This window comes from Marinomonas sp. A3A (genome assembly GCF_018336955.1).
GTDB classification, from domain to species: Bacteria; Pseudomonadota; Gammaproteobacteria; order Pseudomonadales; family Marinomonadaceae; genus Marinomonas; species Marinomonas lutimaris.
The window spans coordinates 2,093,385-2,151,055 of sequence record NZ_CP025532.1 but is presented as its reverse complement, the minus strand read 5'-3'; the positions used below and the strand labels follow the sequence as shown (position 1 = coordinate 2,151,055).

Sequence of the window (57,671 nt, the reverse complement as noted above, 5' to 3'; positions counted from 1 at the left end):
AACCAAATGCGTACGACCACCAAAGCCCTGACGACCTTCAAAGTTACGGTTTGAAGTTGACGCACAATGTTCCCCAGAACCAAGTTTGTCAGCGTTCATTGCCAAACACATAGAGCAACCAGGCTCACGCCATTCTAATCCAGCCGCTTCAAAAATCTCATGCAAGCCTTCTTTTTCAGCTTGTGCTTTGACTAAACCAGAACCTGGAACAACAATAGCTTGCTTAAGTGTTGATGCCACTTTACGGCCTTTGACAACCTGAGCAGCAATGCGAAGGTCTTCAATACGCGAGTTCGTACAGGAACCAATGAAAACGCGGTCTAGCACAATGTCAGACAACATAGATTTACCTTCGAGCCCCATATATTTCCAAGCTCGAGCGTAACCTTCTTTTTTCACTGGATCTTTTTGATCTTCTGCGCGTGGAATTGGCTCATCAATGGCGATAACCATTTCAGGGGAAGTTCCCCAGGTTACTTGTGGCTTGATATCTTCGGCTTTAATTACAACAACTTCATCGAACTGTGCATCTTTGTCAGATACAAGATCTTTCCACGCCTCAACAGCCATTTTCCAATGCTCGCCTTTTGGTGCATAGGGACGACCTTTGACGTATTCAATCGTCGTCGCATCAACAGCAATCAAGCCAACACGAGCACCCGCTTCAATCGCCATGTTACAAACCGTCATACGGCCTTCCATGGATAATGATTGGATGCCAGTGCCGCCAAATTCAATCGCGTAGCCAGTACCACCCGCTGTACCGATCGCACCGATAATCGCCAAAACAACGTCTTTCGCAGACACCCAAGGCGATAATTCACCATCAACACGAACCAACATGTTGCGGCTTTTCTTTTGTACTAAACACTGAGTTGCCAATACATGCTCAACCTCAGACGTACCGATACCATGCGCCAAAGCACCAAATGCACCATGTGTCGATGTATGGGAATCACCACAAACCACTGTCATACCTGGAAGCGTTGCACCCTGTTCTGGCCCAACTACGTGAACGATTCCTTGGCGAATGTCTTTCATATTGAATTCAGTGATGCCGAATTCGCTACAGTTATCATCTAACGTTGTTACTTGGATTTTAGATACTGGATCAGCAATACCATCTACGCCAGAAATACGTTCTTTCTTGGTCGTTGGTACGTTATGGTCTGGCGTTGCCAAACTTGAAGACACACGCCAAGGCTTACGCCCAGCCAATCGAAGCCCTTCAAAAGCTTGCGGTGATGTCACTTCATGGAGCAATTGCAAATCAATATAAATCAATGCACTGCCGTCATCTCGTTGCTGAACAAGGTGGCTATCCCACAACTTGTCATAAAGGGTTTTACCGGACATAAGTTCTCTCCTCAGAAATCTATTGCGCTATCCTAAAACTTTGGCTTAAATTACTCAAATTCATATTTTTCATGTTTTGGATAATTTTTTGGAATGATAGATATTGCCGAACTGCTTACCTTTATAAAAGTCGCCGAAACCAGCTCCTTCTCAGAAGCTGGTACACAGCTTTTTGTTACGCAACCAGCCGTTAGTAAACGCGTCGCCGCGCTGGAAAGCAGCTTAGGCGTTCGGCTTTTTGATCGCATCGGTCGCCAGGTTCAATTAACCGAAGCTGGCATTCGTCTATTACCCAAAGCTCGAAAAATGGCGGAAGACTTACAAGATATAAAACGCAGCATGACATTACAGATGCAGGACGTAAGCGGTGAATTACGCATATCCACCAGCCATCACGTTGGCTTGCATCGTTTACCTAAATCGTTAAAACGATTTCAAGAAGATTTTCCCAGCGCGCAATTGGAAATTGAATTTGCGCAATCTGAAGAAGCCTACCAAGATGTTCTGAAAGGGCGAGCAGAACTTGGGATCATTACGTTATCCAACAAAGAAAATCCGCTCATTGAGTCTCTGCCTATTTGGTCTGACCCACTCACTTGCGTCGTCAGTAAAGATCACCCTCTTGCACTTTCTAAAAATCTGAGCCTAATTGAATTAGCCCAACATGCTTGTGTTCTACCTAATAAAAATACCTTCACTAGACAAATTGCCGAGCAAGCCTTTGGTAAACAAGGACTAAAGCCCCAAGTACGAATGAATACGAACAATTTAGAAACATTGGCAATGCTGGTGAATATTGGTTGGGGATGGTCACTACTGCCTTCTACCTTAGTTGATGAAAAGCTAGTAGTGTTGAATTTGCCGGATTTGAACGTAGAAAGGAAACTAGGGGTCATTCACCACAAACAAAGAACATTAAGCCGTGCAGCCATTGCCTTTATTGAATTATTAAAAAGCGATGGCAGCAGCTTATAGATAATAACACCTTGACTAACTAGCGGCGCTGACTAATTAAAAGAATCGTTAGCGCCAGCGCACTAACACAAGCAGCCAAAGTGAAAACCCATGCTCCACCGATCCATTCCCATAAATATCCAGAAATAACCATTCCTAGCCCGCCGCCCAATCCTATAGCAAAAGCGCTGTACATGGCTTGCCCTTGACCAGCAAAACGTTCTGGAAAAAGACGTCGAATCTGTTCGATGGACACCATATGAAACAAAGCAAAGGTAATACAGTGAAGTAACTGAGTTAGAATAAGCACCCAAACTACCGATGCAAACCACCCCACCAGAAACCAACGAACGATGCCACAAATAAAACAAAGGGTGATGATGTGAACCACATCAAAACGCTTGATGGTATTACCGAAGAATAAAAACAAGAAAATTTCAATCACCACCCCCAAAGCCATTAACAAGCCTATGTACTGACCGCTGTAGCCTAAGTTCGACAGATGGACAGCAAAAAACACATTAAAAGGGGCATGAGACATAAAAGCCAAAAAAGCCAATCCGAAAAACAACATGGACTCAGGCGTTCTAAGCAAGGACAGAAAAGAAGTCGTGGCCTTTTGCGTATGAACCTCGTAAGCCTGCTCTTTAATAAAAAACGAAGTGACAACGGCAAGCGCCAAAAACACACACATTGTGGGAATAACAATGCCAATACCAAACTGACCAATCAAAAAGCCAGCGCCCGTCACCGCAAAGACATAACCAATCGAACCACCTACCCTTAAGCGCGTATAAGGCACATCTAGTTGGCGAATGCTTCTAACCGCTAACGAATCTGTCATTGGTATCAAAGCAGAATAAAACAGCGCCATAGTACAAGTTAACAGCCATAATGTTTCAAACTGGTCATTCCAATTGAATGGAATAACAGCAATAAAACAACCTAGTATTGCTATTTGTAAGATCCGCTTTGGTAAACCTACTTTCGCCGTTAACCAGCCCCAAAAATGTGGAATCAGTATGCCAGATAAAGTAAATGTAGACATCAAGCGGCCAATCTCAGAAGCCGTTAAGCCAATCGATTTATAATACAGCGATATATAAGGCATCATCACACCAACAAGCGCGCAGAAGAAAAAATAAAAGAAAAATAAAGGCCAAGCGACAGGACGAGCATTTTCAGAAAACATCAGGGCTCCAAAAAATTGTGATGTTTACTGCCAAATAAGACAACAAAGATCATGCATTAACTATAATGATTAAGTATGCTGGAAATATTGTGAAAAAGCACGACAGGTAATGGCGTAAATCCTCAACAAATTTAAGCAATTCTGTTAATGCTTATATCAGAAATATTCCTATTTTACAGCGAGGACAATCATGACAGACAAACAAGAATGGTGGCGTGGCGCAGTAATCTATCAAGTTTATCCTCGTAGTTTTTTCGACTCAAATAACGATGGCATAGGCGACCTTCCTGGTGTCACTGCGAAGATGAAATACATCGCTTCATTAGGTGTTGATGCTATTTGGTTATCGCCCTTTTTCACTTCGCCAATGAAAGACTTTGGTTACGATGTTTCCGACTACTGCGACGTAGACCCTATTTTCGGCAACCTAGCTGACTTTGATGAGCTGATTACTTCAGCACATCATCATGGCCTTAAAGTGATGATCGACCAAGTTCTAAATCACAGTTCAGATCAGCATCCTTGGTTTGTAGAATCGCGCAATAGTCACGACAACGACAAAGCTGATTGGTATGTTTGGGCTGATGCTAACCCTGACGGTACTGTTCCTAACAATTGGCTATCTGTTTTTGGTGGTCCGGCTTGGCATTGGGACAGCCGTCGTCGCCAATATTATCTTCATAATTTTTTAGACAGCCAACCTGACTTAAACTTCCACAACCCTGATGTCGTCGATGCTCTACTTGACACCGTCGAGTTCTGGCTAAAACGCGGTGTAGACGGCTTCCGACTAGATACAGCAAATTATTACTATCATGACATTGAGCTAAGAAGTAACCCACCTAAAAAAGAAGTGGTTGAAGGCAGTATCGGTGTTCGCCTGGATAATCCATATGCCTATCAACTACACCTGTATGATAAATCCCGACCTGAAAACATTACCTTTTTACAACGCTTACGCAGCTTGTTAGATCAATACCCAAACACCACAACAGTTGGTGAAGTGGGATGCGATTTTGCATTAGAAACCATGGCGGCTTATACGCAAGACAAAGACAAGCTGCATATGTGCTACTCATTCGATCTATTAACGCATGATTCTTCTATGGCGCACATACGCAACACCATGGAAACAATAGAAGCGGGGTTAGGCGATGGCTGGCCTTGTTGGTCGATAGGTAATCATGACGTAGAACGAGTAGCAACCCGCTGGGGCAACAATCACGACCCGATTGCCAAAAGCAAAATCTACATGGCGATGCTTTTAACTTTACGAGGTAGTGTTTGCTTGTATCAAGGTGAAGAGCTTGGACTGCCTGAGGCTGAACTAACATTTGACCAACTAGTTGATCCTTTTGGTATTGCCTTTTGGCCAGAGTTTAAAGGCCGAGATGGTTGCAGGACCCCTATTCCATGGAAAAACGAAACATTGGGAGGTTTTACTCAGTCCACTCAACCGTGGCTACCTATTGCAAAAGATCAGCTAGCATTAGCGGTTAGTGAACAAGAGGGCAACCGCCATTCCGTTTTGCATGCTTATCGCGACTTTCTTCATATACGACGCAATCATCCGGAGTTACGCCATGGTGACATCAAGTTTATCTACAACGATGAAACAACACTGACATTTTTGCGCAGCTATAAAGGCAAGCGCCTTTATGTGGCCATTAATACCGCCAACCAAGACATCATTTTGCCAATCGAATTTAAGCTATCAGCATTAACCTTGCCAGAAGCAATACACAGCGGATACATAGACGGCAACACTGTCATACTTCCTCCATTTAGTATTTTAATCGCATCCGTCTTAAAGTAAGGTTTTTCTAGACACAAGGCCTCTAGTACAAAAAAGGCTCACTCTAAAATTTAAGAGTGAGCCTTTTAGTTGGTTAGTTTTAAAAAAATGACTAAGAGGTTAATTGTTCCTGACTTGGCCAAGCATTAATAATGGCTTTTACCAGAGTAGCCAGTGGGATCGCAAAAAATATCCCCCAGAACCCCCATATACCACCGAAGAACAACACCGCGACAATGATAGCCAACGGATGCAGATTCACAGCCTCTGAGAAAAGCAAAGGAACAAGCACATTACCATCCAGTGCTTGAACAATTAAATATGCAACCACCACATAAATGAATTCACTCTGTGTGCCATATTGATAGAAAGCCACCAATACAACCGGAATAGTAACGGCAGCCGCCCCAATGTAAGGAATCAATACTGATAAACCAACAAGCAAAGCCAGCAATTCTGCGTACTTTAAACCAAATACTAAAAAGACAACATAAGTCACCACGCCAACGACGAACATCTCAATAAACTTACCACGTATATAATTTGCAATTTGTCCATTCATTTCATGGGCAATATTGCGCATCATTTTTCTTTCTTTTGGCAACCATGACGTCAAATAACTAAGGATTTTGCTTTGGTCTTTTAACAAGAAAAAAATAACCAAAGGCACCAATACCACATAAATTACGACAGAAAACAATGACGGAATACTCGACAATGAAAAAGACAACAACCATTGCCCAAGATTTGTTGATTCGTTAGCTAGTGAGTTGGTTATTTCATCTATTGCCGCTTGGCTAACAAGTTCACTGTGCCCATCAGCAAACTGCTGTACTTCATTACGGATAACCGTAAACATCCTTGGAGCGTCTTGGACAAGTCGCACAGCCTGACGCCATATTATTGGAACCATGACACCGATAAAAACACTGCATGCTGTCAGGAAGCTAAAAAACACAATAAAAACAGAAGGAAGATGACCTAGTCTAAGTCGTTGCAACCTATCAACTAACCCCTGCAATAGAAATGCTAAAACAATAGCGATCAAAATTGGCGCTAGAATCCCGCCCCAAAATGCCAACACACAAAGTGTAGCAATCATCAATAAAAGAAAGACCACCACTTCTTCATTAGAAAAATACCGTTTAATCAGCGTATCAACAATTTTAAACATATCGAGTCCGTTTCAGCTTTTCTGAATCACAAAGGTATATACATCATTGTTGTCACATGTTGACAATAAAGAGAATCCGACAAGAGCAACATATTGAGGAATATCTTTTAACGAACCAGCATCACAGGTCGTCACACATAAACACTCTCCAACCGCCATCTTACTTAACGCCATTTTCGCCTTTAACAAAGGCATTGGGCAACGATCTTCTCTTGCATCCAAGATTACGTCATACTGATTGCCTAGATTGATCATCATTTTATAATTTACCCAATAAATGCATTAGCCATATTATGAGACTATTTTCAAACCTTACAACAGGCTTAACCATCTTAGCTGTTGTTTTTACAAGCACTTTATCCAGTGTAAGCTCTGCGAGCATCCCTGATTTAGAAGCAAACAAAGATGAAAGAGCCCTATCAAACCCATCTTACATACTAGGACAATATTGGTTTCGCAAGCTCAATGGCAGTCGGGCATTAATCGATTTCCCCCCAGCCTACGACTATTTGAAAGATGCATTATCGCGGATTCTTCCACAAACGAATCTTTATAACACCACAGTCGAAATGACACTTTTAAATAGTTCCCAGAGCAATGCCTTTGTCATTCCTGGCAATCACCTTTTCATTTACTCAGACATTATGGAAATGATTACCAGTGAAGATATGTTATTTGGTCTATTGGCGCACGAAGTCGCCCACCTAGATCTTCGGCATTACGAGCGCCAGACCAAACATTCTGGTGAAGAATTACAAAAAACATTAGTAATGCTGGGAGCTGGTATTGCTGCAGCCCTAGCTGGAGCTGGTGGTGATGCAACAACAGCACTTTGGTTGGGAGGCATCGCCAACCAAGCGGAAAACACTCTAACCTATAGCCGCAACCAAGAACAAGAAGCAGATCGTCGCGGTCGTGAATATTTAATCAACGCAGGGCTCGCCCCAGAAGGAATGACAAAACTATTTCAGGCTTTCTTTAAAAATGCATTAGGCCGTCCAAAACTAGAATTTTTATCGACTCACCCGTCACCTAATTCAAGACTATCTGATTCTTTTAGTACTGCAACTAAAGAAACAATATTAAGCAACAAGACAACAACAGACTTTGAATATTTTAGAGCAACTCTACTAGCTTACAGAGCCGGCATTGAAGATAAGCCATTCATCTATTTAGACCAAAAGATTCAAGACAACGATGCGAAGATTTTTGCCAAAGGGCTTTTCTCCTATCTCATTCAATCTCCTGACCGTGCTCTAGATTATTTAAAAAAACTAGAAAATCACAATCAATTTACGGACTACCTAGAAGCTCTAAGTTATGCGGCTGCAGGAAAAAAAGATCAAGGGCTTAAAATTACTAATATGCGACTGGAACTTGCACCAAAAAACATCCCTTTTTCGATGTTAGATGCAGAATTAAAAAAATCAAAACCTATTTCAGTTTATTCTAACTATATCTATGAGCAGCGCTTAATTTGGAGAGCAAATATCCAATATTACCAGTCTATAAATAACATACCTATGGCACTAAACTATCGAGCATTATTAGACTTCAGCCAAGGAAAAGACAAGACAGCAGAGTATCTAATTAAACGTGCTGAAAATGATGCAAAAGAGAATGAAAAAAACACCATTCAACAGACATCGGCAAGATTTAAAATCATTAATGAAGCAGAAAAACAAGAGGATCTAGACGAAGAAAATAACAACTAAAAAATAGACATAAAAAAGCCAAACTAGAAGTTTGGCTTTTTTATCGACAGCAAATCAGCAGCATCACTCTGCAGATTGAGCGTGAAGCTCATCAAACTGTGCTTGCAATTCAGCGTGCTTAGCTTTGTAAGCGGAAACTTTTTGATCAACGCTGTATGCGCCATTCAAGTCAACATTAGTGTCTACGTCTGCACCCATGTTTTCAAGGGTAACAGCCAATGCTTCTACACTACCTTTCGCACTTTGAATACGGTCAGTTGGGTTTTCGCCAGAAGCAGCAAACGCGCTTGTAGCCATAACAGATGCTGTAACTAATGCTAAAATCGTTTTGTTTAAAGTTTTCATAGTGTTGTCCTCTATAATCTATTAATGCGTATATTATTCAGCTGATTGAGCGCGTAATGCATCGAATTGACTTTGCAATTCTTCGTGTTTTGCATTGTAAATTGCCGCTTTTTGATCAAAAGTATAAGCACCGTTTAAATCAACGCTTGTATCTACATTAGCACCCATATTTTCTAGAGTTGCCCCCAACGCTTCTACACTACCTTTTGCACTTTGAACACGTTCAGTACCAGTCTCAGCAAAAGCAGAAGTTGTCATTACAGAAGCCGTTAATAGAGCTAGGATAGTTTTATTTAGAGTTTTCATATTAGTCACCTTAATATTAAATAGTAATAAATTTAGTTTTAATCAAAAGATAATTATTCAGCTGATTGAGCATGTAGAGAATCAAATTGTGCTTGAAGCTCATTATGTTTAGCTTTATAAACAGCTGCTTTTTGATCAAAAGTATAAGCACCATTTAAATCAACACTAGTATCAACAGCAGCACCCATATTTTCTAAAGTAGCACCTAATGCTTCAACACTGCCTCTTGCACTTTGAACACGTTCAGTACCTGTTTCAGCAAACGCAGCTGTTGTCATTACAGAAGCAGCTAATAGAGCTAGAGTTGTTTTAGTAAAAGTTTTCATATTTATCTCCTTGAGAGAATATTCGTTTATATTTAAAATCTAAATTTGTGTAACGTTTCGATAAATTCATAATAGTCTTTTATAAAAATATAAAAAGCCCCAAACCTTACCTTCCACTGTTGTTTCAAATACGAATTAATAAATGTAAGATTGCTTAAAAATCACACAAAATAGGTACAAAGCTAAATAAATAAGACTAAAAGACCACTGAATAAGGAATAAAAAGACAAACTATGAGCGCCTGACATAGGCCGAATACAGGTTGAGGACAAATCGATAGGGATAGATCGAAAAATTTGCTAATATGGATCATCTGTTTGGATATAAAAGATTATGACTCCGCTTGCTTTAATAGATAATTTGGAACATTTACCCAATCCTTTTACTCAGTTCGAAGGCATTGCCGACCATCTGAAAAAAACAACTCCTCAACTTAATGACCCTGAGTATCGTCGAGATCTTCAGCTCGCGTTGTGCTTTATCTATAGCTACAACGGTTCTCTGGCAACATTTAATTCATACCGCCGGGAAGTTGAACGATTACTACTTTGGTCATGGAATATAGCCAACTGCCCAACTACTCAGTTACGGCGCGACCAAATTGAAGAATTCATACACTTTTGTATATCACCGCCAGAAAGTTGGATCGGTACAAAAAACGTTGCTCGTTTTAAATTGCACATGGGACAAAGAGCTGCCAATAAAGATTGGCGCCCATTTGTTGCCCACGTTAGCAAGTTAGAATTTAAAAACGGCGATATTCCAGAAATAAAACAACATTCATTATCTCAAGCTGCTATTCGAGCAACGTTTTCTATTTTATCGTCTTATTATGGCTTCCTTATGCAAGAAGATGCCGCCCAACAGAATCCAGTTGCTCTAATTCGTCAAAAAAGTAAATTCGTTAAAAAAGAAGTGACACGCAAACAAGTAAGACGCATTTCAAATTTACAATGGGATTATGTAATCGAAACCGCTGAAATGTTGGCAGAAGAAGACCCAGCACATCACGAACGCACTCTATTTATCATGAACGCCCTACTCGGTATGTATTTACGAATTTCTGAACTCGTCGCCGATGAACGATCTGCGCCCGTTATGGGAGACTTCATAAAAGACTCTGACGGACATTGGTGGTTTAAAGTTCTTTCAAAAGGCAACAAAGAAAGACTTGTAGCTGTATCTGATGACATGTTGAATGCATTAAAACGCTATCGACAGTTCCGTGATCTGCCATTACTGCCAACCATTGCAGAAAACACACCGCTCGTACCTAAAAATCGCGGCCAAGGTGCAATGACAAGCTCAAGACAGGTTCGCAACATAGTTCAGCTCTGCTTTGACAAGGCTTACGAGCGCATGTGTGAAGATGGCATGAAAGCCGATGCAGACGACCTCCGCGTAGCAACCGTCCATTGGTTACGCCACACAGGCATATCAGAAGACGTAAAAACAAGGCCAAAAGAACATGTTAGAGAAGATGCCGGCCATGCCAGCATGGCCACGACTGATAAATACATTGATACAGAATATCGAGAACGTCATGCTAGCGGCCGAAAGAAAACGCTTCGGCCTCATTAACTACCACTCACAACAAGAACCAGCACTTCTCTTTATTGTGAGTTGTGCTATTTAGACCAGCGTTCCAGACTTTCTTCGTCATTAGTATTAGCTTCTACCCAATGACTTTGTGAGCCTTCAGATTCTTTTTTCCAAAACGCGGCTCGGCTTTTTAGGTAGTCCATTATAAAATCGCACGCTTGAAAAGCTTCGGCCCGATGAGATGCACTGACACCAACAAAAACAATCTGATCATCAACTGATAAACGACCCACACGGTGTACAACGCAAACATCTAATAAAGGCCAACGAGCATTAGCTTCGTCAACAATAACTTGTAAATTCCGCTCAGTCATTCCTGGATAATGCTCAAGCTCGAAGCTGCAAGCTTCTTTGGGTAAGTCCGAAAACTGGCGCACTAACCCAACAAACATAGCCACAGCACCTGTTTGATTGGCTTTCAGTAAACTTTTATATAAAGTATCAACTTGAAAATCCTCTTCCTGTACAAGAATCATTTAACCTCCGGTGACAGGTGGAAAAAAAGCCACTTCATTAACAGTATTAGGCACAACATCTAAGTCCCTTGCGAATTCAAAATCAATTGAGGATTGAATTCCTTTTGCAAGAAGCGCCTGTCCATTATCTAATTCATTGGCTAATTGATGTTTTAATTCACTAATGCTCAAAGGTAATGCTAACTCTGCGATATATTCACTCTGCCCAATGCTTTCTTTAAGAGATGCAAAAAAAACCACTCTAACCTTAGGCATTCCCTTTACTCCAATTGCCACTTTTGCCACCTTTTTTTTCTAACAAAGACACATGTTGAATAACTATGCCCTTATCAACCGCTTTGCACATATCATAAAGTGTTAGGGCTGCGATACTAGCTCCCGTTAGCGCCTCCATTTCAACACCAGTTTTGCCCGATAGAGAGCAAGTACATAACACTTCCAACTCGCAATCGCTGATGACATTAATATCTACCGTCACTTTCGTTAGCATTAAGGGATGGCACAAAGGAATTAAGTCAGACGTCTTCTTAGCAGCTTGAATACCAGCAATACGTGCCGTTGCCAACACATCACCTTTCGGCAAGCCTCCTTCTATTACTTTCGTTAATGTCGTAGGTTGCATTAAAAGAATAGCCTGAGCAGTCGCAGTGCGCTTTGTAATGTCCTTATCAGAGACATCGACCATGTGTGCATGGCCTTGATGATCTAAGTGAGTAAGTTTGTCGCTCATAAAAATCCTAAACAGTGTACAGAGATGAAAAATGTGGCCTATATTTTAAGAAAGCCAATAGGATTGCAAGTAAAGTCTTACAAGCTGCCACCTTAACACAGCAATATGATTGCTCTAAAGCAAACACACTAACCATCAAATTTTCAATTAGGAACAGCAGGAATGGTATCCAGATGTACTCTTTTATTCCTTTTTCTAGCATTATCATTGTGGGCGCAAGATGTAATGCTCTCAGGAAAGATAGAGGAAAAAATCAATACACCTATTCCAACATTCAAAGAAACATATGCTATTTCTGCTCAGGATGCCCTACTAACAGGTAAATTCAAACAAACTACATATGACGAATCTCAAGGTTTTTCGAAAGATGCTTATTGGCATAAATTAAGTTTCCCAAAAGTAACAACACCAAATGCAGAGAAATCGATTTATCTTGGTTTAAATTACTACGTAATTGAACATCTAGATTTTTATTTATTCCATGGCTCGCAACTTCAAGCTCAATGGAAAAGAGGTGCTTTAGAAAACTGGCAAGGTGGTACGCCGCACTACGAAGGTATTTGGATCCCAATTTTACTCTCAGATCATGATGATACAACCCTATTAATACGCAAGCAGGGTAACAGCCCACTACTGACGCCATTTAAGTTGTTTGACAATAAAAGAGCCGAAACAAAAAAAGAGCAAAAGCTCATTTTCTGGACCTTTATCATCAGTAGCTTGGCTATTTTACTCGCCCACAACGTATTTGTTTTTATCTTGCTCAGACAGCCCGGATTCATTTACTACCTAGGCTTAAACATCGTCATATTTATTGCCCTATCTGTTGTTACTGGATTCAATCGTTGGATTTTTTCAGAAGAGGTTAGTCAATGGATTATTAAAAACCTATTTGTCATATTTGGCATAGGAGCCTGGATACTCTTTCGCTTCAGTCTGCGTTTTTTAAAAGAAGTTCAAATCCCCTCCCCTGAGTCATTGATTAGAAAATATGGCGATTCTATTTTCATCACTTTTTTAATATTTACTCAATTGCTATCAGTAAAAAACGTGGCTTTTCTTTTTGCTGCAATAGAAATTTTCATGTTTCTGATTTGTACCTATTGGGGCATAAAGGCTTACGTTAAGGGTTTTATAGCAGTTCGATTTTATCTATTTTCTTGGTTCTTTTTGATCATCGGCAGCATACTAAACACGCTAATTTTTTGGAAAATACTGCCAATAAACTTCATCACAGAGTCGATTCTTCCTGTGTTTAGCATACTCCAATTACTTGGTTTTTCTTTTGCCTTTGCTGATAAAGCGAAACAATTTGAACGCAATCGAAAACTGCAGGCACTAACCGATTCACCAACAGGTTTACCGAATCGAACCTACTATTTCAGTAAGTTGCCAGCATTAGTTGCAGAAATGGCGAAAAATCCACCACAGCTAGCACTTATCATGATAGACATCAGTAACTATCAAACTCTATGCCAAGCCTTTGGTCCCGCAAAAGCAGACTCCGCTATATCAGAAGTAATTCAAAATATTCAACGACAATTGATAAACATGGAAGGCATTTTATCTTTCCCTTTACCCAATAAAAACAGTTACAAAGTCATTCGGATAACGGCAACCAACATTATTTTGATTAGTACAAAGCCAGAGCAAATAAAACAACAAATACTTCACATTCAAGAAATTCTCGATGCCCCAACATTGGTTAACAAAATTCATTTCAGGCATCAGTACAAAATTGGTAGTGCTCTTTACCCCTCACAAGGATTAGATCTAGACAAGCTTTATCAAAATGCACTCATCGCCAATCATTCTGTTAGTTATTCGTCTGGGAGCTGGGTTGCATTTACCGATAATCTAAAAAGTAACCACGCTCATCAATTGGGCTTAATTACTCAGTTAACAAATGATATTGAACATGAAAAGCTCTATTTTCACATTCAGCCTCAAGTCAAATTAGTTGATCGAAGTATTATCGGTGGTGAAGTGCTTATTCGGTGGCACAATGAACATTTAGGGCAAGTATCACCAGCAGAGTTCATTCCGCTAGCAGAACAAACCGGTCTTATATATAAGCTCACCGATATGTTGTTTGAAAAAGTGTTTCATTGGACATCAGAACACCCTAAGGCTTTATCATTACAAAGCCTATCCATTAATATATCGGCATTGGATTTACTACAAGAAGGCTTTGCCAAGCGAGTTATTGATCAACTTCAAACGTACCATTTAGCGGCCAGCAAGTTCACAATAGAAATCACTGAAACCAGTATTTTTCAAAATAACGATATAGTTCATGACAACGTTAAACAGCTACATCAAGCAGGCTTTAGGCTTGCCATCGATGATTTTGGTGTCGGTTATAGCTCTATGCAAAACCTCGTAGCCTTAGAAACAGATGAGTTAAAAATTGACCAGTTCTTCGTGATGAACTTACTAAACGATTCACAAAGCCAGACCTTATGTCGCAATATGATAGATCTCTGCAAGGCTCTGAATATTGTTAGTGTTGCAGAAGGTATAGAATCAGAAGAGATATTGCAGTTATTAAAACAATGGCAATGCCAAGTTGGACAGGGTTATCACTTATACAAACCTATGTCACCGACCGATTATCTAACGCTTTTAGATGAAAAAGTTCCACCTTTGTCAGCGCCAACAAATCGTGCATAATGCGTTAGACATTTATCTACCAACCCATCCACTACAAAGACACGGTTAATAGCTGACATCGCATGAGCCTAATAGACGATTATCAACTACTGGAAATTCCAACTACCGCCAGCGAGCAGGAAGCAAAGACCGCGTTTAGACGTTTGGCGAGGCGCTATCACCCTGACAAAAATCCTGACAAAGACACAACAGAACTTTTCCAGCGTCTTCAGGCCGCTTATGAAAATGTCACCAATGCTATTCGCCAAGGGGCACAAGTCAACGACTGGAAACCTTTTACTTTCACCAAAGAAAATACGCAGAGCTCTGGTGCAAAAAATCGCTACACAAACTATTCGACCACCACAGACAAAGAACAAGAAGCCTTTGTCAAAGAACGGCAACGTGCATACGAAGAAATGAAGCGTAACAACGCGCACCATGAAAAAACACGTAACGATGCCATCAAAGCCGCACGAAACACCCTAAATGAAAAGCGTGTTAAAGCCCTTTACGAAGAAGCCTTCAAAGCATCTAAAAACTTCACTTCACAAGGCTACAGTTACACCGACAACCAAAGCAGTGAAAAACCAGACATACCGCCTTATCAATCCTTTGTTGACGATGAAGAAGAATTTACTCAATCCACACAGTCATTCTATAACGATCCTGTGAGCCAGCCGATTAGATTAGACGCAGCAAAAGCCGCCTTTCGCGCAGCAACCTATATTGCTTGTTTTGCTGCCGGTATTTACAGCACACTCTATTGGCAATCATCAAAGCAAGAGGCAACTGCCGAGCAAAAAGTAGCCTCCTACATAAGTGGCTTATATCCGCAGTTTCGTGTCGGAATAAGTTACACCTTGGCCAATACAACGCTTTATGCTGAACCAGATGTATCCAGTGCTATCTTGCAAACCATCCCAGTACAATCTGACCTACAAAGCATTAAATCACAAGGCAACTGGTTAACCGTAAGCTATAACGGTGTGAGCGGCTGGGTACAAGCAAAAAACATCGGCTTTGGTAGCGCGCAACATGCAATCCAAACTGGCTGCTACGGTCAACCCGGTGCCGCACCTCAGCATGGTGAGTTAATTGGTGTAGCTGACGGAAGTAGCCGCTTACGCATTCTCAATCAATTACCTGAGCACAGCATGCTCACCTTCGAGTCCTATGACGGACAAGCCCCCTTTTCCATCTATTTGTATGGAAAACAAGCTTACGCAGCCAATTACATCCCAAGAGGCAACTACCGATTGGTGTTAGAGACAGGTTCCCTGTATCATCACGCCTGTAACCAATTCCTCTTTAATGACACAACCAAAGTCATCTTAGACAATGTCGATTTCGCCAGCACCGAGCAATCACTCACGCTGAAGCCATAATCTGACTATTTAAAAAGACTAACTGACAAACAACCCTGAGTACTTCACGACCCATGCTAAGTAACATCCGAATCGTACTGATCAACACCTTTCATCCTGGTAACGTCGGCGCTATTGCCCGAGCCATGAAGAATATGGGACTAACCAACCTTTATTTGGTTGACCCAAATGACTATCCATCGGAAGAAGCCACCAGCCGCGCTGCCGGTGCTGTTGATCTCCTTGAAAAGGCTACTATCGTTTCTACCTTAGAAGAAGCCATCGCAGACTGCAGTCTTGTCATTGGCACAAGCGCTCGTCATCGCACTTTTCAGCTTCCTATTATGAATGCTCGTGAATGCGCCGAAAGCGTGATTCCAGAAGCCGTTGATCATAATGTCGCTATTGTTTTTGGCCGTGAGACGACCGGCTTATTAAACGATGAAATCGCTCAATGTCACCGCCAAGTCTATATCGACGCTAACGATGAATATCCGGTGTTGAATATTTCGCAAGCCGTACAAATTGTTGCTTATGAAATATGGATGGCAAATCAAAATAAAGAAAACTACAAAAAAGAAACGCCTGAATACCCACATAAGAAAGACATGGATCTTTTCTACGAACATTTAGAAGAAACACTGTATGGCATCAACTTCATCATCCGTAGCCATCCAGGTAAAGTTTTAGACAAGCTGCATAGATTCTTTAATCGCTCTCGTCCTGAGAAACAAGAACTGGGGATTTTGCGCGGAGTATTGGCTGCGGTACAACGCGAAGCTGGACTGACAGAAGCAAACAATCATCCAGAGAAAAAAGCAAAAGACGCAATGAAAGAGGCGGCTAAAAAGAGTAAGTAAGCTCTTTCTTATTCTTGATTTCCAAAACTAAAATGCAGCCGATTGGCTGCATTTTTTAATTTTAACAAAGACGGTGGAAGAATTACTTCTCAGCACGACCTGCAAACTTACGCTCTTCTACGTTAACCTTAATACGGTCACCAGTAGAAATATGCTCAGGCACTTGAATCACCGCACCAGTAGACAATTTAGCCGGTTTGTTACGAGAGGTTGCAGAAGCGCCTTTAATAGAAGGATCGGTTTCGACGACTTCTAACTCGACGTTAGTCGGCAATTCGATAACAACAGGCACGTCGTTAACTAAGACAACCTGAATACCCACTGTCTCTTCGTTAACAAAAAAAATTTCTTCTTCAACAGCACTCTTATTCAAGCTGTAAGGCGTGTAGTCTTCGTTATCCATGAAAACATATTCATCACCATCAGAATAAGAAAACATTACTTGACGACGAACAAGATCGGCAAGGTCGATCATATCGGAATCTTTGAACGTTTCATCCAATTTACGGCCAGTTACCACATCGTACATACGCATACGATAAAGACTACCGCCAGCACGGCCCTGTGGTACAGAACGCTCAATGTCTTTTACTATGTACGTTTTATTGTCATAGCTGATAGCAATATTCTTTTTGATCTCACTTGCCTTAGGCATTTTTCTTCGTCCTAAAATTACGTTTTATAAAAATAAATATGGGCATTAAATTCATTGCAATTTTGAAAGCCAGATCCTAATCCAGTTTGCTTAAATTCGCTAGATACCAAATCAAGATTTACTCTACAATTAACGGAAAATAGCCACAAATAGAACAATTAAAGGCCGAGCGTTAATACTGATTGTATTTTTTCGAGCTACCTTTCACTTTTTCGGCTGGATAACGCTCGGCATTTTTGGCAATTTTGTCTTTTGCTGCCGAAAATAAATCGACGTTCAATTTATCCGCTAAACGAACCGTAAAAAGCAACACATCCGCAAGTTCATCTTTCACTGCCGACATTTGCCCATCATCCAATTCATATGATGCCTCTTCTGTTAACCAGCGAAAGCAATCCAATAATTCAGCCGTCTCACCCGCCAAGGCCATCGACAAGTTTTTAGGAGAATGGAATTGCTCCCATTCTCTGTCTTGTGCGAATTGGCGCATGGCGAGTTTTAGTTGCTCTAACGAGTCGTTATTTAGAGCAGACATAAATCAATCATTCGCTTTCATGTGAGCGCTATTAATCACTTGATGGATTGGATACAAGACATCGGCACCAAGAATTTTCGCGCGCTCCGGAGACCAACCAACCACATCATCAGGCAAGTTTTTGTTATCTTTAAATGGCATTTCTAGGGTGAAAGACAAACACTTATAGGTTTCCCCTACCCATTTGGTTGCCACAGTTAAATTCGCTTCACCAAATTGTGATGGCGTATAACCGATCTCAGTCTGAAAATCTGGGCTGACCGCCGTAAAGACATCTTTAAACAGAGTCTCCATCGCTTCCATACGAGCATCAAACGACGGTACGCCTTGGCAACCATCCACAAAATTAACTGGCAAAGCTTCGTCACCATGAATGTCCAAGAATAAATCAACGCCAGTTTCAGCCATTTTCTTTTGAACTGCCAACACTTCTGGACTGAATTCTGCCGTTGGGTTCTTCCATTCACGGTTCAGGTTGACCCCTTTGGAATTCACACGCAAATTACCGTGCACTGCGCCATCTGGATTCATATTTGGTACAACATAAAAGCGACATTGCTTTAAAAGCGAGCGCGCTATCGGGTGCGATTCATCAAACAAACGCTCAAGTAAACCTTCGATAAACCATTCCGCCATGGTTTCACCAGGATGCTGGCGAGCAATAATCCAAATGTTTTTTGCCAAGCCTTGGGTTTTGCTAATCTCCAACAAAGTGATATCACGACCTTCGGCTGTTTCGCCCAAATGATCGGTAATACAATCTTCATTGCTAGCTGCCCAAGCAATCATGTCTAAATGACGCTCGTAGCTGTAAGGTGCAAAGTACGCGTAATAAACACTGTCTTGTTCAGGCTGATGAGTTATCACCAATTTACCGTCTACATATTCGGTTGGTACGCGGAACCAATACTCACGGTCGTAAGACGCTACAGCTTGGTAATCTACCCAGCCATCTGGGTAAGCTGCGTCGCTGGCGTTCTCAAATTGGATGACACATTGCTCACCCATTCCGCCTTGCAAACGAAAATAAAACCACTGCAAAAATTTAGAGTTTGTATCATTAGGGATCTTTACTCTAATATTGTCCGGCTCCGAAGCATTAATAACGGAGATGTTACCGCCATCAAACGCACTACTGATCTTGATTCGGCTGGTCATTTACTCTTCCTTAACAATCAAACATTGGTTCTAAATTATGGCAAGTTTACCTATATTCATGACGGCTGTCGCCAACTCTTCCGACGAGCCAGCCTTTCCATTACTTTTCACCTGGTCGACTCACGAAGCACAAGTCAAAGAGGTACTGGTGATACCTGACGACGAATGGTTAGAAAACCACCGTATCGAGCCTAACGCACACGACCTTGATGAACAACAACTCTACGAATTTGGTTTTGAAGCCAGCGACATACTGGCAGAATGGATCAATGAATTTGATACCGATGTGATTTATGCCCTTGAGCCAGAATCGCTTAATCTTTTAGTCGAAGCCACTTACGAGATAAAAGGACTAGAACCAAGTTTCGAAGTACAAAGTATTCACTCGTGGTTTCAAGAACGGGACGTTGACCTAGACGATGCCGTAGCAGAACAAGGCCAAACAACGCCTTTGCACCTGCTACCACCAGATGAACTCGTCATTTTGCTGCTACAAATAGCGGTAGAACATGCTCTAATCGACCCAAGCGACATACCTGCAATAGAAGACTAATCAGATCACTGAATATTGAATATCCGCTAGAAAAACTGGCCATTTAATAATCACCTGTTTAGAGTCAATAAAACCACTTTTGATTCTAAACGGGTGTCAACATGAAAGACCTCCTCCCTGATCTATGCGATCTGTACCCAGAACAACTGCAAATCGCAGAACCTATTTTCACCTCTTACGGAAAACGCACTCACTTTTATGGCGAAGTGGTCACCGTATCGTGCTTTGAAGACAACAGTCGAGTACGAGAATTAGTCGCTGAAAATGGCAAAGGAAAAGTCATGGTTATTGATGGCGGCGGCAGTAAACGACGTGCCTTGCTTGGCGATATGTTGGCGGAAAAAGCCGTCAACAATGGTTGGGAAGGATTTGTGATAAACGGAGCCATTCGTGACGTAGCGGCTCAATCACAACTAAACATAGGCATTCACGCTTTATGCGCGCACCCAATGCCAACGGAAAAGCGCGGGTTAGGCGATTTAGGTAAAACACTTCACTTTGCGGGAATGACGATCGCCCAGGGGGATTATATCTATTGCGACCTAAATGGGATTGCTGTATCCAAACAACCATTAGCCCTTCCGTAGAAGGGTTTATGGTTCATTTATGCCAGCTACAATGAAGCTAGCGTGTGGGTAAACAAACTACGCACACCGTTCACTAGCATCTGCACCGACATCATCAATAGCAACATACCCATCAAACGTTCTAGCGCTGCCAAGCCTTTCTCTCTCAGTATTCGATTCAACAAAGGTGCCATTGCTAAAATAATCACAGAAATAGCCCAAGCTGCACCGACTGAAATTAATAAATCTTGCTGATCATTTGGGTAGCTTTTTACCATTACCAACAGCGTCGCCAAAGTGGACGGCCCTGCCAACATAGGAATAGAAATTGGCACGATAAAAGGCTCCATCACGGGACCCGCGTCTTTCGTATAAGGCGATGGAAAAATCATCTTCAAAGCAATCACGAACAATACCACACCACCGGCAATAGAAATGGATTCCGTTTCCAAATGCAGCAGAGCCAAAAACTCTGCACCAAAAAACAAAAAACACACCAAAATAACCAAACCAATCAAGCCATCGCGTACCACAATTTGGTATTGACGTTTCTGCGGAACACCCTTCATCACCGACAACAAAATAGGAATATTGCCAAACGGATCGATAACAAACAAAAATAACAAGGTGGCAGATAAAATAGAAAACTCAGCGCTCATTAGATACTCGGGTTAGTGTTAGGGGAAATTGCGGGCACGTAGTTTAACCCATTACAACTCTTGGTGATAGTTGGAGCTATTTAGACCCAGCAAATAAGAATCTCTGCTTTACTTCCAAACCAGTCAATTTTTATCTCTGAACAAAAGTAAATAGACCATGCATAACCGACAATCCAACTCGCTAAAAAAGATCACTAGATTACTCATACCATGACGTTATTATTCGAATTAATTGATAATTGTCAGTAATAGGTGTGATTTTTTTCATTCAATTTGACTTCCAACAGTGCGCTCCGTAGCTTGGCTGAGTCACTTTTTTAATCAAACACAAGGAAAGCCAAATGAAAGCTGCTCGTTTTTACGATAGAGGTGATATCCGTATCGAGGATATCCCAGAGCCTAGTGTTGAACCTGGCACGGTAGGCATTGATGTTGCTTGGTGTGGTATATGTGGTACAGATTTACATGAATTTATGGAAGGACCTATTTTTATTCCGCCTTGCGGCCATCCTCACCCTATTTCGGGAGAATCTGCACCAGTTACCATGGGGCATGAGTTTTCTGGTGTTGTTTACGCGGTTGGTAAAGGCGTAGAAGACATTAAAGTCGGTCAACATGTTGTCGTAGAACCATATATTATTGCCGATGATGTACCGACTGGCCCCGGCGAAAATTATCACCTTTCTAAGAATATGAACTTTATTGGTCTTGGTGGCTGCGGTGGTGGTTTATCCGAAAAAATCGCTGTAAAACGCCGTTGGGTTCATCCTATTGCGAATTCAATTCCTTTAGATCAAGCTGCTTTAATTGAACCGTTGGCCGTTGGCTACCATGCGTTTGTCCGCAGTGGAGCAAAAGCTGGTGATGTTGCGTTAGTTGGCGGCGGTGGCCCTATCGGTTTATTGTTATCAGCAGTTTTAAAAGCAAAAGGCATCACTGTCATCATGACAGAGCTAAGTGCGAAGCGAAAAGAAAAAGCTCTCGACACAGGCGTAGCGGATTACATTTTAGATCCCACTGAAGTGAACGTCACAGACGAAGTAATGAAGATTACGGAAAACCGCGGTGTAGATGTTTCTTTCGAATGCACCAGTAACAACAAGGTTTTAGATACTTTGGTTGAAAGCACCAGAGCGACAGGGACAATTGTGATTGTCTCCATTTGGAGTCATCCAGCTACAGTCAATGTTCATAGCGTTGTCATGAAAGAACTGGATATTCGCGGTACGATTGCTTATGTAAACAACCATGCAGAAACCATTAAACTGGTTGAAGAAGGCAAGGTAAACTTAGAACCTTTTATTACTCAAAGAATAGAATTAGATGACCTGATTTCTCAAGGGTTCGATACCTTAATTCACAACAATGAATCCGCTGTGAAAATTATTGTTCGTCCTTAAAACCACCGAATGGTATCAGCTTGTACTCGGTACCATTCTCTTTTTTTCCATATCAAGACGGAAAATAAGTCCTCTAAGTGTTTATTCAAACCTTCTTTCCATCACATAATTAGTCAGTTCCTGACCACGCACAGAAATTTTCTGCTCATTCACAAGCGAAAAGCCAAAGCTCTCAAAGAAAGGGCGTGCGGTAATACTGACATGAGCATAAAGACGAGAAACGTCTCGTTCGTCTGCTAAGCATAAAATATAGTTCATCAACACTCTTCCTATGCCTTGCCCCTGATATTCATGATGACAAAAGAAATGATCAATCAAACCATCTGGCTGTAAGTCGCAATAACCCACAATCACATCATCTAACTCAGCGACTAAAGGTTGGAGGTCCGTCATCTTGTTTTGCCAAACAGACATATCAAAAGACTCTGGCGCCCAAGCCTCAATCTGAGCTTGAGAGTAATCCCGAGCATTCACAACACGAACCGTATTAAAAAATAAATGCCACAGGGCTTCAGCATCGTTAGCTTGATATGGACGAATTTTAATCATGATATTTCCCTATAAAATCTATATTGGTTAATAACGGCATCAATAACATTGCAAATACGACCATCAAAACATTAATGTCACAATAGCTTTGTAGAATGCCCACTTTGAATTGAGCCCTAAGGAACCATTTAATGAAATTTAAAGCTCTATTGCCGTTGCTTTCCGCTGTATTAATTATTGTTTCTACGTTTACCAATGCCGAGACGTTATACGCCGGTAAGGTAACTCAAGTAACGCTTCGTGATTTGATCCCTACTCAACCATCGATCGGATATGATCAGGTGTATTACAAATTGGGACGCTATAAGCTGGATAGTAAGAAAAAATTTGATGAAATCTGTGAAGCAAATGGCCAAAAGGGCTTGGCGCATTTCGATACAAACTCAACACCAAACGATGCCACAAGCTTTCAATGCGATGAACCAGTAGGTTCGCGCCTTAAAGACATGAAAACCATTGTGATTGCCCCTAACGGTCATTACTACTTAACAGATGGCCACCATACTTTAAATGCATTTTGGCATATGCAAGGTGGCGGAGAGCAATTTAAAATAAATGTCGTTGTCGCCAAAGATTATCGTAATCTAACCAATATGAGTCAATTCTGGAACGCGATGATAGCGGATGGCAATACTTGGCTACAAAACAGTAAGGGTAACGACATCACTTATAAAACCTTGCCAACATCACTGGGTATGGAGCATTTCGAAAACGATAAATATCGTTCACTTATGTACTTTTCACGAGATATTGCTTGGGATAAACCTGCAGATCCAGTGCCCTTTCTAGAGTTCTATTGGTCACGAGAACTACGCAAAGACATTGATCTCGATAAGTATGACTTAACCACAAAAGATGGCTATCGCAAAGCGGTCTCTGACGTTAGCCATTATTTAGTTGCCATGAACAACGATGATGTGGGAGGTTCTGGAAAATCAACAAAAGAGATGGGGCAGTTCGATAGCTTTAATGATAAAAACCTAAATAAATTGTTCGATCCTAAAAAAGGCAAAGCGACGTTCATGCTGAAATATAAGAACAATCTATAAGCTCAAACCTTGCTCTTTGTATCACTTGGCGCTTCTTCTAAAGTTTTTTGATAGAAGCGTTATAACAATGTTTGATGCGTTTCAACATTTATATCCAATCGGTCAAAAAATTGAATTTTAAACATCCTCAAATGCACCACATTCCATTAGTTTTATGAATGAAACATGCAAAAAAACCTTATATTTTCCGGTTATTTAGCGCTAATTTAAATGTCATATAAAAACACCATGATCAGTGAGTTTATTTCATCATTTTAGTGAAAATACGTCGTTTGTTGAGCAGAATGTGCGGCCCTATTATCAGTGCACAAACCAACCTGAAGGGGAAAAAACCATGAAAAAAATGGCGACAAAAAACAGCCTACAAAAAATCAAAAAAACACTGGCTCGCGCTTATGCGGTGTACATGATGAAAGGCAGCTTCTACAAACTATCTACTTTCAATATTGGCGGTGTTAGACGTATAAATTGGAGCGGTTGCGACTTATAATTCATCGTTACCTTCTCCTCTTCGATGCTTTGGTAAGTCATGTACGAACTTACCAAAGCCATCAGTAGAGGATAATAAACCGCTGTTCGTAAAAGCCATTTTTTAGTACTCTGCGCTTCCCTATTTACTATGTTGCTTTTATTTCCTCATGCTAAAAAACACGTTAATTTTACTGTCTCTTTTGACTGTAATGCCTTTCCAATTGGCGTTTGCAGCACCTGATTTTGCCATTATTAAAGCCCAAGCCCAATTATCAGACGATACCTATCTAGAAGCCAATACGCTCGAACAACGCCTTCAAGAACAAGGCCAAACATTAGTACATCAGTCTTTAATTCCCTTATCTCAAGTGAGTTATTTTTTAAGCCGCACCAATGGCGTTCAGACTATTGCCATTCGGGGCACCGCAAACCTAGAAAATGCCATGTTGGATTTAGACTTAGAGTTAAAGCCAGACGCTATTCTTGATATAAAACTACATCAAGGTTTTGGCTCTGGCGCAAAAGCCGTTTACGAAGACATCAAACCTTTCCTAGCGAAAGACCAGCCAATTCACCTAACAGGCCACAGTTTAGGCGGTGCTATTGCCGTTATTCTGGCTATGTACTTGCAAAAAGATGGCTATCCAATAGAACAGGTAATTACCTTTGGTCAGCCTAAAGTCACCAATGTTACAGGCGCGAATAAGTTTGATAACTTACCTTTGATTAGAGTGGTAACGCCTAACGACATTGTGCCTTTGGTGCCACCCATTAGCCCTATGCAAATTAGAGACTTAGATATTTTTTGGCACATGGGCGAAGAAGTGATTCTGTTAGAAGAAAAAGAGTTCACCCAAACTAATGGGATTAAAAGCATGTTGCGAGCCACCAAGTTTACAACCTCTATTCCTAGTGACAAAAATCTGTTGGCGCATCAAATGACCACTTATTTAAACCTAATAGAACAGCTACAAACCAACCCGAAAGAAATCCCTTATAAAACCGACCTAAATCTATTTGGCTTTTCGTTCGATTAATCTTAGTCGTCCTCTCGTTACTTTTCAAAACCTCCAAATACGACGTCTGAATAATCATTAGACGTCGTATTCTTGCTTTTCAGAACCAAAAAATAAGCGCTTAGTATTACTTTTTAACAAAAAACCATCACCAACCATCCTCCGATTCAACTCACTTAATATTTCTTCACCTTAAGAAAATCACTTAACTAATTGTTTCTAAATGTTTTTATTGAAAAATCAAACAAACAGATAACTAACTTTTATCAAACAACTATTGACTCTATTAGTAATACATCATACAACTTGTCTGGAAGATAAATGAAATAGCGTTTTATTTTTAAAAACCTATCGTTTTAGCAAGCGAATTTATCTTGCCTCATATACAAAAAAGTTTCTTAAAAGATAAAAATATTAAACAGGATGCTTACTTTATGATCATTAAATCCATTTCAGTGGACGTTTTTACTTTTCTCAGCCGTCGATCAGTAGATACCGCTGGCCATGCTCATCCTGGCGATGAAAAGCAAACCAAAATGGCTATGCTGCGCATAACTACCGAGTCTGGTGACGAAGGTTATGCCTTTGGCCCTCCTGAAGTTATTCGCAAACACATCTTAGATGCCTTTGCTCGAAAAGTACTTATCGGACAAAACGCCATGCACAGAGAGCGCTTATGGCAAGAGCTTGCTCATTGGCAACGTGGCAGTGCTAGCCAATTAACAGACCGTGCCCTCGCATTAGTTGAACAAGCCCTGTGGGATCTTATCGGCCGTAAATTTAACACTCCTGTTTATCAACTACTTGGCGGTTACCGCGATAAAGTATTGGCGTACGGCAGTACCATGTGTGGCGATGAACTTAAAGGCGGCCTAGCAACGCCGGAAGACTACGCAAACTTTGCCGAAACATTGGTAAAACGTGGTTACAAAGCCATCAAACTTCATACTTGGATGCCTCCTGTTTCATTCGCTCCTAGCCCAAAAATGGACATTCGTGCCTGTGCCGCAGTGCGTGAAGCGGTTGGGCCTGACATAGCCTTGATGCTTGATGGTTACCATTGGTATAGCCGTACTGACACATTCAAAATTGGTAAAGAACTAGAACGCCTTAACTTTGAATGGATCGAAGAACCTATGCCAGAAGAGTCCACCGAATCTTATGCTTGGTTAGCAAAAAACTTAGATATCCCTGTGTTAGGACCAGAATCTCTATCTGGTAAACACTTTAGCCGTGCAAGCTGGGTTAAAAATGAAGCCTGTGACATTTTACGTGCTGGCGTAGCTGGTGTGGGTGGTATTGGGCCTTGCATGAAGGTCTCTCACCTTGCTGATTCATTCGGAATGAACTGCGAAATCCACGGTAACGGTGCGGCTAACCTTGCGGTTGTAGGTGCGATTAAGAACTGCGCTTGGTATGAACGTGGCTTACTACATCCGTTCCTAGAATACGATGACGTTCCAGCTTACTTAAATAGCATTGTCGATCCTATGGATAAAGACGGATATGTCCACCTTCCTCAAAGACCTGGTCTAGGTGAAGACATTAACTTTGAATACATCGCTAACAACACGGTAGAAACTTATTAATCAAACCAGATAACAAATGAAACGCCGCTGTCCATTGCTTGAAACAAATGGTTCACACACGTCAGCGGCAATGCTTATCCATTACAAAAATAAAGAGGAAGCAAAATGAACGTTTCAAATCTACTCAAATACTGCGCGCTTTCCATGGCAATCAGTGCAGCGATTGCACCAAGTGCAAACGCTGTTACACCAGACGACCAACTGGTTATCGGTATGAGCATGGACAATTTATTATCGCTAGATCCTGCTTCAGCAAGCGGTCTGGATGTAGTTGGTGTCAACTCAAACTTGTATGACATGTTAGTCGAACTTGCGCCAAAAGATGCGTCACAAATTTCGCCAGCTGTCGCTAAGAACTGGACAATCAGTGAAGATGGCACTCACATCACGTTCCAATTACGTGATGACGTCACTTTCCACTCTGGCAATAAGCTAACGGCACAAGATGTTGCTTGGTCATTGCAACGTGTACTAAAGCTCAACTTAGCTCTCGCCTCCACTTGGAAAACCTATGGTTTTAGTGCCGACAATGTCGAGCAAGCTATCCAAGCAACGGATGATTACACTCTTGAAATAACGCTTCCAGAAAAAACCGACCCTAAATTAATACTATACACATTAGGCAGTTCCCCAAGTGCTTTTATCATTGATAAAAAAGAAGCGTTAAAACACGAAAAAAATGGCGATTTAGCTCACGCGTGGTTAACTACAAACGTGGCAGGGTCTGGTCCATTTGAGCTAAAAGATTGGCGTGCAAAAGATCGCGTTTTAATGAATCGTTTTGATGATTACTGGCGTACGCCGTCTGAAATGAAACGCATCGTCATGCGCCATATGACAGAGTCTCAATCACTACGTCTAATGCTAGAACGTGGCGATATAGATGTTGCCATGGGCATGTCTATTCCTGACATCGAAGCCTTAAAAAAAGACGATGATGTTCGCACTGAAGCAGACATTCGCGGCACACTTTATTACGTTGCTGTGAGCATGAAAGATCCGAAATTTGCTAATAAAAAAGTACGCGAAGCCGTACGCTATTTGATTGATTATCAAGGCATCAATGATTCGATCATGCCAAACTACGGTGTTTTGCACCAACGTCCAGTCAAATTAGGGTTACCAGCAACCCTTCCTGAACCTGGATATGCCTTAAATATCGAAAAAGCCAAAACATTATTGGCAGAAGCCGGTTACCCTGATGGCTTCAAAACTAGCATTAGAGTGCTGTCGCAATTACCTTTCATCAATATCGCCACCAGCGTGCAATCCACACTGGCTCAAGCTGGCATTAATGCTGAAATTATTACCGGTACAGGCAATCAGGTTTATGGCGCGATGCGCGAGCGTAACTTTGAAATGCTAGTCGGTCGTGGTGGCGGCGGTATCGAACCACATCCTCATTCTAACCTGCGCTCATTGGTCTACAACCCAGACAACAGTGACGAAGCAAAACTAACCAATTTCCAAGGCTGGCGCACAGCATTCTACAGCCCAGAAATTAACACTCTGATTGAAACGGCATTATTGGAAAAAGACGCTCAGAAACAAATCAAAATGTATCAGGACGTCCAGAACCTTTATGACACTCAAATTGGCGCCATTTTCCCAATTTCACAAATGGTTGATACCGTTCTACTCAGAACCGATGTGAAGCACTACGAAGGTCACCAAGCCGCTACGACACGACTAAGAGAAGTCACTAAAGAGCGTTAAGGAATGACATTTCCAACTAAAGTATTGGCCTGATTTTGCTAGTACTAGCCACTAAGCACTTAGGTGCTGGTGGCTTATCCTCTTTATTTTTGGAGACTTATTTTGCTTACTTTCCATTTATCTAACTCGCGCATTAAGCGCGTTCTTGGCGGCCTAAGCTCCGTCGCCATCACCCTATTGGGGCTGCTTGCATTGACGTTTTTTATCGGTCGGGTCATGCCTATCGATCCGGTTCTTTCCGTTATCGGGCCCGATGCTGATAACTCAACGTATGAGCAAGTTTATCAAGAAATGGGTCTAGATAAGCCCATCTACGTTCAGTACTTTTATTATTTGAATGATCTTGCTCATGGTGATTTTGGCAACGCCCTACTCACTGGCCGTCCAGTCATAGAAGATATTGCACGTGTCTTTCCAGCGACCTTAGAACTTGCCACGGTTGCCATTATCTTTGGTATTTTTATCGGCATTCCTTTAGGCGTATACGCTGCCGTCAATAAAGGGAGAACGGTGGATCATATCATTCGTGTTATCAGTCTATTTGGCTACTCAACACCTGTATTCTGGGTCGGCATGATAGGCCTGATCATATTTTACGCTTGGCTTAATGTTGTTGGCGGTTCAGGTCGTGTCGATTTAGCCTACGATGGTTTTGTCGATCCAGTCACTGGCATGTTGCTAATTGATTCAGCCCTAGCAAAAGATTGGGATGTTTTTCAAAGCGCCATCAAGCACATTATTTTACCTGCCTTTATATTGGGTTTAAACGCAGTGTCGTTTATCACTCGTATGACGCGTAGCTTCATGCTAGAGCAACTTTCACAAGAGTACATTTTAACCGCTCAAGTTAAAGGTTTACCTAAACATGTAGTCATCTGGCGTCATGCATTTCGCAATATTCTCGTGCAATTGCTCACTATTATTACTCTATCCTATGGATCCCTATTAGAAGGTGCGGTGTTAATTGAAACTGTCTTTGCTTGGCCAGGGTTTGGTCAATATCTCACCAGTAGCCTCTTACTTGGTGATATGAATGCCGTTGTTGCCTCAGTATTACTCATTGGTCTTATCTTTATTTCAATGAACTTGCTGACAGATTTGCTTTATCAAGTATTCGATCCGAGGACACGAAAATGATTACAAACTCTACTATGGCGCCATCCGCCACCTCAAAATCAGCCAGTGCTAGCATGCTGATGCTATTACAAACGCTAGCACACGGCTGTAAACGAATTATTCGTAATCCTTTGACCGCAGCAGGGCTTGTTGTCGTGATGTTATTGCTTATCGTTGCGATGTTCGCACCATGGATTGCAACACACAACCCTCTTGCTCAGGAACTTAGTAACAGTTTGCAAGCGCCTAGTTCCGAACATTGGTTTGGTACCGATGAATTCGGTCGCGATATCTTTAGTCGCCTTGTTTATGGCTCTCGCATTACTTTATATATCATTACCTTAGTCACTGTTATTGTCGGCCCAATAGGCTTAGCCATTGGAACGATTTCTGGTTACTTCGGCGGTATAATCGATACCATATTCATGCGTATAACCGATATCTTTATCTCTTTCCCTGGACTAATACTTGCGCTTGCTTTTGTGGCGGCATTAGGGCCTGGCTTAGAGCATGCGGTGATTGCCATTGCCTTGACCAGCTGGCCGCCAATCGCCCGTTTGGCTCGTGCAGAAACCCTGCAATTGCGCAAAGCGGATTACATTGTGGCCGTTCAGTTACAAGGTGCATCTTCTACTCGTATCATTTTCCGTCATATTGTTCCTATGTGTTTATCCTCCGTTATTGTGCGTCTTACCATGAACATGGCGGGGATTATTTTGACAGCCGCTGGCTTAGGTTTCTTAGGTTTAGGGGCACAAGCACCACTACCTGAATGGGGTGCAATGATCTCCACTGGCCGTAGTTATATGTTAGAAAACTGGTGGCTTGTCGCCGCTCCTGGCGCTGCAATTATGCTTGTCAGTCTAGCGTTCAATTTACTTGGCGATGGTCTACGTGACCTACTCGACCCTAGAAACTAAAGGCGTGCTTTCTTATGCAAAATACAAAGTTAGAAGTCAAAAATCTCCAAATTAGTTTCTCTCATGAAGGGAGCCAAGTGAATGCGGTACGCGACGTATCCTTTACGCTAGGACAAGAGAAGCTCGCTATTGTAGGAGAATCAGGTTCAGGCAAATCCACGGTAGGACGCAGTTTATTAAAGTTGCATCCTAAAAATGCCACCGTTGAAGCAGAAAAACTGCTGTTTGGTGATATTGACTTGTTAAATGCCAACGAAAAAACCATGCGCGATATTCGTGGTCGTCGTATATCAATGATAATGCAAGACCCAAAATACTCGCTGAATCCTGTTATGAAAGTAGGCGACCAAATTGCCGAAGCCTATTTAGCCCATTACAAGGTAAGCAAAAAAATCGCACAAGAAAAAGCCTTAATCATGCTTGAAAAAGTTCAAATCCGTGATCCTAAACGGGTCTATTCGCTCTATCCTCACGAGGTTTCTGGGGGTATGGGGCAGAGGGTTATGATTGCTATGATGCTGATTCCTGAGCCAGAAATTATCATTGCCGACGAGCCAACGTCTGCCCTTGATGTATCAGTGCAACGCCAAGTACTGAACTTACTTGATGAGCTGATCAGCGAGCGAAACATCGGACTGATCTTTATCAGTCACGACCTCGATCTGGTACGCAATTATTGTGATCGCGTACTCGTTATGTATGCTGGTCGTGTCGTGGAATCTATCAAAGCCAGTGAGCTGGAAAATGCTCAACATCCTTACACTCAAGGTTTGCTAAAAGCACCACCAAGAATAGGCGATATTCGCAACCGCCTCCCTACTTTAGAGCGAGATCCTAGCTGGTTATATAATTGAGGGCGTTTTTATGAACATGATAAACATTGAAGGGCTCGACCTATCTTTTGGTACGGGCGCAAACGAAAGCAAAATTTTGCATGACGTAAACATCCAGATTCAAGCAGGCGAATCTTTTGGTCTAGTGGGTGAATCTGGCTCTGGAAAAACCACTGTCCTACGCTGTCTGGCAGGACAATACAATCATTGGTCTGGGCAGCTTTCTGTTAATGGTAATCGTCTGTTACATAAGCTCGACAAAAAACGCTGCATCGATATGCAAATGGTCTTCCAAGATCCGTATGGGTCTTTACACCCAAGACACAGCATTGAAACCGCACTTGCTGAACCGTTAAAAATTCACAAAATGGATAATAGAGACGAGCGAATTAGCACTATACTCAAAAAAGTGGGACTGGATGACAGCTTCCGTTACCGCTCACCGCACCAACTGTCTGGTGGTCAGCGTCAGCGCGTTGCTATTGCCAGAGCCTTGATACTTGAGCCTAAAATCTTGTTGTTAGATGAACCAACTTCAGCATTGGATGTGTCTGTTCAAGCAGAAATCCTCAACTTACTAAAAGACTTAAAAGAAAAAGAAGGTCTGACTTATCTAATGGTGACTCATGATCTTGGTGTGGTGACTTATCTATGTGATCGCATTGCCGTTATGCAAAATGGTCATATTGTCGAAACCATTTCATCATTGAATCTTGCTAACCATGGTGCCTCAGAGCCTTATACGCGAATGCTTTTGGATTGTTGTTATCACACAGAAACGACACAGAGTTCAGAAGCATTAAGTGCCTAATCAAGGCTTATTATTAATATCTTCAAGCGCTCGGTAAACGAGCGCTTTTTTCAATAAATTTCATTTCCGCCTCCACCTATATGTGAATGCAAGCATGCATGCAGTTTGTAAAACGATGCGTTCCGCATCCCGTCATACTTAATTAAGCATAACCAGTTAAAAAGAATAATAAGAAGCGTTATCATTAACACCGCTTATTATCCTACTAAAACACTTCTGCGTTGTTGATTACTTGTTGCTCAGTAACAACCATACAGCTGCTATAGATATTCAAACCAAAGGAATTCGTTATGTTGCTTAATCGCCCCTCTTTTAAGAAAATCTTGCTCTGTGCCTGCATTACGGCTTCATTAAATGCTTTTGCTGGTGAACATAACGTCACTACAAAATATGGCGAAGTAAAAGTTAATAATGAAGTGAAGCGCGTCGTCACCTTGTCTGAAGATGCCCTAGACAGCGCAATTTCACTGGGTGTGAAGCCTCTAGGCGCTATTGCGACTCGTGGTGGAGATTCTGTAGCAGAATACATTCAACAACGCGCTAGTGGCGTTAATATAGTAGGCACTTCTCGTCAAAACAACTTAGAAGCCATTGCAGCACAGCGTCCAGATTTGATTTTAGCGTCGGCGAACTTACCTCAGGATCAATACAACATCTTGTCTAAAATTGCGCCAACTATCGTCCCTCTTTCCCCTGGAATGGTATCTGATAGCTGGATCACGGTGGCCAAAGTGTATGCACAAGCACTAAACAAAAGCGAGCAGATGGATGACATCCTGAATAACATAAAAGTTCGTGAAAACGCCCTGAGAAATGTCATTACTGCAAAACTACCAAAAGACGAACGCTCTGCAACATTAGCGCGCTGGATGCCACAAGGCCCTATCGTAATGTCATCACAGATTTTCTCTACTGATGTTCTCGCAGCAACTGGGTTTATCATCAACGATGCAGGCGTGATAAAAGAAGGCCGCCCCCATAGTAGCCCTCTTAGTTTAGAGAATTTATCTAAAGTCGACAGTGACTGGTTGTTCTTAGCAACGCTAAATACTGAAGGTAAAGACGCACTTGAAGCAGCCAAAACTTCCCCCTCTTTCTCACGTCTTAATGTTGTAAAAGAAGACAAAGTTTTTTCAGTAAATGGCCAATTATGGACGAGCGCTGCTGGCCCGCTTGCTGCCCATGCCATTCTTGATGACATTCAAAATATCATTGATAGCACAATAAAATAATTAGACAAATAACCTAGATGATTAGTTGGTTTCATATACCTCCCGCACAACGCCCCTTGTTTAGCGTATTTGTGTCAGCACTTTTAGTGTTGGCACTTTGCTGTATCTGCAGTTTATTGTTTGGCGCTGGCGGCTTAAGTTTACAAGCTTCTTTCCGAACACTACTCGGCAATGGTTCCGCAGACGATCAATTCACTGTCTTTCATTTACGCGCAACCAGAACAGTCATTGGCTTGTTTATTGGTTTAACACTTGGCATTGCTGGTGCTTTAATGCAGGCTGTAGCACGCAATCCATTGGCTGAACCTGGTTTACTTGGCGTTAGTGCTGGAAGCTCCCTTGCAGTTGCCATTACTTTGGTTCTAGGTGCCAGCACGGCAACATTAACGGTTGGTATTGCCCAATTTGGCGCTTTGCTAGGCTGTTTGTGTGTGCTTAGCGTCGCTCGAATGCAAGGACAGCAAAACGACCCAATTCGCCTAGTTCTGGCTGGCGCCGCGCTTTCAAGTCTGTTACTCGCTGTAACTTCTCTATTGTTACTATTTGACCAAAGAGCCGCCGATGAAATTCGCTTTTGGGTAACAGGCAGCGTTGCAGGTAGAGACACCGACACCCTATTATCGGTTTTGCCTTCCATGCTAATTGCGGGACTTTGTATCTTATACGCAGTAAAGCCTCTGGCATCATTAGCACTAGGTGAGCGAGTTGCCATTGGCTTGGGACACAAGCCGCAACGTATCCGCGCTGTTGTCATTGTAGCCGTTGCTTTACTCGTTGGTGGTGCAACCGCGATTGCTGGTCCCGTTGCTTTTATAGGCCTAGTGGTTCCTTTTGCGGCACGCGCTTTGGTTGGGCCAGATATTCGCCGTACTTTATGGCTATGTTTACCACTCGGACCGATTATTGTGATTTCTGCAGACGTCGTATCACGCCTTGTTGCTCAACCAGCCGAAATGCCATTAGGAGTATTGACCGCCATTATTGGTGCCCCTGTACTACTGTTGATTGTGCGATCTCGAAGAATGCCTACCTTATGATGAATCAAAGTCTCTCCCTTCCTAATAACGAAGAAAACCCTACAGCACCAAGCGGTCATCGCTTATTGTCTCGAGGTCGTCATCTGACGCTATTGATCGAGAAACAAGCAGTTATCCGCAACACTTGGCTACTAATCCTGTTATCAGTCGCTTGTATTGCAACACTTGGTATTGGCACCATGCCAATCTCACCAAAAGATGTTATTGCCGTATTATTTGGCCACGGCAATCCGATGAGCCAGTTCATTGTGCAAGATTTACGTTTACCACGTTTATTGGCTGCACTATTTACTGGAGCTGCTTTCAGTTTGGCTGGCTGTTTAATGCAAACCATGGCTAGAAACCGCTTAGCGACACCAGGCATAATTGGCATAGATAACGCTGCGATGGCATTCGCTGTGTCGTCAGTGGTTGGTATGGGGGTTTCGCTCGCGCCTTCTGCTATGGCATTGGCTGGTGCTGCAACAGCAACCGCTTTGGCATTTGGCCTTGCTGGTGGCAGTGGCACGCGGGGCTATCGCTTCATCGTTGCCGGTATCGGCATTGGTGCCATTGCGGGTGCGGTAACGCAATTACTATTAAGCCAAGTCAGTATCGATGTGGCAAACAGCGCCTATCCTTGGACGGTTGGTAGCTTGAGTGCTCGCGATCCTATGATGGTCAAAGTGTTAGGCATTGGGCTTGGCATCTGTTTAGTAGCTTGCTTATTTTTGGCCTCTCAGTTTGCTTTGATGCCCTTTTCCGACCAAGTCATTACAGGTCTTGGCGCAAATATCAAACACATTCGAATCACCGCTTTAGTTTTGTGTATCACACTAACCGGCCTTGCCGTTGCGGTAGCTGGCCCTGTCGGCTTAGTTGCCTTGGTTGGCCCTGAGATCGCTAGAGTTCTGGCACGTTATCGTGGTATTCCCTTGATAAGCTCTGCACTCACTGGCGCCTTGGTGATGATTCTCGCTGATCTATTTGGTCGAACGGTATTGTCACCAATAGAATTACCCGTTGGTATAGTCACTGCCGTTATAGGTGGTCCTTACTTAATTTGGATACTTATACGACGCACTTCAAGGACTTCGTTATGACGGCCACGTCTCTACAATTTAAACAGACATCTGAAATAAACAACCTAGCTCGTCTCGGGGCTGAAAGGCTCACCCTAAAACATGGCAAAACCAGCATTATTGAAAATCTAGATGTTTCTCTTCCAGAAGGGAAAGTCACTGCTATTGTTGGGCCAAATGGCTGCGGTAAATCCACCTTGTTAAATGGCTTATCTCGCGTTCATTCACCAAGTTCTGGGGTTGTACTGCTCGATGGAAAAGACATTCATTCTCTTCCTTCCAAAGAAGTCGCTAGACGACTCGCACTATTACCACAAGACACTTTAGCACCGGATGGCATTACCATTGAAGAATTGATTCGCTTTGGCCGTCACCCCCACCAAAGTCTACTAAAACAATGGGCTATGGATGACCAACAAGCCATCAACTACGCTTTAAACGCTGCCGATTTAGAAGGGCTTAAAGATCGATTACTAGACACGCTCTCTGGCGGACAACGCCAACGAGCTTGGATTGCCATGTCAATTGCACAAGAAACGCCTTTGCTCTTGTTAGATGAGCCAACTTCAGCGCTGGATTTAGGGCATCAGATTGAAGTCTTCGAGCTAATACGCAATTTATCAAGACAAGGCAAAACTCTCGCTATGGTAGTTCATGACCTACCAAGCGCTTGCCGGTATTCGGATCATATTATTGCTATGAAAAAAGGCGAGATAATCACCCAAGGCAGCCCAAAAGAGGTGATGACAAAAGAGCTAGTGCGTGAATTATATGGCGTTGAATGCGACCTGATTCCAGATCCGATGACTGGCAGCCCGATTCTTATTAATATGAAGCGAGTTAGAAACTAGTTTTTTAGTTTCTGGAAGTAAAATGAACTTTCAACGCCCTTTAGCTATCTCTTTACTAAAGGGCGTTTAATCTAAGTAAACACCTCTAATTATAGAATTTTTCTTGATCAATCCGTCCAGCTTTCATTGTAACCGCATGGTCACACATGTAATCCACTACATCAGGATCATGACTGACCATCACCATGGTTAAATCTCGCTTGGCTTTTAAATCATTTAATAGATTCAGAATTTCCGCCTGCACAGACATATCCAAGGCTGACGTGGGTTCATCTAATAACAAAAGCTTTGGTTCCAGCAACAAGGCACGAATAATCGCTACTCGCTGACGCTGGCCGCCAGACAATTGATGGGGATATCGATCAATCATGTTTTCAGCTAAACCAACCTGCTTAAAACCTTCACTCAAACGATCATCAATATCTTGATAACCCAGCAATTTCAAAGGTTCTGACAAAGCACGACGCAGACGATGTTTCGGGTGCAAAGAAGCATAAGGATCTTGAAATACCATTTGCACACGACGGCGCAAGTCACCAGTGAACACCTTGCCAGCACTCAATGGCTGATCCAACATGTTTATACTACCGCTCCAATGCGGATTTAACCCAGCCAACACCCAAAGCAAAGTCGACTTACCACATCCAGAAGGGCCAACCAAACCAAAGCACTCGCCAGCTTTAACAGTCAAATTTACGTCATGAACAACGGTATTACGCTCCGAGCCTTGAACATGACTGATACTGACGTCATTTAATTCGATCAAGTTCATCGAGCGGCTCCTTCGGTTAAGCTGGCTATCTGTTTCCGATCCAAGATAGGCAATGATTCCCCTCGTTTATCAATATTCGGACGACATGACCACAAGGTTTTCGTATACGGATGTGACGCGTTGGATAATTCAGATGCCGCCAACTGGTCAATCAACTGACCTTGATACATAACCAATACCCGCTCGCAATAATCGGCCACTTGTTGCAAATCATGACTAATCAATAACAAGCCCATATTGCGCTCTTCAACCAAGGAAGAAATTAACTCTAAGACCTGATCTCTCACCGCATGATCTAGTGCCGACGTCGGTTCATCAGCAATCAAAAACTGCGGATCATTGATCAAAGCTATTGCTAACATCACTCGCTGCCCCATTCCGCCTGACAACTGATGAGGATACATCTTGCGTAGTTGGGCTGGATTCGGTAAACCGACGGCATCCAGCATATGCTCGACTTTTTCGATTCGCACTTTTTTCGATAAAGACTGATGTAGCACCAAAGGCTCAGCCACTTGTCGGCCAATATTTTGTGTCGGATTCAACGCGTATTTAGGATCTTGCAGCACCATAGCAACTTGCTTGCCACGCAATTGATTCCATTGTCTTTGATTATAAGGCAAGACGGCTTCGCCAAGCAGTTCAAAGCGATCCGCCTGAACGTGTAAAGAATCTGGTAGCAATCCCATTAACGAACGTGCGGTAAGTGATTTTCCTGAGCCAGATTCTCCAACAAGCGCAACCCGTTCACGCCCCATCGAAAAATCAATGCCTTTGACCAATTCTGTGCCGTCTTCCAAACCAATTTTCAGGCTCTCGATGCAAATCAAACTTGAATTATTTGTCATGACGAGGATCCATTTTATCTCTAAGTCCATCACCCAGCAGGTTAAAAGCAAGGCTAGCGAACAAAATAGCAAAACCGGGCACCGCAGCAACCCACCATTGATCAAATATCACGCGGCTACCGCTGGATACCATAGACCCCCACTCTGCCGTCGGCGGCTGAATGCCCATACCTAAAAAGCCAAGACCAGCTGCAGCAAGAATAATCCCCCCTAAATTCAGCGCAGCTCGAACAATCGCACTCGGCAAAACCAAAGGTAAGATATGACCCACAATCAAACGCAAACCTGTTACACCTTGCATTCTAGCCGCTGACAAATAATCACTGCGGCGAATAGACAAGGTTTCTGTTCTCGCTTGTCGCGCAAATGAAGGCCAACTAGTAAACGCCAAAGCTAATGCGCCATTCATTAAGCCTGGTCCTAAAATAGAAACCAAAGCCAATGCAATAACCAAACTAGGTAAAGACATAACAATGTCAGTAATACGCATCAAGATGCGCTCGACCCAACCGCCAAAATAGCCTGCAAAAATGCCCACAGCCAAGCCAATAGGAACCGTTAGAATGACAACCAAACTTACTAAAATAAGTGTTGGGCGAGCACCAAATAAGACGCGGGAGAATAAATCGCGGCCAAAACGGTCAGTACCAAACCAATGCACGGCATCGGGAGCCAATAATCTGTCTTGGATATTTTGAACATTAGGATCAAAGGGTGATAAAAGCGGCGCGAGCAAAGCCAAGCCTAATAGCATCATCACCATGATCAAGCCGATATTAAAAGTATTCAACCAGCGAGGTAGCCGAAAGCGACGCTTCTTCTGTACTGTATGAGGGGTAAGGTTATTTGTTGAATCCATCATCTTGTTCTTGGGTCCACCCATTGAGTGAGTGCGTCGGCAAACGTATTTAGCAAAATAAAGCAGGTACCAATTAATAACGTTGAACCTAATATCGCAGAAATATCCGAAGCAAATAATGCACTGGTTAAGTAACGACCAAGCCCAGGCCAAGCAAATACCGTTTCTGTTAATACGGCACCTTCTAACAAGCTTGCATAAGACAAAGCCAGAATTGTGATTAAAGTGCCTAATACGTTAGGAAAGACGTGCACCACTAGAATTCGAAGACGACTTGCGCCCTTAGCTTGCGCCAAAATTACATATTCCTTATTGGTTTCTTCTAGCATGACAGCACGCAACAATCGCGTAATCGACGCCATAGACAGTAGCGCCAGTACCGCCACAGGTAACCATAAATGCGCAATCGCATTTTTAATTATTTCCACATCCCCACTACGAATGGCATCGACTAAAATAAAGCCGCTGTTTTGCGTCATCGTATAGGTATAAATATCGTCTAATCGGCCAGGCCCTGCTGACCAATGCAAAGTGGCATAAAACAATAATAGCCCCAATAAACCAAGCCAAAAAACGGGTACAGAATAACCCAGCAAGGACACAAATCGCGCCAAATGATCCATCCAACTACCTGGCTTATACACCGCCATTCCAGCAAGCAAAATACCAAAGAAAGCACCGAAAAACATGGCACAGGTTGCCAGCTCAATCGTCGCTGGAAAAGTGCGCATCAAATCACTAACGACTGGTTGCTGAGTTAACTGAGAAACACCCAAATCGCCCTGAGATAATCGCCCCAAGTAATGAAGAAATTGCATTGGTAAAGGCTGATCTAAACCTAATTCATGACGAGCCTGTTGGTACGTCGCCTCACTGGCATGATCTCCTACTAGCTGCAAAACAGGATCAACTGGTGCAGCACGAGACAATATAAAGGTAAAAACCAGCAAGCCGAATAAGGTCAGCGCCAATGAAACAAGGCCGCTCGCTAGAGTCTGGACGCGGCCTATCCAAAGTCGGCGCGTTTTCGCGCCGACTGACAGTGTTGAAGCGCTCATTGTTTAGAGGTGCCCATTATTTAGAAACGTTCTTGTAATAAACCATATCTGGCATGATGCCCTGTACGTAGCCTTGCAAGTCTTCTCGAATCGCAACTAGCTTTTTGTTTTGCAAGCCAACAACAATAGGTGAGCTTTCACGAACTTTTTTCTGCAAGGCTTGGTACATTTCAGTACGTTTTGCTTCATCTGTTTCAGCACGAGCCGCAATGGTCATCTTGCTTAATTCAGGAATCTGCCAGTTAGCACGCCATGCTAGCGTTTTAGAACCATTTTCAGGGTTATACGCAAACGCTGATGCATTGGTGTTTGGATCAAAATAGTCTGGGCCCCAAGCAGTCACTGTGGCTTCAAAATTATGACTATTCACTTCACTAGAAACCTGACTACTAATGCCCGGAATCAATTCCACTTTAATACCTGCACGCTCAAAACTCGCTTGCAAAGCTTGCGCCACATCCAAATACGGCGGCTGATTACTGACAATTAACTTGAAGTGAGGGTTTTTAATGCCCGCTTCTTTCAGGATGGCTTTCGCTTTTTCTGGATCATAGCTGTATGGCTGATCAGTCAACGCACCATTGAAACCAACTGGTAAAAACGATTGCTGAACTTGAAACTGACCGCGCATCAAATCAACACCAATACCTTTGTAGTCAAACGCCCAATGTGCGGCTTCCCAAAATTTTGGATTGCCCAAATCTGGGTTATTTTCCACCTTGGTATTAAACAAAATGTAGTACAAAGAAGCATAAGGTAAAGCCAAAGTTTTCACGCCTTTTTTACCTTGCAATGATTGAAACTGATCCGAACCTAAATTACGGGCAATGTCTGCATCACCTTGCTCAATCAATAACTGACGAGTTGCCGCATCAGGCACATTCTTCATCAAAATCAAATCTAGCTTAGGCGCGCCACCTGGCGAAGTTTTATTCGCAGACAACACCAAGGCTTCATGGGGAATGTATTGTTTAATCTGAAAAGGACCACTACCCGCTGAATGATTATTCAACCAAGCATGACCAAGATCGCCGTTCTCAGCATTCGCCATTGCGGTCTTCTCATCAACAATAGAAGACGCAGGTGCAGACAATAGGCTCAATACAAATGAAGGTCCAACACTCACATCCCAAGTAATTTTCACTTTATCATCGGCAATTTTCTGAATGTGATTATCAACATTGTCTTTATCCCAACCCAATTGGGTCAAAATAAACGACGGCGCTAGATTAAGCTTAACCACGCGCCCCAAAGAAAAGACAACATCTTCTGGACGAACTGGATTACCACTAGCGAACTCCGCACCTTTGCGCAGAGTTAACGTTAAACTGTTGGATGTTGATTCCCAACTAGACGCCAAAGTAGGCTCCAGACTGGTTGGATTTTGTGGGTCAGATTGAACCAAACGTTGATAAACATTGGTAAAGGTTTGTACTGAGGTTAATTCAAAACCTTGTGCTGGATCTAAGCTGGTAACATCGTCTAATGATTGTGCCACAACTAAGGCATTTGGTGGCGTTGCTGCAAAAGCAGAAAAGCTACTGGCACAAACCAGCAAACTTGTTGCTAATAGTTTTTTCATAAATATAGCATCCTGATAATCGGTTCATTGTATGTAAAATAATGAATGTCAAAGAATAAGCTAAAACAATAGCCATGTTATCTATATAAAAATATAGATCTCTTTAGTAATTAAAATAAGTGGATTTTTTAGAGTTATTGTTTGATGTTCTTGTTTTAGAGTGATCAGACCGCTTTATCTAACAAAATTAAGCAGTAGAGCACACAAAATTTATGCTCTGGCTGACATGATAACAATCTAAACATAAAACAGATAATCAGCATTACTGATAAGCTTATTACCTGATAACCAACATCAAACTGCATAAGTAAAAAACGCCCAATGCAATACATCGAGCGTTTTTTATAACTAAAGATAGAACCTAAACCTGATTACTATACAAGGCCTACTTGAAAGGCACTACAAACGTAATCCAATGGGCAAACTTTCACCAACTAAGGCATTAAGTTCGTCGCTGTTAATCTCAATTTGGCTTTCTAAACGCTCAAGCCATTGAGCTGGGCATTTGTCTTTTTTGAGTTTGTTCGCCACTTTTTTGCGTAAAGCGCTGAGTTTATCGGATTCACCAACGCTGACTTGGCTCATCAGAACGGCTGCCAAACCTGCTTGCTTACGCTTTTTCCAATCTTCTTTAAGCGTAACTTCTAGGATAGGAAAGAGCTTATCCTCAGCAATTCTTTGCTCTTGCTTACCAGATAAAAGATGACGAGAAGCTATGCGCCCTATCGTCCACCAAGCCGTGTCTGGCTCAGAAGTTTTCTGCAAACGCTTTAGTAACCAATCTATTGCGGTGGTTTTATCTTCATTTGATAAACTCTCTAACGCACCAACCAAACGAATTAAATCGTCACTGGACTTAGTGGTCAGAGCTTTCATCTTGTCACGAGAACGCTGCCCTGTTGGCGAATAGTATTGGCTAAATTGTTTGAACAAGTACGTTTGTTGTTCAATAGATAAACCGCCTGCGATACGGCGATATAAGGTCCAGTACTGCCCCCAAACTGGCGCGGTGTCGAACTGAACACCAGCTTTAGTGGCATTCACCACTTGCTGTACACGAGCCAAGTCATCCATAGCGCCAAAGCCAGGGCGAAGACAGTAGCCCATCAACTGCAACCATTGACGCTCATGTTGAGCACTTTTGGTCCGACCAGATTTAAGACTTAAAAGCTTATCGACCAAACGTCGCGATGTGGCAAGGTTCCAATCATCACGATTACCCAGTAACTGATCCAAATCCTGCTTAAGGGATTTTACCAAATCAGGATTTTGCTTTTGACCCGTGCTAGAAAAACACTTCGCTAAATGCTCTTCCGCTTGGCCCATATTGGCATGCAGTAAACCGCTTTCATCAGATTGCTCAGAGTCTTGCGAAGAGCTGACTTGAGTTGAAAAATCTAAACGCCACTGGTCTTTCTGGTTGTTGGCGTTTAACACTACTTGCAACACACCCACTTCGGTCATTTGCACCGATAGTGTTACCGCCATTTCTTGCGAATCGATGGAGCCATCCAGCTCGGTCATCAAGGTAGAAATGTAATGCAATCCAACTTGATCGCGAACGTTACCGACAACACAATCAATATGATCGTCAGAGCGATACAAAGGGAACTGCACTTGCTGACCAAGAGTGACAAAGAACTCTTGTTCTAAGCAAATGGCTTCACTTTTTAAAGTACCTTTTGGCAAGATACCAACGAATTGATCCTCGCCAACTTTTAAATACAAGCTGTGCGCCACGCCACTTTCAATGCGTGTACTTTCGCCTGCCAAAGCGTTTAAATACATGGCGGCGCCTTTGGCAACCGCATCGTCAGGTTCTTCTGCAGAACAGGCAAGAATAGGCTCAGAAGACCAAATATTCAGCTGCTCTAATAAGCGAGCTTTTAACACAGGGCTATTAAACAAACCGCCGTTAAACAACACGGCATCAGGCATAGCCGAGCCAGTTGCCGCTTCGATTACTGCTTTATGTTGCTGTAAAAATGCCGCTAAATGCCGCGTAAACGCAGGGTCTGACTCATAAGGCAAGCCCAAGGTGTGCATGGCATAATCGCTCTTTTGCACCTTTTCATCCTGATTAACCAAAGGAAAAAACCCACTACGAATTTGTTCCAACAAGGTTTCTCTTGATACATCAAATTTTTGCGAACCACCAATTAAACGACTACCACCACCAAGTACGGTGATACTTAACGATTCCGGTGCGTCTTTACCTAATAAGGTTTCTTTAGCTTGACGAGTTTGCTGAACCAAAGCCGCTAAACGCGTAGCAGATAACGCAGATATCTGCTTAGGATCTAACTGAAACGCCAAGGCTTGATCAAGGTTATCGCCACCAAGCAACAGATGTTCACCTACTGCGATACGCTTAAGAGAAACACTTTTCGCCTTGCTTGATGTAGGCTGAATAGCAACCAGACTAAAGTCACAGGTACCACCACCTATATCGACCACCAAGAGCATTTTTTTATCAGCTAACGCAGCGAGCTTTTCGTCATCGCTGATGTAGTGATAACAAGCCGCTTGCGGCTCTTCGAGAAGATATAAATCGTTTAGACCGGCCAGTTTGGCTGCTTCCAAGGTTAACGCTCGCGCTTCTTCATCAAACGATGCCGGCAAGGTTAACGCTATGGATTGAGATTCTAACGGTGCATCAGCAAAGCGATGATTCCAGCTCTGCTTAATATGTAATAAAAGAATCTTACTCGCCTCGAGTGGGCTGAGCTTTTTAGAAAATTCGCTCGCCCAAGGCAAAATCGGCGAACGACGATCTACCTGACGATGGCTTAACCAGCTTTTCGCACTTTGTACTAATTGCCCAGCTCGACGCTGGCCTAAAGCTAACGCTCCAACACCAACGATTCGTTCTTTATCATGGTGACGCCAGGGCAAAACTGGATCAATTTTACCCATCTCATCTGACGCCAACACATAAATTGCACTCGGTAAATAAGTAAACTCTTGTACCGAGCCATCCGCCATCACTTGCGGAATAGGCAGCAAAGCTGGCGCATTTGCATTCGAATGTTCCGCTACGGGAACGTAAGAGACGACACAATTAGTTGTCCCTAAATCGATCCCAACTCGATAAGCAGAATGAAAAGCTGGTTGTGCCATGGTTTAAGACTCCCTAACTTGAAACTCAATTGTCCAACTTAGGTCAGATTGGGTATCGTGCGCTTGCAATAGCAACAACCCCAACTCGGTAACACGAGCAGTTAAATATACTCGCACCATGTCACCCGCTTGATAATGACCCGCATCTAAACGAACCGACAAAGGATTCAATTCATCGAGTTGCGCAACCGAAAAAGACGCAATAACTTTACCGACAGATTGCGCTTCGCTGTTTTTTGATTGGAAGAAACGGAAGGTCACGCTTTCACCTACAACCAGTGAAAACTCATTCGGCAGCATTTGCTCTTCAGAGCCTTCTTCCAAACCAAAAGGTGCTACACAGATAGCGTCCACTGGTGGTGCCATACCTGGAATCGCAGGCATTGGGCTGGCCACCCCAATGTAATAGTTAGCAGCTAAACCACTTTTAACTTTAACACCGCCCTCTGCTTGCACTTGGGCATAGTAAGTCGCGCCTTTGGCAACCGCGTGATCCAAATGTGATGGTGTCAACATGGTTAATTTTCTGCCGCTCAACGACTCAGACAACATTACATCCAAACGAGTTTCTATCGTGCTGCGAATCGCATTGGCGTTAAACACACCGCCGTTTAGCAAAATCTTCGTAGGCGTCACATCATGTTGAGCTAAGAACTCACTGATATGACGGGTAATCGCTGGATCACCTTCGTAATCCAAATTGATCGCACTAAAACCACTGCGTGCTGTTTTTTGAGCTTGCTCACCTAATTGCACTTGCGGGAAGAAACCATCAATCAAAAGCTGCTGCACATCGTTTTGCGTCAAGGTCGCTTTAATGCTGTTATTGAACAAGCTACGACCGCGACTTGGCACAACAACGCAGACTTCTTCTAGATCAGCATTGGATAGCAAACGTTCTTTCGCTTCACGGCAAGCTTGAGTCAAACCGCTGATTTGCCAAGGTTCAAGATTAGTTCCATTTTGTGCTAATTGAGCAGCCAAATGGTAGGTCAACGTCAAATCCATGTTGTCGCCACCAAGTAAGATATGACGACCAACCGCCACGCGCTCGAGGCCAAGAGCACCCTCTTGTTCGATTGCTTTGATCAAGGATAAATCTGTCGTGCCACCACCCACATCGACAACCAAAATATGCTCGTTCACCTCTAGGCTTTCTGACCAATTTTGTTGGTCACTCAACCATGCGTAAAACGCGGCTAATGGCTCTTCGATCAAGCGAGCACGCAAGCCAACTTTTTCAGCCGCTTGCTCGGTGATAGCGCGAGCCGCAGGATCAAATGAGGCTGGCACAGTAATGACGACTGTTTGCTCAGTAATCGGCGCATTAGGAAATTGATTTGCCCAGGCACTGACTAAATGCGCTAGCAAGGTTTCCGTGACTTGCGCTGGAGAGACTTTTTCGACTTCTTCCAATGCATCCACTGGCAAAACCGCTTCATCAGCACTAACACGAGAATGGCACAACCAGCTTTTAGCGCTTTGCACCAATCGTCCAGAAGATTTTGCGCCCAATTCACGAGCCAATTGACCCACAATGGAAGGCGCTTTGCCCCAAGCCAATTGCAGATCGCTTTCTAAAAATTCAGTTTTATGGGGAAAATACACAAAAGATGGTAATAAAGGACGAGCATCCACTTGGCCTGCCGCAATAAACTGCGGAATCGCCAATTGTTGAATACGCCCGACTTGATTAGTTTCTACTTCAGCTTGATTAGATGGAGAATAATAGACAGCCGAATGCGTGGTACCTAGGTCGATACCAATAAAATATTGACTCATAAGTTATACCTCGATTTCAGCTGGCGCTAGAATGTTCAGGCTTTCAGTATTGGTTACTTTTGGTAGACGCGTTTCGGTTACTTTCCAACCAGGGTGAATCAGCGTGCCAGCGTATGGGCCATCGCCTTCCACTCGACCTTCCAGCTTGATCTGTTTTGCATCATAACCTGATGGTACTTCTACGCGGCTGTTTTCCGCAGCTGTGTTCACTACGTCGATAGATACGACATCAATGGTAAAGTGTTGCTTCAATACTTTCGAACAACCAGCGTGGATTTGGCGAGATGCTGCACCCACATCCGCATCGCTGTAGTCATCTATGCTTTCTTGAATAAAGTCGATAAAGCGCGCTTCTTGTTGCAATAGTTGCAATAACTGATGCGCACCATCGGCGTTAACCGTATCTAACACAGGCGCAGCGACTTCGATTTCACGAATTACTTCGACTTCTTCTGTAATGACTTTTGGTTCAACTTCAAAGGCAAATTGCTCGCCTTGACCAACCGTTTGACAGCGAGCGGCGTAATCGCCGCTCCCCATATATTTAAAAAACTGACCAAATGCGCCAAAAAAGCGCGGTACAAATGAAACTGGTTTTACTTTATTCGTCATAATTTACCCGTTTTGCGCAGTTTATCCATTTTGCATCTCTTCAAGCTCTAACCAACGCTCCATAGTTGTTTCAAGCTCTTCTTCTTTATGAGCTAGCTTTGCTAAGGTTTTTTGAACTTTATCCGCATCACCAGTATAAAATTCTGGTGCGCTGGTTGTTACATGCAAAGCCGCAATTTCTTCTTCCAACTTCGCAATGGTCGCTGGCATATCATCAAATTCGCGCTGAATTTTATAACTTAGCTTGGCTTTTGGTTTAGCTTGCATAGTAGATTTCTGGCTAGCCTCTTCCGCTTTTTTCGCTTCTGCTTTTGCTTTCTCTTTTTTGCTTGGCGCGTCATCTGTTTGAGAAGTAGATTCTGTTGGGAATTTACCACCTTGACGAATCCAATCTTGATAGCCGCCAACGTATTCTTTCACTCGGCCTTCGCCTTCAAAAGCAATCACACTAGTGACCACGTTATCTAGAAAAGCACGATCATGGCTTACCAATAATAAGGTGCCATCGTAGTTCATCAGTAGCTCTTCAAGAAGCTCCAATGTTTCTACATCAAGGTCGTTGGTTGGCTCATCCATAATCAAAAGATTAGCTGGGCGAGTAAATAGTTTTGCCAGCAATACACGGTTTCGTTCACCACCAGACAAGGCTTTTACTGGCGTGCGAGCACGCTCAGGTGGGAAAAGGAAATCGCCAAGATAACCGATAACGTGTTTGTTCTGCCCATTGATTTCGATAACGTCTTTGCCTTCGCCAACGTTTTCAGCAACGGTTTGTTCTGGATCAAGTTGCTCACGTAACTGATCAAAATACGCCACGTTAAGTTTAGTACCTTGACGAACAGAACCTGTCTCTGGCTCTAGATCCCCTAAAAGAATTTTCAGAAAGGTACTTTTACCACACCCATTTGGACCGATCAGACCAATTCGGTCTCCACGATTCACAATAAAATCCATTGGTTGTAGGATCACTTTGTCAGCAAAGGAGTGACCAACTTGAGTGAATTCCGCCACTAACTTGCCAGACTTGTCTTTGGTCTCAATTGCCATTTTTGCATTGCCTTGGCGACTAATACGCTCAGATCGTTCTTCACGTAACGCTTTCAAAGCACGAACTCGGCCTTCGTTACGAGTACGACGCGCTTTAATACCCTGACGAATCCAAACTTCCTCTTCAGCCAAACGTTTGTCGAATAAAGCGTTGGCGCGCTCTTCTTCTTCAAGCATTTTTTCTTTAAAAGCAAGGAAGGCGGTGATATTGCCGCTAAAGGAAATAAGATTGCCGCGATCTAATTCGATGATGCGGTTAGCCAATTTTTCTAGGAAACGACGGTCATGGGTAATGAACAAGATCAAACCACGAAATTGCTGAAGCTGTTGCTCCATCCATTCTATGGTTGGCACGTCCAAATGGTTAGTCGGCTCATCTAGTAACAAGACATCTGGGTTAGAAATCAACGCTTGCGCTAAAATAACGCGACGACGCCAACCACCAGAAAGCTCTGACATCAGCTTATCAGCTGGCAAAGCCAAACGCTGAATCATGTGATTCACACGCTGTTCTAAATCCCAACCTTGAATTCGATCTAACTCAGTTTGAATATCACTTAATTCATTTGAGTGATCATTCTCGAAATCTTCTAATAATTTGAAGTAACGTGTCATTAAAGAATGCGCTTCACCAGCACCTTCACTTACGACTTCACGTACGGTTTTTTCATTCGCATCAGGCAGTTCTTGGGGTAACTGTCCTATGGTCATACCGCCTTCTAGACGAACCACACCTTCATCGGCAACTTGCTCACCAGAAATGACTTTTAATAGTGTGGATTTACCTGCACCGTTACGACCGATAATAGCAACACGCTCTCCAGCTTCTGCTGAAAAACTGATTTTTGACAGCAGCGGATTATGCCCAAAAGCAACACTGATCTGTTCTAACGACAATAGACTCATATCTATCCATATAAAGTAAAAATTTTGTGGCGGTATAGTATCATCCTTCTAAGCGAAGGTTCAGCAAATAGACGTGTCTAGTCACTAAAAAGAAATGAATTTTCATAGAAAGAAAATATTTTCGGCACCTTTGCTCGTAAAATAGAGACTTAACATTGCTATTCTATTTACAAGGTTTAAACAAAACTTCTTCCTTCCTCAATATTTGCGAATATACTTAGCACACCAAATGATAAATTTTCTATTTCATGGAGTGTTAAATGGAGTTTAAAAGTAAGGTAGGGCCAATTACTGCAGTGGTCGTTACCGTAGCAGCCGTAACGTGGATGATTGCAGGAGGCAATGGCATTACAGTTAGTCCAACAGGCACAAACCCTAAAGAAAATACCGCTACGTCACAATCAACAGAGAGCAAACCAGCCTACCCAGTCCAAGCAAAAACCCTGACAACCAAAAGCATTGAAATGCATTTACCGCTAAGTGGACAAACCTTAGCCGATGAAACACTACAACTTATAAACAGCTATCAGGGACGAATTACAAAACTACCAGTAGAAAAAGGTCGTTTTGTAAAAAAAGGCACTTCCCTCCTACAAATAGACACTCGCACACTGAAAATCCAAATAGAGCAAGCAGCCTTACTCGTCAAACAGCGACAACTTGAGTTAGATGGCATCAAGAAATTAAATGCGGGGAACTTAGCTTCAAAGGTGAACTTAGCCCAAGCCGAAACAGACCTTGCCTCAGCAAAAGCAACAGAGAGAGCACTCTTAGTTGATTTAGAAAATGCAAACCTAACTGCCCCATTCTCCGGCATTTTAAACGTTCTGGATGTACAAGAAGGACAAGTGTTAGCCGTCGGCGCCACTATTGGTACATTGGTTTCGGTTAATCCAATAAAAGTCTCAGTGAATATTCCGCAAAATAAAATTCAATTAATAAAGCTTGGCACTCAAGGCAATATACGTCTTGAATCTGGCTATGAAGCTGAAGGTTTTGTCTCTTATATTAGCGCAACGGCTAACGAATCTAGTCGAACCATTACAGTAGAAATGCAGGTTGATAATCCCGACAATGTTATTCCTGCCGGTTTAACTGCGGCAGTGGACTTTATTCTCGATGAACAAAGAGCTCATGCTTTTTCCCCTGCATTACTTACATTAGATGACTCCGGCAGAACAGCCATAAAAACCATAGATATAGACAACAAGGTTGTTGTTTCACCAGTGGAAATCGTCAAATCAGAACGCGATCAAGTTTGGGTGCGCGGCCTTCCAGATAATGTGAACATTATTACCGTAGGACAAGGTTTCGTGTCTGCTGGCGATAAAGTTGAAGCTCACTATCAAAACTAAGGAGGCCCGATATGCAAACATTGATTGAGGCGGCCTTAGCTCGCTCTCGTACCGTTATGATGTTCTTCGTGCTCATTCTCATCATGGGTACGGTTTCTTACATTGAAATCGCGAAAGAAAGCGACCCTGACATTACCATTCCGATGGCTTATGTCTCTGTCACTTTGGAAGGCATCTCGCCCGAAGATGCTGATAGCTTACTAGTCCATCCGTTAGAAAAAGAACTCAAAGGACTGGAAGGCTTAAAAGAACTGAAATCAACTGCCTCAGAAGGCCACGCTTCTATCATTCTTGAATTCGAATCTGGCGTAGACATTGACCAAGCAATTAGTGATACACGAGACAAGGTAGATAGAGCCAAAAGCGAGCTACCTGACGATGCCGATGAGCCAACAGTAACGGAAGTGAACCTTTCAACTTTCCCAGTTTTGCGAGTTAACTTATCGGGCAATGTAAGCTTCGCCACACTCAGTCGAACAGCAAAAAACCTTCAAGACTCCATTGAAGCCATTGATGGCGTGTTAGAAGCAAAAATCAGTGGCGACCGTGAACAAGAAGCGCAGATCATCATTCGCCCTGAGCAACTTGAATCGTACAATCTTTCACTGTCTGACGTTGCCAACTTCGTTTCTGGCAATAACCGTCTAGTCGCGGCAGGCAATCTAGACACAGGAGCCGGACGCTTTTCGCTAAAAGTCCCGGGCTTACTTAAAACCGAAGAAGACATTCTAAACTTACCTATTAAAGCAGATGGCGACCAAGTCGTTCTTATGAAGGATATAGCTACCGGCGAGTTGACCTTTGAAGATCCGACCAGTTACGCACGTGTAGAAGGCAAACGCAGCATCACACTCGCTGTCTCAAAACGAGTCGGCGTTAACATCATAGAAACCATAGATGCTGTTAAAGCCGCGGTGCAAAACGAAAGTGAACAATGGCCAGAAGGCATCGAATACAACCTTACTGGCGATAAATCCACCGATATTGAGACATCACTAAACGATCTATTCAATAACGTGCTAGCGGCGACATTGCTAGTAATGATAGTGATTGTCTGGGCACTTGGTGTACGCAGCGCCATATTGGTTGGCTTAGCCATCCCCGGCGCATTCTTATCCGGTATTTTAATTCTCGATTTACAAGGCTACACCATTAACATGGTTGTTTTATTCGCCTTAATACTCAGTGTTGGCATGCTAGTAGACGGAGCTATCGTTGTTACTGAGTATGCTGACCGCAGGCTGGCAGAAGGAGCATCCAAACGACAAGCCTACAGTGAGGCTGCTAAACGCATGGCGTGGCCAATCACCGCCTCTACAGCTACCACTCTAGCTGTTTTCATGCCCTTATTATTTTGGCCAGATATCGCCGGTGAATTCATGCGTTTCATGCCTATAACCATTATAGCGACGCTTTCCTCATCCTTGGTAATGGCGTTAATTGTATTACCAACTATAGGTTCCATTATCGGCAAAAAAGGCGCCTATACAGAAAAAACAATACATGCCTTACGAGTTGCAGAAACCGGTGACTTAAAAGAGCTTACTGGTCCAACTGGGTTCTATGGTCGAATGCTAACTCGCCTAGTAGAACGCCCTATTTGGGTTTTATTGTTCACTATTGCTCTACTGCTTAGCATTTTTGTTAGCTATGGCAAGTTTGGCAAGGGCATTGAATTCTTCCCTAACATCGAACCCGAATCTGCTAATTTAGACATACGAGCTCGCGGTGACCTTTCTCTTGAAGAAAAGGATGCATTGGTCAGACAAGTTGAACAGCAAATCATTGGCACACGAGAACTAAAGAGTGTTGTTTCCACTTCCTACTCAACACCTGGAAACAATGCCGCACCAGATAGCATTGGCTCAATAAGCATGGAGTTTATTGACTGGTACAAACGCGACTCTGCGGGCGTTATACTGGATAGAATAAGAGAAAAAACCAAGCAAATCCCTGGTATCGAGATCAGTGCAGAAAAAGAACAAGGCGGCCCGCAATCTGGTGCCGACATCCAATTGCAACTTAGTTCAAACTATTCTGAAGCCCTTAATCTTGCTGCTGACGAAATCAGCAAACAGCTCTTAATCAGAGATGAGATAATAACAGTAAATGATGACAGGTCTCTTGCAGGCATTGAGTGGCGTATCGACATCAATCGCGAAGAAGCCAGCCGTTACGGTGTCGACGTTAACAGTCTCGGCAACGTCATTAAATTAGTCACCACAGGCATTACATTAAGCGATTTCTTACCTGAAGGTGCGGATGACAAAATTGATATCGTTTTACGTTATCCAGTTAATCAACGCAGTCTGGATCAATTGGATCAACTGCAGATTCCAACTAATCAAGGCAGCATTCCAGCCAGCAACTTCATTCATCGGTATGCCGCTCCTAAACAAGGTGTCATAAACAGAACGGACGGCAAGAAAACCATTAAAATTGAAGCCGATGTAAAAGACGGCTTAGTAGTCGATGAAGTAATCAAAGCCATAAAAGTAAAACTGGATGCTGCTGGCATTGATAAATCCGTTAGCTATGAGTTCCGTGGTAATACCGAAGACCAACAAAAATCCATGATATTTTTGATTAAAGCCTTTGCTGTTGCTTTCTTCATCATGGCTATCATTTTAGTCACCCAGTTTAATAATTTCTTCCAGTGCCTATTGATATTGAGTGCAGTCATCTTTTCGACCATGGGTGTTTTTATTGGACTTATGGTGAAAGGACAGCCATTTGGCATTGTAATGAGCGGGGTTGGAGTGATCGCCCTTGCAGGTATTGTTGTAAACAATAACATTGTTTTAATCGATACCTTCAATGGGCTCCGCAAGCAAGGCATGATGGTTCGGGAAGCAGCGATACGAACAGGTGTTCAGCGCCTAAGACCGGTTATGCTGACAACTATCACAACCATTCTTGGACTAGTACCGATGGTTTTTCAGCTTAATATTGACCTTATTCACCAGTCTTTTAGCATTGGCGCACCATCGGCTCAATGGTGGACACAATTATCCACCGCCATTGCTGGCGGCCTCACCTTTGCCACACCATTAACACTTATTCTCACGCCTTGTTTATTGGTTCTAGGTTATCGCCGCAAAGAACAAAAACAGCTCCAAGCATTGGAGGAGCAAGCTTTAGACCAACAAACCCAACAGGAAGAAACAAAAGACAGTTAAGCCCAGCCTCCCTGAAGAGAATTCACTGAAAACAAAAAAGCGGACTTAGAGTATTTTCTAAGTCCGCTTTTTTATAACTTGTTATTAGCAGCAGGCAAACATTAAACCAACTGTGCTAACGCCTCTTTGACATCTGCAATAATATCGTCAATATCTTCCAAGCCAACAGATACGCGAATTAAGCCTTCTGCAATACCAGCTTTGGCTTTTTCTTCATCCGTCAAACGGCCATGAGTCGTGGTAGCTGGATGAGTCACCAAGGTTTTGGTATCACCTAAGTTACCCGTAATAGACATCAGCTTAGTAGCATTGATTACCGTCCAAGCAGCCTGACGACCACCATCAACTTCAAAGGATAACAAACCACCAAAGTCTTTTTGCTGCTGTTTAGCAAGTTCATGGTATTTGTGGCTAGGCAATCCACCGTAATTCACTTTAAGCACTTTAGGATGTGCTTCTAAGAACTCTGCCAACTTCAAAGCGTTTGCTGAATGCGCTGTCATACGTAAAGACAAGGTTTCAAGGCCATTCAACAACACCCACGCATTGAACGGGCTCATACATGGCCCAGCACTGCGCATAAAGGCGGTAAAGACATCAACTATCTCTTGGCTGGCAATTAAAGCACCACCTAGACAGCGACCTTGCCCGTCAATGAACTTAGTGGCTGATTGCATCACTATATCCGCTCCTTGCATCAAAGGATTCTGCAATGCTGGCGTAGCCAAAACCGTATCAACACAAAGCAAAGCACCTTTGGCATGCGCTAATGCGGCCACACGAGCAACATCTACTACTTCATAAAGCGGATTAGATGGTGTTTCGAAATAACAAAAACGTGTGTTTTCGTTAATCGCTACTTCCCACGCGGCGTAGTCTGTCGCATCAACATAAACTACTTCGACGCCAAATTTTGTTGTGTAAGTATTAAAGAATTTAACCGTAGAACCAAAAATATTGCGTGAGCAAACAACGCGGTCACCTGCACTTAACAAACTGTATGCTAAGGTCATTAGCGCAGCCATACCAGAACTCGTCGCAATGGCCGCCTCACCTTTTTCTAAAGTGGCTAAGCGTTTTTCAAATAACTCAACGGTTGGATTGGTAAAACGAGAATAAACGTTACCATCCTCTTCACCAGAAAACTTTCCTGCCGCCTCTTCTGCACTGCCATAAGCAAAGCTCGAGGTCATAAAAATGGCTTCACTGTTTTCTTGCTCTTGCGTTTGACGAATACCTGCACGAATCGCATTCGTTGCGTCTTTATAATCAGCCATTACTTCACTCCAAGCCACTTTTCAAAAAATCATTTTCCAAAAACAACTAAGCCAGGCGTGACCTGGCTTAGTTTTATCCGTCACAAGATAATGCAAATATTACATAGGATGCATCATATCGCTAGCTTCTTGGTCTTCGACCGCAGCTTTATTTAAATCATTACGCGCGCCTTCAATACCCGCTAAGTAAGCAGCATCAATATTGCCTGTAATGTATTTTGCGTCAAACACAGAAGTATCAAATTCACGAACATCTGAGTGTTTTTCATCAATACATGCATCGATCAAATCTTGCAAATCTTGGAATATCAATTTATCCGCACCAATTAATTCGCAAATTTCATCGACATTACGATCGTGGGCAATAAGTTCTTTAGCCGCAGGCATATCGATACCGTAAACATTCGGGTAGCGAACTTCTGGTGCCGCTGATGCGATATATACTTTCTTCGCACCTGCTTCTCGTGCCATCTCGATAATTTCTTTACTTGTCGTACCACGAACAATGGAATCATCAACAAGTAGTACCGTTTTATCTTTAAACTCAAAAGGCACAGGGTTCAGCTTTTGACGCACAGATTTTTTACGAATAGCCTGACCTGGCATGATAAACGTACGACCGATATAGCGGTTTTTAACCAAACCTTCACGGAACGGAATATTTAATGCTTGCGCAATTTGTAAAGCAGCAGTTCGACTTGTATCTGGAATTGGAATAACCACATCAATATCGTGATTTATCCATTCACGCTGAATTTTCGCTGCAAGACGATCCCCCATGTTGATACGTGCTTTGTAGACAGAGATACTGTCAATAACCGTATCTGGACGAGCAAAGTAAACATATTCAAACAAGCAAGGACGCGCTACTTTTTTCGGTGTGCACTGACGTACATGAACGTTGTGGTTTAGATCAAAAAAGATTGCTTCACCTGGCTGGATATCACGCTCAATTTTGAAACCTGCCGCATCAAGCGCCACACTTTCAGAAGCAACCATGTATTCAATACCCTCATCTGTTTGACGAGAGCCATAAATCAATGGACGAATACCATCTGGATCACGAAATGCCAAAATACCATAACCTGTGATCAAGGTAACAACCGCATAACCACCTTCGATACGTTTATAAACACGCTCAAGTGCATTAAAAATATCTTCAGGGGTTGGCACCAACTTTCCTTCTTCATGAAGTTCGTGAGCCAAGACGTTTACCAAGACTTCAGAATCAGAGGTCGTATTGATGTGACGTAAGTCAGACTCAAATACTTCCTGCTTCAGTTTAGCGGTGTTCGTTAAATTACCATTGTGTGCAAGTGAAATGCCGTAGGGAGAGTTAACATAGAATGGTTGAGCTTCTGCTGAACTAGAAGTCCCTGCCGTTGGATAACGGACATGGCCTATACCTATGTTACCGTGTAGTTTTTTCATATGGCGAGTGCGAAATACCTCACTCACCGGACCATTGTCTTTGCGTAAACATAATCGTCCGTTATGGCTTGTAACCATACCCGCAGCATCTTGCCCACGATGCTGAAGAAGGGTTAACGCATCAAAAATTGCTTGGTTAACCACAGACGTGCCTACGACACCAACGATACCACACATGTTCTAGATCCTCGTGTTGGGGAATTGCGACAAACGCCGCAAAGGTTCTTTATCTATTTGGCTGCTACATTGAGCAACTAATTTCCAAGGGCGCGGTCAATGAGAGACGAATCCATAAGATTCGAGCTCTTGCCTAACATATCACGCGTCCAGTCATTCAACTGTCCCAATTGAGGGATCAATTGTGAAGTTTTCCAAAACTCTGTTTTTTCAATAGCTGGACTTAAGCTCAATAAAGAAACAAAAGCCACGACAATCAAGCCACCACGAGCAAAGCCAAATAACATGCCTAATACTCTGTCAGTGCTCGATAAACCGGTTACTTGAATAAGGGAACCTAGCAAAAAACTCACCAAGGCCCCAACAATTAAAGTAGCTATAAATAGGGAAACAAATGAAACAATATAGCGGATCTGATCATTTTGAACCTGATCAATAAGCAGAGATTGCATCTGATCTGAGAACTTAACCGATACAACAAAAGCAACCACCCAAGTTAGAAGCGATAAAACTTCCTTAACAAAGCCTCTTTTTAAACTTAAAAGCGTGGAAAGAACCACTACAGCAATTATCAACCAATCAATCGTCGACATTGAACTTACTTGCTCCATGAATACCTCTAAAAATCGCTGCGGAGTTTAACAGATGCCTAAGATTTTCCAAATACCGAGACACAAAACCTCGAACTAATTAACTGAATATTTAACGACAATGCCGTTTAAGTTAAATTTCTTCTTAATATCATCACGCATTTTTTCAGAGGTTTCCCGCTTGAACTCGGGACCAACATACACTTTATAAAGCGAATTAGTCGTCAAGCTATAGGCATCGTAATTAGCCCCTTTAAGCTTTTCGACTAAGCGAACAGCATTATCCTTACCCTTAAATGTCGCGATTTGCAGCGCCCAACGGTCGGCAATTTCTGCTGGTGTCGCTTTTTCAACGGGCGCTTTCACTTCAGGTTTTGTTTCAGGCTTTACTTCGGATTTAGCCTCAGACTTAGCAGAAACAGTAGACTCAGCTTTACTAATGCTTGCCA

Annotated in this window: 53 protein-coding genes (2 of these 53 cut by a window edge); 25 read left to right on the top strand and 28 right to left on the bottom strand. The window is 42.7% G+C overall.

The genetic code is table 11. The annotated features are described in order from the left end of the window. A protein-coding gene (leuC, locus tag CYL31_RS09925; RefSeq protein WP_212918746.1) for a 3-isopropylmalate dehydratase large subunit crosses the window boundary here: on the bottom strand, positions 1-1,356 show its 5' portion. Its footprint begins 72 nt before the window's first position; only the first 1,356 of its 1,428 coding nucleotides appear in the window; its start codon is at positions 1,354-1,356; its stop codon lies off the left edge, out of view. Between the two features lie 93 nt (positions 1,357-1,449). Between leuC and CYL31_RS09920 the strand changes: the two genes are divergently transcribed. Then, positions 1,450-2,331, top strand: a complete 882-nt coding sequence (locus CYL31_RS09920; RefSeq protein WP_212918745.1) for a LysR family transcriptional regulator — start codon at positions 1,450-1,452, stop codon at positions 2,329-2,331. Positions 2,332-2,350: 19 nt separating this feature from the next. Here CYL31_RS09920 and CYL31_RS09915 read toward each other — a convergent pair whose 3' ends face one another. Beyond that, positions 2,351-3,502, bottom strand: coding sequence for an MFS transporter (locus tag CYL31_RS09915; RefSeq protein WP_212918744.1), 1,152 nt, complete (start codon positions 3,500-3,502; stop codon positions 2,351-2,353). Between the two features lie 190 nt (positions 3,503-3,692). On the opposite strand from CYL31_RS09915, the gene CYL31_RS09910 reads away from it, so the two are divergent. Continuing rightward, on the top strand, positions 3,693-5,318 hold the full coding sequence (locus CYL31_RS09910; protein ID WP_212918743.1) for an alpha-amylase family glycosyl hydrolase: 1,626 nt from the start codon (positions 3,693-3,695) through the stop codon (positions 5,316-5,318). Between the two features lie 91 nt (positions 5,319-5,409). On the opposite strand, the gene CYL31_RS09905 is transcribed toward CYL31_RS09910, so the two are convergent. Both CYL31_RS09905 and CYL31_RS09900 read right to left on the bottom strand, forming a co-directional pair. Beyond that, positions 5,410-6,471 (bottom strand): AI-2E family transporter, encoded by a 1,062-nt coding sequence (locus CYL31_RS09905; protein ID WP_212918742.1) that lies wholly within the window; start codon positions 6,469-6,471, stop codon positions 5,410-5,412. A gap of 12 nt (positions 6,472-6,483) precedes the next feature. Further along, positions 6,484-6,729, bottom strand: coding sequence for a sulfurtransferase TusA family protein (locus CYL31_RS09900; protein ID WP_212918741.1), 246 nt, complete (start codon positions 6,727-6,729; stop codon positions 6,484-6,486). Between the two features lie 251 nt (positions 6,730-6,980). Here CYL31_RS09900 and CYL31_RS09895 point away from each other — a divergent pair, with 251 nt between their 5' ends. Next, the gene (locus tag CYL31_RS09895) at positions 6,981-8,186 is read left to right on the top strand and encodes a M48 family metallopeptidase (protein ID WP_249411757.1); all 1,206 of its coding nucleotides are present in this window, start codon (positions 6,981-6,983) and stop codon (positions 8,184-8,186) included. A 63-nt stretch (positions 8,187-8,249) separates the two neighbouring features. Here CYL31_RS09895 and CYL31_RS09890 read toward each other — a convergent pair whose 3' ends face one another. The 3 genes from CYL31_RS09890 to CYL31_RS09880 are packed head-to-tail and all read right to left on the bottom strand — an operon-like array spanning position 8,250 to position 9,163. Next, entirely contained in the window at positions 8,250-8,531 is a 282-nt protein-coding gene (locus CYL31_RS09890) for a hypothetical protein (protein WP_212918739.1), read from the bottom strand. A gap of 33 nt (positions 8,532-8,564) precedes the next feature. Continuing rightward, positions 8,565-8,837, bottom strand: coding sequence for a hypothetical protein (locus CYL31_RS09885; RefSeq protein WP_212918738.1), 273 nt, complete (start codon positions 8,835-8,837; stop codon positions 8,565-8,567). Positions 8,838-8,890: 53 nt separating this feature from the next. Beyond that, the gene (locus CYL31_RS09880) at positions 8,891-9,163 is read right to left on the bottom strand and encodes a hypothetical protein (RefSeq protein ID WP_212918737.1); all 273 of its coding nucleotides are present in this window, start codon (positions 9,161-9,163) and stop codon (positions 8,891-8,893) included. A gap of 333 nt (positions 9,164-9,496) precedes the next feature. On the opposite strand from CYL31_RS09880, the gene CYL31_RS09875 reads away from it, so the two are divergent. Continuing rightward, positions 9,497-10,744 (top strand): tyrosine-type recombinase/integrase, encoded by a 1,248-nt coding sequence (locus tag CYL31_RS09875; protein WP_212918736.1) that lies wholly within the window; start codon positions 9,497-9,499, stop codon positions 10,742-10,744. Between the two features lie 47 nt (positions 10,745-10,791). On the opposite strand, the gene CYL31_RS09870 is transcribed toward CYL31_RS09875, so the two are convergent. The 3 genes from CYL31_RS09870 to moaC are packed head-to-tail and all read right to left on the bottom strand — an operon-like array spanning position 10,792 to position 11,971. Beyond that, the gene (locus CYL31_RS09870) at positions 10,792-11,241 is read right to left on the bottom strand and encodes a molybdenum cofactor biosynthesis protein MoaE (RefSeq protein WP_212918735.1); all 450 of its coding nucleotides are present in this window, start codon (positions 11,239-11,241) and stop codon (positions 10,792-10,794) included. Next, complete coding sequence (locus tag CYL31_RS09865; protein ID WP_212918734.1) at positions 11,242-11,496, bottom strand: MoaD/ThiS family protein; 255 nt, start codon at positions 11,494-11,496, stop codon at positions 11,242-11,244. Then, positions 11,489-11,971 (bottom strand): cyclic pyranopterin monophosphate synthase MoaC, encoded by a 483-nt coding sequence (gene moaC, locus CYL31_RS09860; RefSeq protein ID WP_212918733.1) that lies wholly within the window; start codon positions 11,969-11,971, stop codon positions 11,489-11,491. The genes CYL31_RS09865 and moaC overlap by 8 nt, the downstream gene beginning before the upstream one ends. A gap of 225 nt (positions 11,972-12,196) precedes the next feature. Here moaC and CYL31_RS09855 point away from each other — a divergent pair, with 225 nt between their 5' ends. The 3 genes from CYL31_RS09855 (at position 12,197) to trmJ (ending at position 16,850) form a co-directional block, all read left to right on the top strand. Beyond that, the gene (locus CYL31_RS09855; RefSeq protein ID WP_249411756.1) at positions 12,197-14,644 is read left to right on the top strand and encodes an EAL domain-containing protein; all 2,448 of its coding nucleotides are present in this window, start codon (positions 12,197-12,199) and stop codon (positions 14,642-14,644) included. 62 nt (positions 14,645-14,706) lie between these two features. Continuing rightward, positions 14,707-16,011 (top strand): DnaJ domain-containing protein, encoded by a 1,305-nt coding sequence (locus tag CYL31_RS09850; protein WP_212918731.1) that lies wholly within the window; start codon positions 14,707-14,709, stop codon positions 16,009-16,011. A 53-nt stretch (positions 16,012-16,064) separates the two neighbouring features. Next, positions 16,065-16,850 (top strand): tRNA (cytosine(32)/uridine(32)-2'-O)-methyltransferase TrmJ, encoded by a 786-nt coding sequence (trmJ, locus tag CYL31_RS09845; RefSeq protein WP_212918730.1) that lies wholly within the window; start codon positions 16,065-16,067, stop codon positions 16,848-16,850. Positions 16,851-16,932: 82 nt separating this feature from the next. On the opposite strand, the gene efpL is transcribed toward trmJ, so the two are convergent. The 3 genes from efpL to CYL31_RS09830 all read right to left on the bottom strand — a co-directional run bounded on the left by efpL (position 16,933) and on the right by CYL31_RS09830 (position 19,198). Further along, entirely contained in the window at positions 16,933-17,505 is a 573-nt protein-coding gene (gene efpL / locus CYL31_RS09840; RefSeq protein ID WP_212918729.1) for an elongation factor P-like protein EfpL, read from the bottom strand. A gap of 172 nt (positions 17,506-17,677) precedes the next feature. Next, on the bottom strand, positions 17,678-18,040 hold the full coding sequence (locus tag CYL31_RS09835; protein WP_212918728.1) for a nucleotide pyrophosphohydrolase: 363 nt from the start codon (positions 18,038-18,040) through the stop codon (positions 17,678-17,680). A gap of 3 nt (positions 18,041-18,043) precedes the next feature. Then, positions 18,044-19,198 (bottom strand): M14 family metallopeptidase, encoded by a 1,155-nt coding sequence (locus CYL31_RS09830; RefSeq protein ID WP_212918727.1) that lies wholly within the window; start codon positions 19,196-19,198, stop codon positions 18,044-18,046. A 37-nt stretch (positions 19,199-19,235) separates the two neighbouring features. Between CYL31_RS09830 and CYL31_RS09825 the strand changes: the two genes are divergently transcribed. Together CYL31_RS09825 and CYL31_RS09820 are read left to right on the top strand one after the other, a co-directional pair. After that, positions 19,236-19,751 carry a hypothetical protein gene (locus CYL31_RS09825; RefSeq protein WP_212918726.1) on the top strand — a complete coding sequence of 172 codons (516 nt, stop codon included), beginning with the start codon at positions 19,236-19,238 and terminating at the stop codon, positions 19,749-19,751. A gap of 101 nt (positions 19,752-19,852) precedes the next feature. Then, entirely contained in the window at positions 19,853-20,338 is a 486-nt protein-coding gene (locus CYL31_RS09820) for a putative 4-hydroxy-4-methyl-2-oxoglutarate aldolase (RefSeq protein WP_212918725.1), read from the top strand. Positions 20,339-20,364: 26 nt separating this feature from the next. Here CYL31_RS09820 and CYL31_RS09815 read toward each other — a convergent pair whose 3' ends face one another. Beyond that, the gene (locus tag CYL31_RS09815) at positions 20,365-20,976 is read right to left on the bottom strand and encodes a MarC family protein (RefSeq protein WP_212918724.1); all 612 of its coding nucleotides are present in this window, start codon (positions 20,974-20,976) and stop codon (positions 20,365-20,367) included. A 341-nt stretch (positions 20,977-21,317) separates the two neighbouring features. Here CYL31_RS09815 and CYL31_RS09810 point away from each other — a divergent pair, with 341 nt between their 5' ends. Continuing rightward, positions 21,318-22,376: a 2,3-butanediol dehydrogenase gene (locus tag CYL31_RS09810; RefSeq protein WP_212918723.1), complete on the top strand. Its 1,059-nt coding sequence runs from the start codon at positions 21,318-21,320 to the stop codon at positions 22,374-22,376. An 81-nt stretch (positions 22,377-22,457) separates the two neighbouring features. Here the strand turns inward: CYL31_RS09810 and CYL31_RS09805 are convergent, their stop codons facing one another. After that, the gene (locus CYL31_RS09805; RefSeq protein ID WP_212918722.1) at positions 22,458-22,925 is read right to left on the bottom strand and encodes a GNAT family N-acetyltransferase; all 468 of its coding nucleotides are present in this window, start codon (positions 22,923-22,925) and stop codon (positions 22,458-22,460) included. A 131-nt stretch (positions 22,926-23,056) separates the two neighbouring features. Between CYL31_RS09805 and CYL31_RS09800 the strand changes: the two genes are divergently transcribed. The 13 genes from CYL31_RS09800 to CYL31_RS09740 all read left to right on the top strand — a co-directional run bounded on the left by CYL31_RS09800 (position 23,057) and on the right by CYL31_RS09740 (position 36,627). Beyond that, entirely contained in the window at positions 23,057-23,974 is a 918-nt protein-coding gene (locus CYL31_RS09800; protein ID WP_212918721.1) for a ParB-like protein, read from the top strand. Positions 23,975-24,308: 334 nt separating this feature from the next. Continuing rightward, positions 24,309-24,464 carry a hypothetical protein gene (locus CYL31_RS09795; protein WP_212918720.1) on the top strand — a complete coding sequence of 52 codons (156 nt, stop codon included), beginning with the start codon at positions 24,309-24,311 and terminating at the stop codon, positions 24,462-24,464. 148 nt (positions 24,465-24,612) lie between these two features. After that, on the top strand, positions 24,613-25,482 hold the full coding sequence (locus CYL31_RS09790) for a lipase family protein (RefSeq protein ID WP_212918719.1): 870 nt from the start codon (positions 24,613-24,615) through the stop codon (positions 25,480-25,482). Between the two features lie 413 nt (positions 25,483-25,895). After that, positions 25,896-27,050 carry a mandelate racemase family protein gene (locus tag CYL31_RS09785; protein ID WP_212918718.1) on the top strand — a complete coding sequence of 385 codons (1,155 nt, stop codon included), beginning with the start codon at positions 25,896-25,898 and terminating at the stop codon, positions 27,048-27,050. A gap of 105 nt (positions 27,051-27,155) precedes the next feature. Further along, a complete protein-coding gene (locus tag CYL31_RS09780; RefSeq protein ID WP_212918717.1) occupies positions 27,156-28,766 on the top strand; it encodes an ABC transporter substrate-binding protein in 1,611 nt (536 codons plus the stop codon). A gap of 102 nt (positions 28,767-28,868) precedes the next feature. Continuing rightward, entirely contained in the window at positions 28,869-29,903 is a 1,035-nt protein-coding gene (locus CYL31_RS09775; RefSeq protein WP_249411755.1) for an ABC transporter permease, read from the top strand. Next, positions 29,900-30,802: a nickel transporter permease gene (nikC, locus tag CYL31_RS09770; protein ID WP_212918715.1), complete on the top strand. Its 903-nt coding sequence runs from the start codon at positions 29,900-29,902 to the stop codon at positions 30,800-30,802. The genes CYL31_RS09775 and nikC overlap by 4 nt, the downstream gene beginning before the upstream one ends. 14 nt (positions 30,803-30,816) lie before the next feature. Then, positions 30,817-31,656 carry an ABC transporter ATP-binding protein gene (locus tag CYL31_RS09765; protein ID WP_212918714.1) on the top strand — a complete coding sequence of 280 codons (840 nt, stop codon included), beginning with the start codon at positions 30,817-30,819 and terminating at the stop codon, positions 31,654-31,656. Between the two features lie 10 nt (positions 31,657-31,666). Beyond that, positions 31,667-32,446 carry an ABC transporter ATP-binding protein gene (locus tag CYL31_RS09760; RefSeq protein WP_212918713.1) on the top strand — a complete coding sequence of 260 codons (780 nt, stop codon included), beginning with the start codon at positions 31,667-31,669 and terminating at the stop codon, positions 32,444-32,446. 290 nt (positions 32,447-32,736) lie between these two features. Continuing rightward, positions 32,737-33,678, top strand: a complete 942-nt coding sequence (locus CYL31_RS09755; protein WP_212918712.1) for an ABC transporter substrate-binding protein — start codon at positions 32,737-32,739, stop codon at positions 33,676-33,678. Positions 33,679-33,695: 17 nt separating this feature from the next. Continuing rightward, a complete protein-coding gene (locus CYL31_RS09750; RefSeq protein ID WP_212918711.1) occupies positions 33,696-34,715 on the top strand; it encodes a FecCD family ABC transporter permease in 1,020 nt (339 codons plus the stop codon). After that, entirely contained in the window at positions 34,712-35,797 is a 1,086-nt protein-coding gene (locus CYL31_RS09745; RefSeq protein WP_212918710.1) for a FecCD family ABC transporter permease, read from the top strand. Before CYL31_RS09750 ends, CYL31_RS09745 begins: the two co-directional genes overlap by 4 nt. After that, the gene (locus CYL31_RS09740; protein WP_212918709.1) at positions 35,794-36,627 is read left to right on the top strand and encodes an ABC transporter ATP-binding protein; all 834 of its coding nucleotides are present in this window, start codon (positions 35,794-35,796) and stop codon (positions 36,625-36,627) included. Before CYL31_RS09745 ends, CYL31_RS09740 begins: the two co-directional genes overlap by 4 nt. An 85-nt stretch (positions 36,628-36,712) precedes the next feature. Here the strand turns inward: CYL31_RS09740 and CYL31_RS09735 are convergent, their stop codons facing one another. The 9 genes from CYL31_RS09735 to CYL31_RS09695 form a co-directional block, all read right to left on the bottom strand. Then, complete coding sequence (locus CYL31_RS09735) at positions 36,713-37,399, bottom strand: ABC transporter ATP-binding protein (protein WP_212918708.1); 687 nt, start codon at positions 37,397-37,399, stop codon at positions 36,713-36,715. Beyond that, a complete protein-coding gene (locus CYL31_RS09730; RefSeq protein ID WP_212918707.1) occupies positions 37,396-38,247 on the bottom strand; it encodes an ABC transporter ATP-binding protein in 852 nt (283 codons plus the stop codon). Before CYL31_RS09730 ends, CYL31_RS09735 begins: the two co-directional genes overlap by 4 nt. Further along, positions 38,237-39,109, bottom strand: a complete 873-nt coding sequence (locus tag CYL31_RS09725) for an ABC transporter permease (protein WP_212918706.1) — start codon at positions 39,107-39,109, stop codon at positions 38,237-38,239. The genes CYL31_RS09730 and CYL31_RS09725 overlap by 11 nt, the downstream gene beginning before the upstream one ends. Continuing rightward, positions 39,106-40,164 (bottom strand): ABC transporter permease, encoded by a 1,059-nt coding sequence (locus tag CYL31_RS09720; RefSeq protein WP_212918705.1) that lies wholly within the window; start codon positions 40,162-40,164, stop codon positions 39,106-39,108. Before CYL31_RS09720 ends, CYL31_RS09725 begins: the two co-directional genes overlap by 4 nt. Before the next feature lie 16 nt (positions 40,165-40,180). Beyond that, a complete protein-coding gene (locus CYL31_RS09715; protein ID WP_212918704.1) occupies positions 40,181-41,746 on the bottom strand; it encodes an ABC transporter substrate-binding protein in 1,566 nt (521 codons plus the stop codon). A 399-nt stretch (positions 41,747-42,145) separates the two neighbouring features. Then, a complete protein-coding gene (locus tag CYL31_RS09710) occupies positions 42,146-44,866 on the bottom strand; it encodes a hsp70 family protein (RefSeq protein WP_212918703.1) in 2,721 nt (906 codons plus the stop codon). A gap of 3 nt (positions 44,867-44,869) precedes the next feature. Then, complete coding sequence (locus CYL31_RS09705; protein WP_212918702.1) at positions 44,870-46,648, bottom strand: Hsp70 family protein; 1,779 nt, start codon at positions 46,646-46,648, stop codon at positions 44,870-44,872. A gap of 3 nt (positions 46,649-46,651) precedes the next feature. Then, positions 46,652-47,260: a DUF2760 domain-containing protein gene (locus tag CYL31_RS09700; protein ID WP_212918701.1), complete on the bottom strand. Its 609-nt coding sequence runs from the start codon at positions 47,258-47,260 to the stop codon at positions 46,652-46,654. A 21-nt stretch (positions 47,261-47,281) separates the two neighbouring features. Beyond that, positions 47,282-49,213: an ATP-binding cassette domain-containing protein gene (locus CYL31_RS09695; RefSeq protein WP_212918700.1), complete on the bottom strand. Its 1,932-nt coding sequence runs from the start codon at positions 49,211-49,213 to the stop codon at positions 47,282-47,284. Between the two features lie 260 nt (positions 49,214-49,473). On the opposite strand from CYL31_RS09695, the gene CYL31_RS09690 reads away from it, so the two are divergent. After that, positions 49,474-50,568: an efflux RND transporter periplasmic adaptor subunit gene (locus tag CYL31_RS09690; protein WP_212918699.1), complete on the top strand. Its 1,095-nt coding sequence runs from the start codon at positions 49,474-49,476 to the stop codon at positions 50,566-50,568. A gap of 11 nt (positions 50,569-50,579) precedes the next feature. Further along, entirely contained in the window at positions 50,580-53,747 is a 3,168-nt protein-coding gene (locus tag CYL31_RS09685) for an efflux RND transporter permease subunit (protein WP_212918698.1), read from the top strand. Between the two features lie 101 nt (positions 53,748-53,848). On the opposite strand, the gene CYL31_RS09680 is transcribed toward CYL31_RS09685, so the two are convergent. The 4 genes from CYL31_RS09680 to CYL31_RS09665 all read right to left on the bottom strand — a co-directional run. Further along, entirely contained in the window at positions 53,849-55,024 is a 1,176-nt protein-coding gene (locus CYL31_RS09680; RefSeq protein WP_212918697.1) for an O-succinylhomoserine sulfhydrylase, read from the bottom strand. A gap of 99 nt (positions 55,025-55,123) precedes the next feature. After that, on the bottom strand, positions 55,124-56,632 hold the full coding sequence (gene purF, locus CYL31_RS09675) for an amidophosphoribosyltransferase (RefSeq protein ID WP_212918696.1): 1,509 nt from the start codon (positions 56,630-56,632) through the stop codon (positions 55,124-55,126). A 77-nt stretch (positions 56,633-56,709) separates the two neighbouring features. Further along, positions 56,710-57,243, bottom strand: coding sequence for a CvpA family protein (locus CYL31_RS09670; protein WP_212918695.1), 534 nt, complete (start codon positions 57,241-57,243; stop codon positions 56,710-56,712). 75 nt (positions 57,244-57,318) lie between these two features. Further along, positions 57,319-57,671, bottom strand: the 3' portion of a protein-coding gene (locus CYL31_RS09665; protein ID WP_249411754.1) for an SPOR domain-containing protein. It continues 265 nt past the right edge of the window; the window shows 353 of its 618 coding nt (coding positions 266-618); the start codon falls outside the window, past its right edge — the gene reads right to left on this strand; it ends in the stop codon at positions 57,319-57,321.

Coding starts and splice junctions, on each gene's coding strand:
- CYL31_RS09920 (WP_212918745.1), top strand. CDS start 1,450: ATGATAGATATTGCCGAACTGCTTACCTTTATAAAAGTCGCCGAAACC.
- CYL31_RS09915 (WP_212918744.1), bottom strand. CDS start 3,502: ATGTTTTCTGAAAATGCTCGTCCTGTCGCTTGGCCTTTATTTTTCTTT.
- CYL31_RS09910 (WP_212918743.1), top strand. CDS start 3,693: ATGACAGACAAACAAGAATGGTGGCGTGGCGCAGTAATCTATCAAGTT.
- CYL31_RS09905 (WP_212918742.1), bottom strand. CDS start 6,471: ATGTTTAAAATTGTTGATACGCTGATTAAACGGTATTTTTCTAATGAA.
- CYL31_RS09900 (WP_212918741.1), bottom strand. CDS start 6,729: ATGATGATCAATCTAGGCAATCAGTATGACGTAATCTTGGATGCAAGA.
- CYL31_RS09890 (WP_212918739.1), bottom strand. CDS start 8,531: ATGAAAACTTTAAACAAAACGATTTTAGCATTAGTTACAGCATCTGTT.
- CYL31_RS09885 (WP_212918738.1), bottom strand. CDS start 8,837: ATGAAAACTCTAAATAAAACTATCCTAGCTCTATTAACGGCTTCTGTA.
- CYL31_RS09880 (WP_212918737.1), bottom strand. CDS start 9,163: ATGAAAACTTTTACTAAAACAACTCTAGCTCTATTAGCTGCTTCTGTA.
- CYL31_RS09875 (WP_212918736.1), top strand. CDS start 9,497: ATGACTCCGCTTGCTTTAATAGATAATTTGGAACATTTACCCAATCCT.
- CYL31_RS09870 (WP_212918735.1), bottom strand. CDS start 11,241: ATGATTCTTGTACAGGAAGAGGATTTTCAAGTTGATACTTTATATAAA.
- CYL31_RS09865 (WP_212918734.1), bottom strand. CDS start 11,496: ATGCCTAAGGTTAGAGTGGTTTTTTTTGCATCTCTTAAAGAAAGCATT.
- moaC (WP_212918733.1), bottom strand. CDS start 11,971: ATGAGCGACAAACTTACTCACTTAGATCATCAAGGCCATGCACACATG.
- CYL31_RS09855 (WP_249411756.1), top strand. CDS start 12,197: ATGCTCTCAGGAAAGATAGAGGAAAAAATCAATACACCTATTCCAACA.
- CYL31_RS09850 (WP_212918731.1), top strand. CDS start 14,707: ATGAGCCTAATAGACGATTATCAACTACTGGAAATTCCAACTACCGCC.
- trmJ (WP_212918730.1), top strand. CDS start 16,065: ATGCTAAGTAACATCCGAATCGTACTGATCAACACCTTTCATCCTGGT.
- efpL (WP_212918729.1), bottom strand. CDS start 17,505: ATGCCTAAGGCAAGTGAGATCAAAAAGAATATTGCTATCAGCTATGAC.
- CYL31_RS09835 (WP_212918728.1), bottom strand. CDS start 18,040: ATGTCTGCTCTAAATAACGACTCGTTAGAGCAACTAAAACTCGCCATG.
- CYL31_RS09830 (WP_212918727.1), bottom strand. CDS start 19,198: ATGACCAGCCGAATCAAGATCAGTAGTGCGTTTGATGGCGGTAACATC.
- CYL31_RS09825 (WP_212918726.1), top strand. CDS start 19,236: ATGGCAAGTTTACCTATATTCATGACGGCTGTCGCCAACTCTTCCGAC.
- CYL31_RS09820 (WP_212918725.1), top strand. CDS start 19,853: ATGAAAGACCTCCTCCCTGATCTATGCGATCTGTACCCAGAACAACTG.
- CYL31_RS09815 (WP_212918724.1), bottom strand. CDS start 20,976: ATGAGCGCTGAGTTTTCTATTTTATCTGCCACCTTGTTATTTTTGTTT.
- CYL31_RS09810 (WP_212918723.1), top strand. CDS start 21,318: ATGAAAGCTGCTCGTTTTTACGATAGAGGTGATATCCGTATCGAGGAT.
- CYL31_RS09805 (WP_212918722.1), bottom strand. CDS start 22,925: ATGATTAAAATTCGTCCATATCAAGCTAACGATGCTGAAGCCCTGTGG.
- CYL31_RS09800 (WP_212918721.1), top strand. CDS start 23,057: ATGAAATTTAAAGCTCTATTGCCGTTGCTTTCCGCTGTATTAATTATT.
- CYL31_RS09795 (WP_212918720.1), top strand. CDS start 24,309: ATGAAAAAAATGGCGACAAAAAACAGCCTACAAAAAATCAAAAAAACA.
- CYL31_RS09790 (WP_212918719.1), top strand. CDS start 24,613: ATGCTAAAAAACACGTTAATTTTACTGTCTCTTTTGACTGTAATGCCT.
- CYL31_RS09785 (WP_212918718.1), top strand. CDS start 25,896: ATGATCATTAAATCCATTTCAGTGGACGTTTTTACTTTTCTCAGCCGT.
- CYL31_RS09780 (WP_212918717.1), top strand. CDS start 27,156: ATGAACGTTTCAAATCTACTCAAATACTGCGCGCTTTCCATGGCAATC.
- nikC (WP_212918715.1), top strand. CDS start 29,900: ATGATTACAAACTCTACTATGGCGCCATCCGCCACCTCAAAATCAGCC.
- CYL31_RS09765 (WP_212918714.1), top strand. CDS start 30,817: ATGCAAAATACAAAGTTAGAAGTCAAAAATCTCCAAATTAGTTTCTCT.
- CYL31_RS09760 (WP_212918713.1), top strand. CDS start 31,667: ATGAACATGATAAACATTGAAGGGCTCGACCTATCTTTTGGTACGGGC.
- CYL31_RS09755 (WP_212918712.1), top strand. CDS start 32,737: ATGTTGCTTAATCGCCCCTCTTTTAAGAAAATCTTGCTCTGTGCCTGC.
- CYL31_RS09750 (WP_212918711.1), top strand. CDS start 33,696: ATGATTAGTTGGTTTCATATACCTCCCGCACAACGCCCCTTGTTTAGC.
- CYL31_RS09745 (WP_212918710.1), top strand. CDS start 34,712: ATGATGAATCAAAGTCTCTCCCTTCCTAATAACGAAGAAAACCCTACA.
- CYL31_RS09740 (WP_212918709.1), top strand. CDS start 35,794: ATGACGGCCACGTCTCTACAATTTAAACAGACATCTGAAATAAACAAC.
- CYL31_RS09735 (WP_212918708.1), bottom strand. CDS start 37,399: ATGAACTTGATCGAATTAAATGACGTCAGTATCAGTCATGTTCAAGGC.
- CYL31_RS09730 (WP_212918707.1), bottom strand. CDS start 38,247: ATGACAAATAATTCAAGTTTGATTTGCATCGAGAGCCTGAAAATTGGT.
- CYL31_RS09725 (WP_212918706.1), bottom strand. CDS start 39,109: ATGATGGATTCAACAAATAACCTTACCCCTCATACAGTACAGAAGAAG.
- CYL31_RS09720 (WP_212918705.1), bottom strand. CDS start 40,164: ATGAGCGCTTCAACACTGTCAGTCGGCGCGAAAACGCGCCGACTTTGG.
- CYL31_RS09715 (WP_212918704.1), bottom strand. CDS start 41,746: ATGAAAAAACTATTAGCAACAAGTTTGCTGGTTTGTGCCAGTAGCTTT.
- CYL31_RS09710 (WP_212918703.1), bottom strand. CDS start 44,866: ATGGCACAACCAGCTTTTCATTCTGCTTATCGAGTTGGGATCGATTTA.
- CYL31_RS09705 (WP_212918702.1), bottom strand. CDS start 46,648: ATGAGTCAATATTTTATTGGTATCGACCTAGGTACCACGCATTCGGCT.
- CYL31_RS09700 (WP_212918701.1), bottom strand. CDS start 47,260: ATGACGAATAAAGTAAAACCAGTTTCATTTGTACCGCGCTTTTTTGGC.
- CYL31_RS09695 (WP_212918700.1), bottom strand. CDS start 49,213: ATGAGTCTATTGTCGTTAGAACAGATCAGTGTTGCTTTTGGGCATAAT.
- CYL31_RS09690 (WP_212918699.1), top strand. CDS start 49,474: ATGGAGTTTAAAAGTAAGGTAGGGCCAATTACTGCAGTGGTCGTTACC.
- CYL31_RS09685 (WP_212918698.1), top strand. CDS start 50,580: ATGCAAACATTGATTGAGGCGGCCTTAGCTCGCTCTCGTACCGTTATG.
- CYL31_RS09680 (WP_212918697.1), bottom strand. CDS start 55,024: ATGGCTGATTATAAAGACGCAACGAATGCGATTCGTGCAGGTATTCGT.
- purF (WP_212918696.1), bottom strand. CDS start 56,632: ATGTGTGGTATCGTTGGTGTCGTAGGCACGTCTGTGGTTAACCAAGCA.
- CYL31_RS09670 (WP_212918695.1), bottom strand. CDS start 57,243: ATGGAGCAAGTAAGTTCAATGTCGACGATTGATTGGTTGATAATTGCT.